Source organism: Pseudomonas sp. HN8-3 (genome assembly GCF_020790195.1).
Taxonomy (GTDB): Bacteria; Pseudomonadota; Gammaproteobacteria; order Pseudomonadales; family Pseudomonadaceae; genus Aquipseudomonas; species Aquipseudomonas synxantha_A.
In genome coordinates, this window is sequence record NZ_CP086206.1 from 4,623,666 (window position 1) to 4,681,336 (window position 57,671).

Annotated in this window: 54 protein-coding genes (1 of these 54 only partly in view); 30 read left to right on the forward strand and 24 right to left on the reverse strand. The window is 60.6% G+C overall.

What is annotated here, in order from left to right; genetic code table 11:
• Window positions 1-45 precede the first annotated feature (45 nt).
• Window positions 46-282, forward strand: a complete 237-nt coding sequence (locus tag LJX92_RS20560) for a DUF3820 family protein (protein WP_005790761.1) — start codon at window positions 46-48, stop codon at window positions 280-282.
• A 10-nt stretch (window positions 283-292) separates the two neighbouring features.
• Entirely contained in the window at window positions 293-1,468 is a 1,176-nt protein-coding gene (locus tag LJX92_RS20565; RefSeq protein WP_032879761.1) for an aminotransferase class V-fold PLP-dependent enzyme, read from the forward strand.
• 202 nt (window positions 1,469-1,670) lie between these two features.
• Here the strand turns inward: LJX92_RS20565 and LJX92_RS20570 are convergent, their stop codons facing one another.
• From LJX92_RS20570 to zwf, 3 genes are read right to left on the reverse strand one after another with little or no spacing between them, the layout of a single operon-like run.
• Window positions 1,671-2,336, reverse strand: a complete 666-nt coding sequence (locus tag LJX92_RS20570) for a bifunctional 4-hydroxy-2-oxoglutarate aldolase/2-dehydro-3-deoxy-phosphogluconate aldolase (protein ID WP_032803689.1) — start codon at window positions 2,334-2,336, stop codon at window positions 1,671-1,673.
• Between the two features lie 17 nt (window positions 2,337-2,353).
• Window positions 2,354-3,067 (reverse strand): 6-phosphogluconolactonase, encoded by a 714-nt coding sequence (gene pgl / locus LJX92_RS20575; RefSeq protein ID WP_216092013.1) that lies wholly within the window; start codon window positions 3,065-3,067, stop codon window positions 2,354-2,356.
• Window positions 3,054-4,520: a glucose-6-phosphate dehydrogenase gene (gene zwf, locus LJX92_RS20580; RefSeq protein WP_032879759.1), complete on the reverse strand. Its 1,467-nt coding sequence runs from the start codon at window positions 4,518-4,520 to the stop codon at window positions 3,054-3,056. Before zwf ends, pgl begins: the two co-directional genes overlap by 14 nt.
• 219 nt (window positions 4,521-4,739) lie before the next feature.
• Here zwf and LJX92_RS20585 point away from each other — a divergent pair, with 219 nt between their 5' ends.
• Window positions 4,740-5,600, forward strand: coding sequence for a MurR/RpiR family transcriptional regulator (locus LJX92_RS20585; RefSeq protein WP_169856377.1), 861 nt, complete (start codon window positions 4,740-4,742; stop codon window positions 5,598-5,600).
• Between the two features lie 121 nt (window positions 5,601-5,721).
• On the opposite strand, the gene LJX92_RS20590 is transcribed toward LJX92_RS20585, so the two are convergent.
• The 10 genes from LJX92_RS20590 to LJX92_RS20635 form a co-directional block, all read right to left on the reverse strand.
• The gene (locus LJX92_RS20590) at window positions 5,722-6,567 is read right to left on the reverse strand and encodes a D-hexose-6-phosphate mutarotase (protein ID WP_005790774.1); all 846 of its coding nucleotides are present in this window, start codon (window positions 6,565-6,567) and stop codon (window positions 5,722-5,724) included.
• Between the two features lie 98 nt (window positions 6,568-6,665).
• Complete coding sequence (locus LJX92_RS20595) at window positions 6,666-8,015, reverse strand: carbohydrate porin (RefSeq protein WP_228308890.1); 1,350 nt, start codon at window positions 8,013-8,015, stop codon at window positions 6,666-6,668.
• A gap of 137 nt (window positions 8,016-8,152) precedes the next feature.
• Entirely contained in the window at window positions 8,153-9,316 is a 1,164-nt protein-coding gene (locus LJX92_RS20600) for an ABC transporter ATP-binding protein (RefSeq protein WP_103734747.1), read from the reverse strand.
• 2 nt (window positions 9,317-9,318) lie between these two features.
• A complete protein-coding gene (locus tag LJX92_RS20605; RefSeq protein ID WP_005790778.1) occupies window positions 9,319-10,164 on the reverse strand; it encodes a carbohydrate ABC transporter permease in 846 nt (281 codons plus the stop codon).
• On the reverse strand, window positions 10,157-11,065 hold the full coding sequence (locus LJX92_RS20610; RefSeq protein WP_003193765.1) for a carbohydrate ABC transporter permease: 909 nt from the start codon (window positions 11,063-11,065) through the stop codon (window positions 10,157-10,159). Before LJX92_RS20610 ends, LJX92_RS20605 begins: the two co-directional genes overlap by 8 nt.
• Window positions 11,066-11,231: 166 nt before the next feature.
• Window positions 11,232-12,518, reverse strand: coding sequence for an ABC transporter substrate-binding protein (locus LJX92_RS20615; protein ID WP_032879756.1), 1,287 nt, complete (start codon window positions 12,516-12,518; stop codon window positions 11,232-11,234).
• Between the two features lie 104 nt (window positions 12,519-12,622).
• Window positions 12,623-13,882 (reverse strand): AGE family epimerase/isomerase, encoded by a 1,260-nt coding sequence (locus LJX92_RS20620; RefSeq protein ID WP_032879755.1) that lies wholly within the window; start codon window positions 13,880-13,882, stop codon window positions 12,623-12,625.
• A 185-nt stretch (window positions 13,883-14,067) separates the two neighbouring features.
• Window positions 14,068-14,892 carry an ATPase gene (locus tag LJX92_RS20625; RefSeq protein ID WP_032879754.1) on the reverse strand — a complete coding sequence of 275 codons (825 nt, stop codon included), beginning with the start codon at window positions 14,890-14,892 and terminating at the stop codon, window positions 14,068-14,070.
• Window positions 14,893-15,018: 126 nt separating this feature from the next.
• Window positions 15,019-16,017 carry an NAD-dependent epimerase/dehydratase family protein gene (locus tag LJX92_RS20630; RefSeq protein WP_032879753.1) on the reverse strand — a complete coding sequence of 333 codons (999 nt, stop codon included), beginning with the start codon at window positions 16,015-16,017 and terminating at the stop codon, window positions 15,019-15,021.
• A gap of 52 nt (window positions 16,018-16,069) precedes the next feature.
• Entirely contained in the window at window positions 16,070-16,963 is an 894-nt protein-coding gene (locus LJX92_RS20635; RefSeq protein ID WP_032879751.1) for a LysR family transcriptional regulator ArgP, read from the reverse strand.
• 100 nt (window positions 16,964-17,063) lie between these two features.
• Between LJX92_RS20635 and LJX92_RS20640 the strand changes: the two genes are divergently transcribed.
• The 6 genes from LJX92_RS20640 (at window position 17,064) to LJX92_RS20665 (ending at window position 24,209) form a co-directional block, all read left to right on the forward strand.
• On the forward strand, window positions 17,064-17,663 hold the full coding sequence (locus LJX92_RS20640) for a LysE/ArgO family amino acid transporter (RefSeq protein WP_103734744.1): 600 nt from the start codon (window positions 17,064-17,066) through the stop codon (window positions 17,661-17,663).
• Window positions 17,664-17,841: 178 nt separating this feature from the next.
• Window positions 17,842-18,438 (forward strand): superoxide dismutase, encoded by a 597-nt coding sequence (locus tag LJX92_RS20645; protein ID WP_003212997.1) that lies wholly within the window; start codon window positions 17,842-17,844, stop codon window positions 18,436-18,438.
• A gap of 150 nt (window positions 18,439-18,588) precedes the next feature.
• Window positions 18,589-18,798 carry a hypothetical protein gene (locus LJX92_RS20650; protein WP_146097885.1) on the forward strand — a complete coding sequence of 70 codons (210 nt, stop codon included), beginning with the start codon at window positions 18,589-18,591 and terminating at the stop codon, window positions 18,796-18,798.
• A 229-nt stretch (window positions 18,799-19,027) separates the two neighbouring features.
• Complete coding sequence (locus LJX92_RS20655) at window positions 19,028-21,079, forward strand: putative bifunctional diguanylate cyclase/phosphodiesterase (protein WP_032879745.1); 2,052 nt, start codon at window positions 19,028-19,030, stop codon at window positions 21,077-21,079.
• Window positions 21,080-21,205: 126 nt separating this feature from the next.
• Window positions 21,206-22,534, forward strand: coding sequence for an imelysin family protein (locus LJX92_RS20660; RefSeq protein ID WP_032879743.1), 1,329 nt, complete (start codon window positions 21,206-21,208; stop codon window positions 22,532-22,534).
• Between the two features lie 220 nt (window positions 22,535-22,754).
• Complete coding sequence (locus LJX92_RS20665) at window positions 22,755-24,209, forward strand: TrkH family potassium uptake protein (RefSeq protein WP_032879741.1); 1,455 nt, start codon at window positions 22,755-22,757, stop codon at window positions 24,207-24,209.
• Here the strand turns inward: LJX92_RS20665 and LJX92_RS20670 are convergent.
• Entirely contained in the window at window positions 24,166-25,224 is a 1,059-nt protein-coding gene (locus tag LJX92_RS20670; protein WP_032879739.1) for an AraC family transcriptional regulator, read from the reverse strand. The two genes, LJX92_RS20665 and LJX92_RS20670, sit on opposite strands and share 44 nt — an antisense overlap.
• 161 nt (window positions 25,225-25,385) lie before the next feature.
• Between LJX92_RS20670 and LJX92_RS20675 the strand changes: the two genes are divergently transcribed.
• The 3 genes from LJX92_RS20675 to LJX92_RS20685 all read left to right on the forward strand — a co-directional run bounded on the left by LJX92_RS20675 (window position 25,386) and on the right by LJX92_RS20685 (window position 27,613).
• Window positions 25,386-25,697, forward strand: a complete 312-nt coding sequence (locus LJX92_RS20675) for a DUF962 domain-containing protein (protein ID WP_005790802.1) — start codon at window positions 25,386-25,388, stop codon at window positions 25,695-25,697.
• Window positions 25,698-26,130: 433 nt separating this feature from the next.
• Window positions 26,131-26,313, forward strand: coding sequence for a hypothetical protein (locus tag LJX92_RS20680; protein WP_032879737.1), 183 nt, complete (start codon window positions 26,131-26,133; stop codon window positions 26,311-26,313).
• 103 nt (window positions 26,314-26,416) lie between these two features.
• Entirely contained in the window at window positions 26,417-27,613 is a 1,197-nt protein-coding gene (locus tag LJX92_RS20685; RefSeq protein ID WP_005790807.1) for an MFS transporter, read from the forward strand.
• Here the strand turns inward: LJX92_RS20685 and arfB are convergent.
• Together arfB and LJX92_RS20695 are read right to left on the reverse strand one after the other, a co-directional pair.
• The gene (arfB, locus tag LJX92_RS20690; RefSeq protein WP_003193787.1) at window positions 27,610-28,023 is read right to left on the reverse strand and encodes an alternative ribosome rescue aminoacyl-tRNA hydrolase ArfB; all 414 of its coding nucleotides are present in this window, start codon (window positions 28,021-28,023) and stop codon (window positions 27,610-27,612) included. The two genes, LJX92_RS20685 and arfB, sit on opposite strands and share 4 nt — an antisense overlap.
• 109 nt (window positions 28,024-28,132) lie before the next feature.
• Window positions 28,133-29,551, reverse strand: a complete 1,419-nt coding sequence (locus LJX92_RS20695) for an amino acid permease (protein ID WP_122733632.1) — start codon at window positions 29,549-29,551, stop codon at window positions 28,133-28,135.
• Window positions 29,552-30,198: 647 nt separating this feature from the next.
• Between LJX92_RS20695 and LJX92_RS20700 the strand changes: the two genes are divergently transcribed.
• Window positions 30,199-30,336: a hypothetical protein gene (locus LJX92_RS20700; protein WP_003237751.1), complete on the forward strand. Its 138-nt coding sequence runs from the start codon at window positions 30,199-30,201 to the stop codon at window positions 30,334-30,336.
• Window positions 30,337-30,409: 73 nt separating this feature from the next.
• Window positions 30,410-31,369 carry a hypothetical protein gene (locus LJX92_RS20705; protein ID WP_032879733.1) on the forward strand — a complete coding sequence of 320 codons (960 nt, stop codon included), beginning with the start codon at window positions 30,410-30,412 and terminating at the stop codon, window positions 31,367-31,369.
• 191 nt (window positions 31,370-31,560) lie between these two features.
• Here LJX92_RS20705 and rluB read toward each other — a convergent pair whose 3' ends face one another.
• The 6 genes from rluB to LJX92_RS20735 all read right to left on the reverse strand — a co-directional run bounded on the left by rluB (window position 31,561) and on the right by LJX92_RS20735 (window position 36,518).
• Window positions 31,561-32,781, reverse strand: coding sequence for a 23S rRNA pseudouridine(2605) synthase RluB (gene rluB, locus LJX92_RS20710; RefSeq protein WP_005790814.1), 1,221 nt, complete (start codon window positions 32,779-32,781; stop codon window positions 31,561-31,563).
• A 144-nt stretch (window positions 32,782-32,925) separates the two neighbouring features.
• The gene (locus LJX92_RS20715) at window positions 32,926-33,117 is read right to left on the reverse strand and encodes a DUF1289 domain-containing protein (protein WP_148852605.1); all 192 of its coding nucleotides are present in this window, start codon (window positions 33,115-33,117) and stop codon (window positions 32,926-32,928) included.
• 148 nt (window positions 33,118-33,265) lie between these two features.
• Window positions 33,266-34,180, reverse strand: coding sequence for an SMC-Scp complex subunit ScpB (gene scpB, locus LJX92_RS20720; RefSeq protein WP_032879731.1), 915 nt, complete (start codon window positions 34,178-34,180; stop codon window positions 33,266-33,268).
• Between the two features lie 12 nt (window positions 34,181-34,192).
• A complete protein-coding gene (locus LJX92_RS20725; RefSeq protein ID WP_164365898.1) occupies window positions 34,193-34,891 on the reverse strand; it encodes a segregation and condensation protein A in 699 nt (232 codons plus the stop codon).
• A gap of 120 nt (window positions 34,892-35,011) precedes the next feature.
• Window positions 35,012-35,641 (reverse strand): L-threonylcarbamoyladenylate synthase, encoded by a 630-nt coding sequence (locus LJX92_RS20730; protein ID WP_003193796.1) that lies wholly within the window; start codon window positions 35,639-35,641, stop codon window positions 35,012-35,014.
• Between the two features lie 13 nt (window positions 35,642-35,654).
• Entirely contained in the window at window positions 35,655-36,518 is an 864-nt protein-coding gene (locus tag LJX92_RS20735; RefSeq protein ID WP_078822167.1) for a PHP domain-containing protein, read from the reverse strand.
• Between the two features lie 87 nt (window positions 36,519-36,605).
• On the opposite strand from LJX92_RS20735, the gene LJX92_RS20740 reads away from it, so the two are divergent.
• The 6 genes from LJX92_RS20740 to LJX92_RS20765 all read left to right on the forward strand — a co-directional run bounded on the left by LJX92_RS20740 (window position 36,606) and on the right by LJX92_RS20765 (window position 41,642).
• Window positions 36,606-37,202, forward strand: a complete 597-nt coding sequence (locus LJX92_RS20740; RefSeq protein ID WP_005790819.1) for a septation protein A — start codon at window positions 36,606-36,608, stop codon at window positions 37,200-37,202.
• A 1-nt stretch (window position 37,203) separates the two neighbouring features.
• Window positions 37,204-37,503, forward strand: coding sequence for a YciI family protein (locus LJX92_RS20745; RefSeq protein WP_005790820.1), 300 nt, complete (start codon window positions 37,204-37,206; stop codon window positions 37,501-37,503).
• 100 nt (window positions 37,504-37,603) lie between these two features.
• Complete coding sequence (locus tag LJX92_RS20750) at window positions 37,604-38,281, forward strand: response regulator transcription factor (RefSeq protein ID WP_078822169.1); 678 nt, start codon at window positions 37,604-37,606, stop codon at window positions 38,279-38,281.
• 103 nt (window positions 38,282-38,384) lie between these two features.
• The gene (locus LJX92_RS20755; protein ID WP_005790823.1) at window positions 38,385-38,843 is read left to right on the forward strand and encodes a hypothetical protein; all 459 of its coding nucleotides are present in this window, start codon (window positions 38,385-38,387) and stop codon (window positions 38,841-38,843) included.
• A gap of 65 nt (window positions 38,844-38,908) precedes the next feature.
• A complete protein-coding gene (locus tag LJX92_RS20760; RefSeq protein ID WP_032879728.1) occupies window positions 38,909-40,252 on the forward strand; it encodes a sensor histidine kinase in 1,344 nt (447 codons plus the stop codon).
• A 40-nt stretch (window positions 40,253-40,292) separates the two neighbouring features.
• Window positions 40,293-41,642, forward strand: a complete 1,350-nt coding sequence (locus LJX92_RS20765) for a CoA transferase (protein ID WP_228308891.1) — start codon at window positions 40,293-40,295, stop codon at window positions 41,640-41,642.
• Between the two features lie 572 nt (window positions 41,643-42,214).
• Here LJX92_RS20765 and LJX92_RS20770 read toward each other — a convergent pair.
• Together LJX92_RS20770 and arcD (LJX92_RS20775) are read right to left on the reverse strand one after the other, a co-directional pair.
• Window positions 42,215-43,078, reverse strand: a complete 864-nt coding sequence (locus tag LJX92_RS20770; RefSeq protein ID WP_223017850.1) for a DNA-3-methyladenine glycosylase family protein — start codon at window positions 43,076-43,078, stop codon at window positions 42,215-42,217.
• Entirely contained in the window at window positions 43,075-44,502 is a 1,428-nt protein-coding gene (arcD, locus tag LJX92_RS20775; protein WP_228308892.1) for an arginine-ornithine antiporter, read from the reverse strand. The genes LJX92_RS20770 and arcD (LJX92_RS20775) overlap by 4 nt, the downstream gene beginning before the upstream one ends.
• A 404-nt stretch (window positions 44,503-44,906) precedes the next feature.
• Between arcD (LJX92_RS20775) and arcD (LJX92_RS20780) the strand changes: the two genes are divergently transcribed.
• The 10 genes from arcD (LJX92_RS20780) to gcvT all read left to right on the forward strand — a co-directional run.
• Window positions 44,907-46,334 (forward strand): arginine-ornithine antiporter, encoded by a 1,428-nt coding sequence (gene arcD / locus LJX92_RS20780; protein ID WP_032879725.1) that lies wholly within the window; start codon window positions 44,907-44,909, stop codon window positions 46,332-46,334.
• A gap of 25 nt (window positions 46,335-46,359) precedes the next feature.
• Window positions 46,360-47,616, forward strand: a complete 1,257-nt coding sequence (arcA, locus tag LJX92_RS20785; RefSeq protein WP_216092020.1) for an arginine deiminase — start codon at window positions 46,360-46,362, stop codon at window positions 47,614-47,616.
• Between the two features lie 12 nt (window positions 47,617-47,628).
• Complete coding sequence (locus tag LJX92_RS20790; RefSeq protein WP_005790837.1) at window positions 47,629-48,639, forward strand: ornithine carbamoyltransferase; 1,011 nt, start codon at window positions 47,629-47,631, stop codon at window positions 48,637-48,639.
• A 151-nt stretch (window positions 48,640-48,790) separates the two neighbouring features.
• Window positions 48,791-49,720: a carbamate kinase gene (arcC, locus tag LJX92_RS20795; protein ID WP_005790840.1), complete on the forward strand. Its 930-nt coding sequence runs from the start codon at window positions 48,791-48,793 to the stop codon at window positions 49,718-49,720.
• 18 nt (window positions 49,721-49,738) lie between these two features.
• Window positions 49,739-50,101: a DUF5064 family protein gene (locus LJX92_RS20800; protein ID WP_005790842.1), complete on the forward strand. Its 363-nt coding sequence runs from the start codon at window positions 49,739-49,741 to the stop codon at window positions 50,099-50,101.
• 185 nt (window positions 50,102-50,286) lie between these two features.
• Entirely contained in the window at window positions 50,287-51,795 is a 1,509-nt protein-coding gene (locus LJX92_RS20805; protein WP_005790844.1) for a sigma-54-dependent transcriptional regulator, read from the forward strand.
• Window positions 51,796-52,206: 411 nt separating this feature from the next.
• Window positions 52,207-52,590, forward strand: coding sequence for a glycine cleavage system protein GcvH (gene gcvH, locus LJX92_RS20810; protein ID WP_032879722.1), 384 nt, complete (start codon window positions 52,207-52,209; stop codon window positions 52,588-52,590).
• Between the two features lie 10 nt (window positions 52,591-52,600).
• A complete protein-coding gene (gcvP, locus tag LJX92_RS20815; protein WP_032879721.1) occupies window positions 52,601-55,438 on the forward strand; it encodes an aminomethyl-transferring glycine dehydrogenase in 2,838 nt (945 codons plus the stop codon).
• Between the two features lie 159 nt (window positions 55,439-55,597).
• A complete protein-coding gene (locus tag LJX92_RS20820) occupies window positions 55,598-56,974 on the forward strand; it encodes an L-serine ammonia-lyase (RefSeq protein ID WP_005790847.1) in 1,377 nt (458 codons plus the stop codon).
• Between the two features lie 39 nt (window positions 56,975-57,013).
• A protein-coding gene (gcvT, locus tag LJX92_RS20825; RefSeq protein ID WP_005790848.1) for a glycine cleavage system aminomethyltransferase GcvT crosses the window boundary here: on the forward strand, window positions 57,014-57,671 show its 5' portion. The gene runs 467 nt beyond the window's last position; the window shows 658 of its 1,125 coding nt (coding positions 1-658); the start codon lies at window positions 57,014-57,016; its stop codon lies off the right edge, out of view.

Genomic DNA, 57,671 nt, shown 5'->3' on the forward strand with positions numbered 1-57,671 from the left:
GAATGCCTGTATTTTCGAAGACCTCGCCTCAATCCCGCGAAGCTTATGAATCCTGAAAAACTCGAACTGCTGATCACCCGCGAAATGCCCTTCGGCAAATACAAGGGCCGGATCATCGCCGACCTGCCTGGCCCCTACCTGAACTGGTTTGCCCGTGAAGGTTTCCCCCACGGCGAATTGGGCGGTCTGCTGGCCTTGATGCAGGAAATCGACCACAACGGCCTGGCCGAACTGCTCGAACCACTGCGTGCCAAACACGGCAAACCCGCCCCCCGCCATTAAGAGACTCGCCATGCCAAGGAATGCCGACAACGAACGCCACTGGCACACCATCGCCCAGTGCTATGACCTGCAACCCGGGCCGATCAACCTGGAAAACGGCTACTTCGGGCGTATGAGCCGTGCAGTGCAGGCGCAATACCTTGAGCACATCAGCTTTATCAACCGCAGCAACTCGGTGCATGTGCGCCAACGTTTCGAGCAAGGTGAAAACGTCGAGATTCGCCGCACGCTGGCGGCATTGATTGACGTCGACCCCGAGTCGATCGCCTTCACGCGCAACGCTACCGAAGCCTTACAGTCGCTGATCCGCAACTACAACCGCCTGCAACCCGGCGACCAGGTGCTGATCAGCGATTTGGAGTACGACACGGTCAAGGGCGCCATGCGCTGGCTTGCCGATGTTCGCGGCGTGGAGGTGATCGAGGTGTCACACACCCACCCGGCCAGTTTCGACAGCCTGGTGCAGACGTATAACAAGGCGTTCGCGCAGTATCCGCGTCTTAAACTGATGGCCCTGACGCATGTCACTCACCGCACCGGCCTGGTGATGCCCGTTGCGGCCATTGCCAAGGCCGCACGCGAACAGCATATCGACGTGATCCTCGACGGCGCCCACGCCCTGGGCCAGTTCGAGTTCAACCTGGCTGAACTAGGCATCCAATTCGCGGGGTTCAACCTGCACAAATGGATGGGTGCACCGCTGACCCTGGGCTTTTTATATATCGCCCCCGAGCGCCTAGCCGATATCGACCCGGACATGGGCGAGTTTCACTACCCGGCCACGGATGTGCGCGCTCGTACGTCCTACAGCACACCGAACTTTCCCGCGCTGATGACCTTGCCGTTGGTGTTTGAAGAACATCGGCAATTGGGTGGCGCCGCGGCCAAGGGTGCGCGGGTCAATTACCTGCGGGATCTGTGGGTAAACCAGGTGCGCCCCTTGCCGGGTATTGAAGTGCTGACCTCGGATGATCCGCGGCTGTATTGCGGGATCACCGCGTTCAAGTTCCTCGGGCGGGATCAGCAGGTGATGGTGGATCGTATGCTCAGGGACTACGACTTGTTTACCACCACGCGTGTGGGTGCGTCGTTTGGCACCTGTATTCGGGTGACACCAGGGTTGGTGACATCGGCAGCGGACATCGACGTGCTAGTCAACGCCATTAACCAGTTGAGCACAGATTAAACATGTGGGAGCTGGCTTGCCTGCGATGGCGGTGTATCAGCGCAAGAGATGTCAGCTGACCCACCGCTATCGCAGGCAAGCCAGCTCCCACAGTTGAACATCGGTGTTCTTGAGGTTTCTGCAGACAAAAAAAAGCGGCACACCGACCAAGTGCACCGCAAAAATGCCGTTAAGCACAGCAACAACGATTCTGTAAATCCGCTCAGTCCAGCAGCGCCAGCGCCTGTGCGGTAACTTCCTGAATGCGTGCCCAGTCGCCGTTCCTGACCCACTCAGGATCAAGCATCCAGCTACCGCCCACGCACATCACGTTTTTCAACGCCATGTAGCTTTTGATATTGGCCGGGCCAACGCCGCCGGTCGGGCAGAATTTCACTTCGCCAAACGGGCCGCCCAGGGCCTTGATGGCCGCGACGCCGCCGCTGACTTCGGCCGGGAACAACTTGAAGCGGCGGTAACCCAGGCCGTAGCCTTCCATGATACCGGAGGCATTGCTGATGCCCGGCAGCAGCGGGATCGGGCTGTGTACCGAGGCTTCCAGCAGGTCGCGGGTAATGCCAGGGGTAACGATAAATTGCGAACCTGCCACTTCGGCCGCTTCGAGCATGTGACGATCAAGCACGGTACCGGCACCGGTGCACAGTTCAGGACGTTGCTCGCGCAAGACCTGAATGGCCTTGAGGCCGAACTCGGAACGCAGGGTCACCTCCAACGCGGTCAAACCGCCGGCTGCCAGGGCGTCGGCCAACGGCAGGATGTCCTGCTCGCGGGCGATGGTGATCACCGGCAGGATCCGCGCCTTGGCGCAGAGGCTGTCGATCAAGGCAACTTTATCCGCCATGGACACGGTCGGTTGAGGGCTTTTCATAGCGGCTGATCCTTGGCTCATGGGCACCAGTAAATCTCTAGAGTAGGTTGCAAAAACGCGCGAATCGGCATGGCAGCAACATCGTCGCTGGCCAGCGCGGCGCTCAAGGTGGTCAATTTCGAACTGCCGGAAATCGACAGCACGGTGTAGTTGGCCGTCGCCAGCAGCGCACGACTCATGGTCAGGCGCTGGTGCGGCACGGTTGGCGCCAGCATCGGCCAGCAACGGCGAGTACCGTCGGCCTTCAGTGCGTCAGACAGGTTGGGGCTGTTGGGGAACAGCGAGGCGGTGTGGCCGTCATCGCCCATGCCCAGCACCAGCACATCAATGCCGGGCAGTTCGGCCAGCAGGCGATCGGCCTGCTCGGCAGCGTCTTCAAGGTTGGCGGCGGCACTGTACAGACTGAGGAACCTGGCCGCGGCTGCCGGGCCTTGCAGCAGGTGCTGCTTCAACAGGCCGGCATTGCTGTCGGCGTGTTCGACCGGTACCCAGCGTTCATCGGCCAGGGTGACAGTGACCCTGGACCAGTCCAGCCCCTGCTTGGCCAGGTTCTGGAAAAACGCCACGGGGCTGCGTCCACCGGACACCACCAGCGTCGCCTCGCCACGGGCGCTGATGGCAGCGCGCAGTTGTTCGGCCACGTCATGGGCCAGGCCATCGGCCAGCAGCGTGGGCGTACGGTACTCATGGGCAGTAACGCCCTGAGGCAGTTTCAATTCAGATATCGCCATACCACGACCTCCCATCCCGCGTAATCAGTGCAATCGAGCTCATCGGCCCCCAGGACCCCGCCGCATACGGCTTGGGTGCATCACCGGACTTTTTCCAGCCGGCGATCAACTGGTCACACCACTTCCACGCAGCTTCGATTTCATCTTTGCGAACAAACAGGTTCTGATTGCCGCGCATCACTTCCAGCAACAACCGCTCGTAGGCATCCGGGATGCGTGCGCTGCGATAGGTGTCGGAAAAATTCAGTTGCAGTGGCCCGCTGCGCAGTTGCATGCCCTTGTCCAGGCCCTGCTCTTTGGTCATCACGCGCAAGGAAATACCTTCGTCCGGTTGCAGGCGAATGATCAGCTTGTTGCTGATCTGCAGGCGCTGCTCGGGGGCGAAGATGTAGTGGGACGGTTCCTTGAAATGGATGACAATCTGCGACAGCTTTTGCGGCATACGTTTGCCAGTACGCAGGTAGAACGGCACCCCGGCCCAACGCCAGTTGCGAATATCGGCACGCAGGGCGACGAAGGTTTCGGTGTCGCTCTGGGTGTTGGAATTGTCTTCTTCCAGATAACCCGGCACGGCTTTGCCCGCACTGTAGCCGGCAATGTATTGGCCGCGTACCACCTGGGTGGTCAGGCCCTCGGGGCTGATCGGCGCCAGGGCCTTGAGCACCTTGACCTTCTCGTCGCGGATACTGTCGGCGGACAGGTCGGCCGGCGGGTCCATGGCGATCAGGCACAGCAACTGCAGCAGGTGGTTCTGGATCATGTCACGCAGCTGGCCGGCCTTGTCGAAGTAGCCCCAACGGCCTTCGATGCCGACCTGCTCGGCCACGGTGATTTCCACGTGGGAAATGTAGTTCTGGTTCCACTGGGTTTCGAACAAACTGTTGGCGAAACGCAGGGCGATCAGGTTCTGGACGGTTTCTTTGCCCAGATAGTGGTCGATACGGTAGGTGCGGTTTTCCGGGAAAAACTGCGCCACCGCATCGTTGACCTTGCGCGAGGATTCCAGGTCAGAACCGATGGGCTTTTCCAGGACCACGCGGGTGTTTTCCGCCAGGCCCACCTTGGACAGGTTCTCGCAGATAGCCCCGTACACCGCCGCGGGGGTAGCGAAGTAGGCGATCAGGCGTTGTTCGCCGCCGACCTTCTCGGCAAGGGCGACGTAGTCGTCAGCCTTCATGAAGTCGACATGCACGTAGGCCAGGCGCGCAAGGAAGCGCGCGGCCACGGCCTCGTCGAGTTCCTTGCCGACGTATTTACGCAATTCTTTTTCGATATGGGCCAGGTGTTGCTGCTCGCTGCCGGCTTCACGGGCCAGGGCCAGGATGCGTGTATCGTCGTGCAGCAGCCCGGCGCCATCGAGTTGATAGAGGGCAGGAAATAACTTGCGCAGCGCCAGATCACCCAAGGCGCCAAACAGGGCAAAGGTGCAGGGTTCTACGGTTATCGAAGGCATGATGTTTGTTCTTTTATCAAGTTAAGCTACAAATACCTTTTTTCAAGGCATCACTCAAGGAAAAATGTAGTAATAACCACAACATTTTCCGGAAATACGCATTGCGAGTGGTGGTGTTCAGCTACCCTCAGTAGGATAGGCCACCGCGAAAAGCCAGTCGTCGATTGGTTGCCGCCCTTTATTTGCATCGTCGCCCGAAGGAAAGACTGAATGGACCGCGTGCGAAATCTTCTGGAACAGATCCGGAACCGCCTCGAAGAATTAAACAAGGCCGAGCGCAAAGTCGCTGAAGTCATCCTGCTCAACCCGCAGCAGGCTACACGCTTCTCGATCGCCGCCCTCGCCCAGGCCGCCTCGGTCAGCGAACCGACGGTCAACCGCTTCTGCCGTTCGTTCGGCGTCAGCGGTTACCCTGAACTTAAATTGCAGCTGGCGCAAAGCCTGGCCAGTGGCGCCGCGTATGTCAGCCGTGCCGTGGAGGCCGATGATAACCCCGAGGCCTACACCCAGAAGATCTTTGGCAGCGCCATTGCGTCCCTGGACAGCGCTTGCCAGGCCCTGGACCCGGCGCTGATCAGCAAGGCGGTGGACTTGTTGATCCAGGCGCGCCAGATCCACTTCTTCGGCCTGGGCGCCTCGGCGCCGGTGGCCATGGATGCGCTGCACAAATTTTTCCGCTTCAACCTGGCAGTGACCGCTCATGCGGACGTGCTGATGCAGCGCATGATCGCTTCGGTAGCGCATACCGGCGAGCTGTTCGTGATCATTTCCTACACCGGACGCACACGCGAACTGGTGGAAGTGGCGCGTATCGCCAGGGAAAACGGTGCGTCAGTGTTGGGCGTGACCGCCGAAAACTCGCCGCTTGCCAAGGCCAGTACAGTAAGCCTGAACATCCCGTTGCCGGAAGACACCGATATCTACATGCCGATGACTTCTCGGATCATCCAATTGACCGTGCTGGATGTGCTGGCGACCGGCATGACCCTGCGTCGCGGGGTGGATTTCCAGCCGCATTTGCGCAAGATCAAAGAGAGTTTGAATGACAGCCGGTATCCGGTGGGGGATGAGTTCAACTAAGCCTGGACCTGTGTTGGCTGCACTGGCCTCATCGGGAGCAAGCCCCCTCCCACAGTTTGATGTGTGAATACCTTCAAATGTGGGAGCTGGCTTGCCTGCGATAGCGCCATCAGCCACACCGCTAAGCTCCAGCCCGAGCCTGCAGACTCAAATGCGCCCTCTCCCCCGGCGCCAGGCTCGCACCGGCCATCGCCGACTCCACGCACACAAACCCCGACGCCTCGTTAAAGCTCACGCCCAACAGCGGTCGGCTACCTGGATGCCACACCACCGTGTCGGCGCTGTCGCCGGTGTCGATGCACAATTCACGCTGCCAGGCGTGGTCCTTGAGCTGTAGTTCGCCCTCATGCTGGAACACCCGCTGGCAACCGCCATCGACCCGCAGTTCACCTTCCTGCTGGCAGACCTGACGGTTGAGCTGATCATAACCTTGCGCGCCGTCGAGCCCAGACAGCGCTACCTCGTCAACGTGACCAATACGCCAGTAAGCGTGCAAAGCATGGCTCAACTGGCACGGCAACTCGTCCTGGTGCTCGGTGCTCAGGCGCAGTTCCAGGGTTTCGCCCAAGTGCGCGTGCAAGTCCACCTGCCAGTCGCACAATTGCAATTGCCAGTGCAGGCGCACGCCATCGTCATCGGTGCTGCTGTCGAGCAGCTTCCAGTCAATCAGGCGCGCCCAGCCATGGGACGGCCACGCGTTTTCGCTGGGGTGACGGCCATACCACGGCCAGCACACCGGTACGCCACCACGGATAGCCCCGACTTGCGGCCATTTGGCGGCACACCACAGCCACGGCTTCTGGCCCGTCGGTTGAAAGTGCAGCAATTGCGCACCCTGGCGACTGAACACCGCCTGGCACAGGGGGTGGTCGATCACCAACACATCGCGCATCTGAAAGCGCTCCCAGGCGAACACCGGTCGCTCGCGCAGGGATTTGAAAAAGCGTTGCAGCGGTTGCTCATGCATGTGCACAGGTTCCGAATATCACAGTGCAAGCCAAAAAAAAGCGGATAGCCATGGCTACCCGCAAATGCGCACAGAGAGAGGAGCTTATCGCAACAGCGTTAGAAGGTAGACTGAATTTTCAGGCCGGCGACCAAGGCGTTGTCGACTTGATCCACACCACCTGGGTGGGTGATGTATTGCAGGTTAGGGCGTACGGTCAGCCAATTGGTGACATGGAAGCCGTAGTTGATTTCGTAGTTGTATTCGGTACCTTGCAGCGGCATGTAACCGGCCTGGCTGTAGTCAGTAAAACCACCTGCCGCGTTACGCAGCTCTGCGGTTTTCTTCACGTCATCGTTGACATGGATACGGGCAAAACCGATGCCGATGTCATCCTTTGGACGCGCATCGAACGGGCCCTTGTACACAAACATCAGCGACTGATAGTTGTCGATGAAGTTGGTGTCCTTGTCGTGGAAGGTGACGTTAGCCGCAACGTTCAGACCACGGGAGGCATCACCATTGTGAGTGGTGAGTTGCTGTTGCACCACGCCCCAGTAGCCGCTTTTGCTGTTGCGAACGCGCAGGGCATCGCCAGTGGCGCCAGCGTCGCCGCCATTGACGTCTTCGCGCACATCATCAGCGTCAGCCGTGCTCTTGTAGTAACCCACGCGGTACTCGCCCGGCAGGCCATTGACCTTCGGCGACCACACCAATTCAACTGGCAACACGGTGCCCTTGGTACCGCTGCCGCTGAGCTTGAAGCCGTTGCCCATTTCGGTTTGCGATGGGTTCTGGTTGTACGCGCCAATTTGCGCATACAGTTCAGGCGTGATGTGGTATTTCACACGCAGAGCGGCCTGGCTGACGGGCCAGTTGTACCAGATGTTGGTGGCCCAGTTACCCACTTGGGAACCGCAGAACGCCAGGTTCTGGAACTCGCAGGGGAAGGTGTTGAAGTCTTCGCCTTCACCGAAGTAACCGGCTTTGACGTCCAGCTTGCCGTCGAGGAACTGATGCTGGATCCACAGTTGGGTCAGACGCACCATGTGGCCACGGCCATACACTTCCTGCGATGAACTCAAGGTGCCAGCACGCGGGTCACCAACACGGTCGTTGGAGATGTTCTCGCCATTACGATTGGTCAACTGGATCTTGGCCTGGGTGTTATCCCAGCCCCACAGTTTTTGCAGGTCCAGTGCCACGCCAAGACCAAACTGGTCAGAGTAGCGACCGGTCTTGTCGTCGTTATAACCGCCGTGGGCGTTGTAGCCCATCTCCCCAACGTAGTCGGCCTTGATGTCGATACCTTGCTCGATCAGCTTGGTACGCTCACCGCCCCAATCGCCGGTCATCCATTTGGAATCGGCACTGAAGGCTTCATCCGCCATCGCATTGGCGGACAAAACCAGGACTGCTACCGCTGACAGCTGGCAGATCAGCCGGGTGTTGTTGTGTTGCTTTTTCATCCCTACATCCTCGTCTTTATTGTTATTAAACTGTTTTTATCTAACGCGGGTTACATTTTTTAACTAAAACAACTGGTTATCTTCTTTTTCCTGTGGGAACCGGGCTTGCCCGCGATGCAGGCGCCTCGGTCCTGCAGTTACAACGCGGTGACGCCATCGCGGGCAAGCCCGGCTCCCACAGATGCCCCCAGTGAGCCAGCAGTCCCCAATCGCTCACCGGTCTTGGCGTCAAACAGCAACACCTTGGCCGGGTCGAATTGCAGCGTCAGTGTCTCACCCACCTGCGGCGCGACGTCCGGCGCCAAACGGCAGCAGACCTTGGTGTCGTTGAGCTGCACAAACACCAGCGTGTCCGGGCCGGTCGGCTCGGTCACCTGCACTTCGGCACGAATACTCGACGAGCCATTGCCCTCGCCCGCCGCCAACACGATCTGCTCCGGGCGCAGGCCGAGGATCACATCGCGGTCTTCAAGCCCGGCGTCATTCATGCTCAGCGGCAACTCGCAACGGGCCTGGCCGCTGTCCAGCAGCGCGACCAGGCGACCGTCCTTGCGTTGCAGGCGCAAAGGCACGAAGTTCATCGGTGGTGAACCGATAAAGCTTGCCACAAACAGGTTGGCCGGGTCGTTATAGATTTCTTTCGGCGTGCCGAATTGTTGGATGATGCCGTCCTTCATCACCGCCACTTTGTCGCCCAGGGTCATTGCTTCGATCTGGTCGTGGGTGACGTAGACGGTGGTGGTTTTCAGACGCTGGTGCATCAGCTTCATTTCGGTGCGCATCTCGACGCGCAATTTGGCGTCGAGGTTGGACAGCGGTTCGTCGAACAGGTAGATCTTCGGCCGGCGCGCCAGCGCTCGGCCCATGGCCACACGCTGCTGCTGGCCACCGGACAGTTGGCCCGGCTTGCGGTTGAGCAGGTGTTCGATCTGCAGCAGCTTGGCCACGCGTGCGACTTCGGCGTCGATGTCGGCTTGCGGCATCTTGCGAATCTTCAGGCCGAACTCGATGTTCTCGCGCACGCTCATGGTCGGGTACAGCGCATAGGACTGGAACACCATGGCGATGTCGCGATCCTTGGGGCTCATGCCGCTGACATCCTGGTCGCCGATCATGATCGCGCCGCCGGTGATGGTCTCAAGGCCGGCGATGCAGTTCATCAGCGTGGACTTGCCGCACCCCGAAGGGCCGACCAGGATCAGGAATTCGCCTTCCTTGATCGACAGTTCGATGTTCTTCAAGGTGTCGGGCAGGCCGGCGCCGTAGGTTTTGTTTACATTGCGAAGTTCAAGCGTAGCCATGATTACCCCTTGACCGCGCCGGCCGTGAGGCCGCGCACGAAATACTTGCCTGCGATCACATAGACCAGCAGGGTCGGCAGCCCGGCGATCATCGCCGCCGCCATATCCACGTTATATTCCTTGGCCCCGGTGCTGGTGTTGACCAGGTTGTTCAGCGCCACCGTGATGGGCTGCGAGTCGCCACTGGAGAACACCACGCCGAACAGGAAGTCGTTCCAGATCTGTGTGAACTGCCAGATCAGGCAGACCATGATGATCGGCGTCGACATCGGCAGAATGATCTGCCGGAAGATGGTGAAGAAACCCGCACCGTCCAGGCGTGCCGCCTTGATCAGCGCATCCGGGATGCTGACGTAGTAGTTACGGAAAAACAGCGTGGTGAACGCCAGGCCGTAGACCACGTGGATAAACACCAGGCCGGTGGTGGTGCTGGCCAGGCCCATCTTGCCGAGGGTGAACGACGCGGGCAGCAGCACGGTCTGGAACGGCAGGAAGCAGCCGAACAGCAACAATCCAAAGAACAGTTGCGAGCCTCGGAAGCGCCAGAACGACAACACATAGCCATTCAAGGCCCCGATGGCGGTGGAAATCAGCACGGCTGGAACGGTGATCTTGATCGAGTTCCAGAAGTAACCATCCACAGTGGCCCAGGCCTTGACCCAGCCGATGCCACTGACCACGGTCGGCCAGCTCAGCAGGTTGCCGCTGCTGATGTCTTCGGGAGTCTTGAAGCTGGTGAGCAGCATCACCACCAGCGGCACCAGGTACAGCAGCACGGCGAGGATCAGCACCGCATAGATCGCGATACGACTCAGGCTGATGGCGGGTTTGGAGGCGAGACTAGTCATTACGTTTGGTCCTCAGCTCGGAGTAGAGGTACGGCACGATGATCGCGAGGATCGCACCGAGCATCAGGATTGCACTGGCCGAGCCCATGCCCATCTGGCCACGGCTGAAGGTGAACGAGTACATGAACATCGCCGGCAGATCGGACGAATAGCCCGGGCCACCCGCGGTCATCGCCGCCACCAGGTCGAAGCTCTTGATCGCAATGTGCGCCAGGATCATCACTGCACTGAAGAACACCGGACGCAGGCTTGGCAGCACCACGCTCCAATAGATGCGCGGCAGGCTGGCACCGTCGATCTGGGCGGCGCGGATGATCGATTGATCAACCCCACGCAGGCCAGCCAGGAACATCGCCATGATAAAGCCCGAGGCTTGCCACACAGCGGCGATCACCAAGCAGTAGACCACGCGGTCGGGGTCGATCAGCCAGTCGAGACGGAAGCCTTCCCAGCCCCAATCCCGCAGAAGTTTGTCCAGGCCCATGCCCGGGTTGAGCAGCCATTTCCAGGCGGTACCGGTGACGATCATCGAAAGCGCCATCGGGTACAGGTAAATGGTGCGGATAAAGCCTTCGCGGCGGATTTTCTGGTCGAGGAAAATCGCCAGCAGCACACCGATCACCAGGGTGATGCCGATGAACATGCCGCCGAATACGGCCAGGTTCTTGCTCGCCACCCACCAGCGGTCGTTGTCGAACAGCCGCTGATACTGCGCCAGGCCCGCCCATTTGTAGCTGGGCAGGAACGTGGAAGTGGTGAACGACAGCACGAACGTCCACAGGATGTAGCCGTAAAAGCCTACCAGCACGATGAACATGCTCGGCGCCAGCACCAGTTTGGGTAGCCAGCGTTGCAGCACATCGAACGGCGAGGCCTTGCTGAACACAGCAACAGAACTCATGGGAAAATCCACTACAGGGAAAAAGGACTACAAGGTGAGTCTCTTGTCGAACGCGGTTTGTGTGGGAGCTGGCTCGCCTGCGATGGCATCACCTCGGTGTCACCGGTACACCGAGTTGTCTGCATCGCGGGCAAGCCCGGCTCCCACAAAAATCCGCTACCAAGTGTTACTTGGCCGACTTGATCGCAGCACCCAGCTTCTTGGCGGTGTCGGCCGGGTCGGCTTTCGGGTCGTTGATGTAGTTGGTCACTACGTCAAAGAACGCACCTTGCACCGCCAGGGTAGTGGCCATGTTGTGCGCCATGCTTGGCTGCAAGCCGCCCGTCTTGGCGTCGGTCAGGAAGTCCTTGGCGGCGGTCTGGGCGCAGGAGTCGAAGCCGTAGGAATCCATCTTGGTCAGCATGTCGTTACGCACAGGGATCGAGCCCTTGTTGATGCTGAACACTTTCTGGAAGTTTTCACCCAGCACGACTTTGGCGATGTCCTGCTGGCCAGCAGCAGTGCCTTTGTCTTTCTGCTTGAACACCGCCAGGGAGTCGATGTTGTAGGTGAAAGCTTTGTCGGTGCCCGGGAACGCTACGCACTCGTAGTCCTTGCCGGCGACTTTCTTGGCCGCGGTCCACTCGGACTTGGCCCAGTCACCCATGATCTGCATGCCGGCCTTGCCGTTGATGACCTTGCCTGCTTCGAGGTTCCAGTCCTGGCCTTTGCCGTCGACATCCATGTAGGTCGCGACTTTCTTCAGCTCGGTGAGTGCCTTGACCATTTCCGGGCCGGTCAGCGCGCCGTTATCCAGGTCGACCAGGGCTTTCTTGTAGCCATCAGCCCCCATGACCGAGAGCACTACCGCTTCGAAAACGGTGCTGTCCTGCCAAGGCTGGCCGCCGTGGGCAAGCGCAATGAAACCTGCAGCTTTGAGCTTGTCGCCGGCTGCGTAGAATTCTTCGAGGGTGGTTGGGTTCTTGGTGATACCGGCTTTCTTGAAGACTTCCGGGTTGATCCACAGCCAGTTCACGCGGTGAATATTCACCGGTACGGCTACGTAGTCACCGTCGTACTTCACGGTATCGGAGACTTTCTTGTCGAGCAGGGAATCCCACTTTTCTTCTTTGGCGACGTCTTTGAGCACGTCGGTGTCGAGCAGGCCAGTGGACGCCCATTCCTGGATGTCGGGGCCTTTGATCTGGGCTACGCCCGGTGGGTTGCCGGCAACTGCACGGCTTTTCAGCACGGTCATGGCCGTGGCGCCACCGCCACCTGCAACGGCACCGTCTTTCCAGGTGAAGCCATCTTTCTCAACTTGGGCCTTCAGGACATCCACAGCCGCTTTTTCACCACCGGAAGTCCACCAATGCACCACTTCCACCGTACCTTTGGAGTCGGCGGCAAATGCACTGAGGGGAAACAACGAGGCAATGGAAATAGCAACGGCGAGGCGATTAATCGCGTTCATCTGAGTACCTTTTCTTGTTGTTATGCATGCAAGTCTAGAGCTTGCGCTGCACGGAGTTTAAACAGGGATTTTCCAGGCGCAGGTAACAAAGGGACGCACAAATGTCACCACTTGGTGACATAACGCCCGTTGCCCAATGCACTGGCCAGGCTGGGTGCCAAGGGTAACGCCGGCAGCACGACCGCTTGCCAGGCATGGTACAGATCAGGTTTGCCGCCCCATATTTTGCTGCTGGGTTGGTTGTGCGGGCTGAGTTCGTGGTGCCAACTGCCATGGAGCCGATCGATGAAGTGGGTTTCACAAAACTCCCAGATGCGTCGATACCAGATCTCGTAATGCAGTTCACCGGTACGTTTGAGCAGTGCCTGAGCAGCGGCGCTGGCTTCTGCGTGGGTCCAGTGCAAGCGCTCGCGTACAACCGGGCGCCGACTCCAATCCAAAGTGTAGACAATGCCCGGTGCACCATCCACGGCCCAGGCATATTCACAGGCGCTGGCAAACAGCCCTTTGGCGTCGTCAACCAACCAAGCCGGCGTATCCAGCCCGGCCTGCAGGCGCGCAGCTTCCAGGTGCAGTAGCAGCCGCGCCCATTCGAAACCGTGCCCAGGGGTGATGCCGTAGGGGCGAAACCCATCAGCGGGGTTATCTTCGTTGTAGCCCAGTAGAGGTTTCCACTGCGCGTCAAAGTGCTCGATCACCATGAACTGGTTGCTGGCGGCGTGGGTGTGGATCACCCGCTCGACGATGCGCAGCGCACGGTCCAGCCAACGGCTGTCAGCAGTGACATCGGCCAGGGCCAGGAAGGCTTCGGTGGCGTGCATGTTGCTGTTGGCGCCGCGATAGCCTTCGACACCACTCCAGTCTTGGGCGAAAGATTCAAGCATGACGCCCTCCTCCTCGCTCCAGAAGAACTGGTCGATGATATGAATGGCGTCGTTCAACAAGGTTTGCGCACCCGGCGCGCCAGCCACCACCGCAGAGCTGGCGGCCAGGGCCACGAATGCATGCAGGTACGCTGCTTTGCCGGTGTTGCCATCCAGGGCTTGGGGCGCGGCGAACCAGCCACCGTGCTCACTGTCGCGCAGCGGGCCGCTGAGAGCCGTCACGCCATGCGCCACCAGCTCGGCATAACCGGGCAGCCCCATCGCATGGGCCATGGCGAAGCTGTGGGTCATACGGGCGGTGTTCATGGTTTCGGCGCGGGCATCGGCGGGCAACTGGCCTTTATCGTCGAGGTTGCCGAACCCGTCCGGCAGGCGCGATGCCTTGGCGAACGCCAACAGGCGCTGGCCTTCAGCGGCGAGCCAGGCGTGGTGGGCAGGTGCGTTCAGCCAACTGCTGGCAGGCAGTGGATGGGTGGTCATGGGTGGCCCTTATTGTTTTTTGTGGGATGACCGGAGTCTAAACAAGGGCGCGGTAGGGGCAAGTAACGAAGGGGAGAAGAAATGTCACTATCTGGTGACAATCAATCTCCAAGTGAAAATCCAAAATGTGGGAGGGGGCTTGCTCCCTCCTACATTTAGATCTCATTCAAAGGCCATAACTTCGTTCATTGACCCAGCGGTGTGGCCGCAGCAGGCGCATTGAGGCGCTGGTTCAGATTCTGCACCTGGCTCTGCAAGGTGGTGATATTGCGCGTGGTCTGGATGCGGAACACATCAAACTCCTTGTTGGTCGGCGCATCGACGTTGGCAGGCTGGTTTTCCTGGGCACTCTTGAGTACCAGCAAATCCTGCTCAAGACGGGCGATGGCGGCGCCTGGATTGCCCTGCTTCTTCAAGGCTGCCACATCAGTGGACAAGTCCTTGATCTCACCTTGGGCCGCCTTGAGGCTGGCGACAGCGTCGGTCAGGGCCTGCACCTGGCCTTGCAGCTTGGCATTGGCAGCCGTCAGTTCGGTGGTACTGGCGCTCATCTGGGCCAGGCGACTATCCAGCTCGGTGGCTTGGCCGGCGACGCCCAACTGTTGCTTGCCCTGCTCCTGCAACTGGGCTTGCAACTGCTTGATCTGCAATTTCAGCGCCTCGCTGCCGTTGTTCACGCTGGCTTCGCTGGCCACGACCTTGCCGGAAATATCCTGCAGGCGCCCCGCCGCTTCCTCGCTGATGCGGGCGAAGCTTTCCTGGGTGGCGACCAGTTGCTGGCCCATCAGGGAAATCTGCTGGAAGCTCCACCAGGCCAGGCCGGCGAAAGCAATCAGCAATGCGCCTACCAACGCCCACAACGGGCCGGTGCTGGCACTTTTAACTTTGACCACTGGTGTGGTTCGCGAGCGCACCGAAGTGGCGGCAGTCGGCACGAAATCATCGTCGTCCCCGAGGTCTGCCCGCAGGCTGGGCACGTTGTCGAAGTCGTCTTTTGCATCGTTACGCATGAATCTACCTTGAATCAATGAGGTGGCTGCTCAGAGGCCGAGCGGCGCAAGTATAAACCGTGCCCCAGACGCATAGGTCGACACGGTCCGGCGAATTCGGTTCCCGATGTGTTGCTGGTTATGAACTTACTTGAGGCCCGGATCCTGGGCTTTCCACCAACTGCAGAACTCATCGAGCGCGGCCCACAGGGTGACCTTGGGGTCGTAGTCCAGATAATGCCTGGCACGGCTGATGTCGAGGGTGAAATCTTTGTTCATCACCTGCATGCCCAAACGCGATAACGAAGGCTCCGGCCGCCCCGGCCACATCGCACAGAACGCCTCATTCAAGGCCGCCACGCTGTAGGACAAACCGTAAGACCGATAACGGGTCACTTGGGGCAGCTCCATTTGCCGCATCACATAATTGACCACATCCCATATAGGCACCGGTGCGCCGTTGCTGATGTTGTACGCCTTGCCCAGCGCCGAGCCGGGTGCGAGCAGGCTGCTGAGCAGCGCTTCATTGAGGTTGTGCACGCTGGTGAAGTCGACCTTGTTCAGGCCGTCGCCGACAATGGCCAGGCGGTTCTTGCGCTGCATCTTCAACAGCCGCGGGAAGATGCTCATGTCGCCGGCACCGGTGACAAAACGCGGGCGCAACGCCAACACCTCAAGACCGAACTCCTGGGCACCGAAGACCTTCTGCTCGGCCAGGTATTTGGTGGCGGCATAAGGATGCTTGAAACGTTTGGGCACCTGCTCTTCGGTGATGCCTGAATGGTCGCGGCCGTCGAAGTAGATCGACGGCGACGACAGGTGCACCAGGCGCCCCACGCGCTGCTTGAGGCAGGCTTCAACCACATTTTCAGTCACCAGCACATTGCCTTGGTGAAAGTCCTGATACTTGCCCCACAACCCGACGGCGCCGGCGCAATGCACCACGGCTTCAACGTCGCGGCACAGGTCACGCACCAGGTCGGCATCATTCAAGTCACCCTGGATAAACTCGGCACCGCGCCGAACCAGGTGTTCGACACCCTCGGCGCGTCGCCCGTTGACCCGCACATCCAGGCCCTGTTCAAGGGCAAAACGCGCAAAGCGCCCGCCGATGAAGCCGCTTGCGCCGGTGACCAGAATTTTCATGTAGTACTCCGTGTTCTTTCGTTTTTCATCGCTGTGGCCTTGACGCCCGCCATCACTTCAACGGCACCAACCAGTGGCCACAAACCTGGGCCAGATGGTCGGTCAACAAGCCCAACAGTTGCCCGCCACTGCGCCAATGATGCCAGTACAGCGGCACATCGATGGGCTTATCTGGCAATAACTCCACCAATACGCCGGTTTCCATCTGGTCGCGCACCTGTAACTCGGGCACCAGGCCCCACCCAAGACCGGCTTCCGTCAGGCGAATAAAACCTTCGGACGACGGGCATAGATGGTGCTCAAAACCTCCGTTCACCCCGAGGGAAGCCAGGTAACGGTGTTGCAGGAAATCATCCGGGCCGAACACCAGCGCCGGCGTGCGCGCCAATTGATCGGCGCGCACGCCCGCCGGGAAATGCCGGGCAATAAACGCCGGGCTGGCCAGCGCCCGATAACGCATGGCGCCCAGTAACAGGCTGCGAGCACCGGCCACCGGGCGCTCGCTGGCACAGATACAGGCCGCAACCTCACCGGCACGCATACGCTTGAGGCCCACGGTCTGGTCTTCGACCACCAGGTCCAGCAGCAAGTGCTGTTCGGCGCAGAAGTCGCTGATGGCCTCGGCCCACCATGTGGCCAGGCTGTCGGCATTCAGGGCGATGCGCAAGCGCTCGGGCATACCCTCCTCGTCCAGCGCCGGCACCTGGCTTTGCAGGTCACGCTCCAGCAAACGCACCTGTTGCACATGGTTGAGCAGGCGTCGGCCGATGTCGGTCGGGGTTGGGGGCGAGGCCCGTACCAGCACCGGCTGCCCGATACGCGCCTCCAGCAGCTTGATGCGCTGGGAGATCGCCGACTGCGACAGCCCCAGCACCTGGGCACCGCGCTCGAAGCCGGCTTGTTCCACCACCGCCGCCAGGGCGGAAAGCAACTTATAGTCGAACATCAGTTTTCCTAATGAGCGATCAGCAATATTGGTTTTTCTTATACAGGTCCGACCCGCACCATAGCCAGCATCGTTTAAGCATCAACAAGGATCCTTCAGTATGTGGCAGAGCTATATGAACGGCTTGCTGGTGGCCCTCGGGCTGATCATGGCAATCGGCACCCAGAACGCGTTCGTCCTCGCGCAAAGCCTGCGCCGCGAGCATCACTTGCCCGTCGCGGCCTTGTGCGTGATCTGCGATGCGCTGCTGGTGGCCGCCGGGGTGTTCGGCCTGGCCACCGTGCTGGCCCAGAGCCCGATACTGCTTGCGGTGGCACGCTGGGGCGGCGCGGCGTTCCTGCTGTGGTATGGCGCATGTGCGCTGCGCCGGGCCTGTTCGAAACAGAGCCTGGATCAGGATGCCAGTCTCAAGACCCGCTCATTGCGCGCGGTCCTGTTGAGCGCGCTGGCGGTGACCCTGCTAAATCCCCATGTGTACCTGGACACCGTGCTGCTGATCGGTTCCCTGGGCGCGCAACAAACGCAGCCGGGGGCTTACGTGGCCGGTGCCGCCAGCGCTTCGTTCCTGTGGTTCACCACCCTGGCACTCGGCGCGGCGTGGCTGGCACCCTGGCTCGCACGCCCGGCCACCTGGCGCCTGCTGGACTTGCTGGTGGCGGTGATGATGTTCTCGGTGGCCTACCAATTGATCAGCGCCTGACCAATAGTTGAAAACGCGCTGGAACCTCTATCCCACACAGTTGTTGCGTGGTTATGCCGCACCCCCGGTGCTATGATCGGACCCCTGCGCCGCAAAGAGTACAAACTCCCCGGCGCATGTTTGGCCGCCCGTGATCGGCCTTGCGCTCACCGCAACTGACCTGATTAGGAGAATCATCATGGCTTTCGAATTGCCGCCGCTGCCCTACGCACACGATGCCCTGCAGCCGCACATCTCCAAGGAAACCTTGGAATACCACCACGACAAGCACCACAACACCTATGTCGTGAACCTGAACAACCTGGTGCCTGGCACCGAGTTCGAAGGCAAGACCCTGGAAGAAATCGTCAAGTCTTCCTCGGGCGGCATCTTCAACAACGCCGCTCAGGTCTGGAACCACACCTTCTACTGGAACTGCCTGGCGCCAAACGCCGGCGGCCAACCAACCGGCGCACTGGCTGAGGCCATCAACGCCGCGTTCGGTTCGTTCGACAAGTTCAAGGAAGAGTTCACCAAGACGTCCGTCGGCACCTTCGGTTCCGGTTGGGGCTGGCTGGTGAAAAAGGCTGACGGTTCCCTGGCCCTGGCCAGCACCATCGGCGCCGGCAACCCGCTGACCAGCGGCGACACCCCGCTGCTGACCTGCGACGTATGGGAACACGCCTACTACATCGACTACCGCAACGTGCGTCCAAAGTATGTGGAAGCGTTCTGGAACCTGGTCAACTGGAAGTTCGTGGCTGAGCAGTTCGAAGGCAAGACCTTCACTGCCTAAGCAGCGCGTTCAGTAAAAAGAGCCCGGCGATTGCCGGGCTTTTTTGTGCTCGCCAGGCAGACCGCCCAGAAATAGCGGAACTCAACAGTAACAATTCACCACACAAACGCCAGGAGGAATAAACCTCCTAAACCAATGTGGAGAATGACGATGGATCCTATTTCGATGGCAGCAGGGGTTATGGGTGCAATCCCAATGGTGGCGGGTATTGCTGATAAAGGGATGGATCTGGCAAACGGCGCAATGGGCGCGGGACACAAAGTCCTGGACATGGCAAACAAAGTCCTGGACATGGTCGGTGAAGGCGCCAGGATCGGTGGGGAACAGCCAAAGCCCCAGGGTCAGATCAATTTTTCTTAAATCGTCACCCACTCGAAGGCGGATCTCCTCCGCCTTCTCTCCTGCCGAGCGTGCAGCCCCTAGCCTTTCCTGTTTACGACAAGCCCGAATATCCGCGGGCGCCCACCTGCGTTTATCCAGCTCAAACCTCAATTGAGCTCAGCCCCCAATGTCCCTTTGACTGCCATCCTCAGATTGCCAATACTCATGGCATATTGACGGCCACCCGCATGAGACAAGGAATGCCCCTTTGAAGCTGGAACTCAAAAACAGCTTGTCGGTGAAGTTGCTACGGGTTGTGCTGCTGTCGGCCTTGATCGTCGGCGTGGCGTTGAGCGTGGCGCAGATTGTTTTTGATGCCTACAAGACGCGCCAGGCTGTGGCTGGCGATGCGCAACGTATCCTCGACATGTTTCGCGACCCCTCGACCCAGGCCGTCTACAGCCTGGACCGCGAGATGGGTATGCAAGTGATCGAAGGGTTGTTCCAGGACGACGCCGTGCGCATGGCCTCCATCGGTCATCCCAACGAGACCATGCTGGCGGAAAAAAGCCGCGCGTTACAGCAATCCCCCAGCCGCTGGTTGACCGACCTGATTCTTGGCCAGGAACGCTCCTTTACCACCGCATTGGTCGGCAAAGGCCCCTACAGCGAATATTACGGCGACCTCAGTATCACCCTGGATACCGCCACCTATGGCAGAGGTTTTCTGGTCAGCTCGGTCATCATCTTTATCTCGGGCGTATTGCGCGCCCTGGCCATGGGGCTGGTGCTGTACCTGGTGTATCACTGGATGCTGACCAAACCGCTTTCACGGATTATCCAGCACCTGACATCGATCAACCCGGACCGCCCCAGCGCACACAAGATCCCTCAGCTCAAGGGCCACGAACGCAACGAACTGGGGCAGTGGATAAACACCGCCAACCAGTTGCTCGAGTCCATCGAGCGCAATACCCACCTGCGCCACGAGGCCGAATCCAGCCTGTTGCGCATGGCCCAATATGACTTCCTGACCGGCCTGCCCAACCGCCAGAAGCTGCAGGAACAGCTGGACAAGATCCTCACTGACGCCGGCCGCAGGCAGCGCCGGGTGGCGGTCTTGTGCGTTGGGCTGGATGATTTCAAGAGCGTCAACGAACAATTCACCTACCAGGCCGGCGACAAACTGCTACTGGCCCTGGCCGATCGCCTGCGCGCCCACAGCGGACGCCTCGGCACGCTTGCCCGCTTGGGAGGCGACCAGTTCGCCCTGGTGCAGGCCGATATCGACCAGCCTTACGAAGCCGCCGAACTGGCGCAAAGCATTTTGGATGACCTGGAGGCGGAGTTCGCACTTGAGCATGACCTGATCAGGCTGCGTGCCACCATCGGCATCACGCTGTTCCCTGAAGATGGCGACAGCACCGAGAAGTTGCTGCAAAAAGCCGAGCAGACCATGACCCTGGCCAAGAGCCGCTCGCGCAACCGCTATCAGTTCTACATCGCCAGCGTCGACAGCGAAATGCGCCGGCGCCGCGAATTGGAAAAGGACCTGCGCGATGCGCTGAGCCGCGACCAGTTCCACCTGGTGTACCAGCCGCAAATCAGCTACCGCGACCATCGCGTAGTCGGCGTAGAGGCCCTGTTGCGCTGGCAACACCCGGAACACGGCCTGGTACCGCCGGATCTGTTTATTCCGCTGGCGGAACAGAACGGCACCATCATCCCGATCGGCGAATGGGTGCTGGACCAGGCGTGCCGGCAACTGCGCGAATGGCACGATCAGGGCTTCACCACGCTGCGCATCGCCGTCAACCTGTCCACCGTGCAACTGCATCACACCGAGTTGCCGCGGGTGGTCAACAACCTGATGCAGATCTATCGCTTGCCGCCCCGCAGCCTGGAACTGGAAGTGACCGAGACCGGCCTGATGGAAGACATCAGCACCGCCGCCCAGCACCTGCTGAGCCTGCGTCGCTCCGGGGCGCTGATCGCCATTGATGACTTCGGCACCGGTTATTCATCCCTGAGCTACCTGAAAAGCTTGCCGCTGGACAAGATCAAGATCGACAAAAGCTTCGTCCAGGACCTGCAGGATGATGACGATGACGCAACGATCGTGCGCGCCATTATCCAACTGGGCAAAAGCCTGGGTATGCAAGTAATTGCCGAAGGCGTGGAGACCGCCGAACAAGAGGCGTACATCATCTCCGAAGGCTGCCATGAGGGTCAGGGTTATCACTACAGCAAACCGCTGCAGGCGCGGGAGTTGGCGGCTTATTTGAAGCAGTCCGAGCGCAATAGCGCGGTGAGTCTGTGAATTAACCAACCAATACCAAATATTTCCCGCGTATAAGCCTTTACACAAAATGCAAATCTTTCGCATTATGTCGCAGCTTTTGCGCTCCCCGCGCGCCCTATTCACACTCGAAGCAGGATGTTCGCCATGATTCGTATGCCCCTGGCCACCGCCAGTCTGCTGGCCATTGCCATTTCTCTCGCCGGTTGTGGCGAAGGTAAAGACAAGGCCGCCGCGCCTCAAGCACCCGCCGCAGCCAGCACAACCGCACCGGCTGCCGGCCAGGTCGACGAAGCAGCCGCCAAGGCGGTTGTCGCGCACTACGCAGACATGGTGTTTGCGGTATACAGCGATGCCGAATCCACCGCGAAAACCCTGCAGACAGCGGTCGACACCTTCCTCGCCAACCCGAACGACGAAACCCTGAAAGCGGCCCGTACCGCCTGGATCGCCGCGCGCGTCCCGTACCTGCAAAGTGAAGTGTTCCGCTTCGGCAACACCATCATCGACGACTGGGAAGGTCAAGTGAACGCCTGGCCCCTGGACGAAGGCTTGATCGACTACGTCGACAAGTCCTACGAGCACGCCCTGGGTAACCCGGGCGCCAACGCCAACATCATTGCCAACAGCGAGATCCAGGTCGGCGAAGACAAGATCGACGTCAAGGAAATCACCCCGGAAAAACTCGCCAGCCTCAATGAGCTGGGCGGTTCCGAGGCGAACGTTGCCACCGGCTACCACGCCATCGAATTCCTGCTCTGGGGCCAGGACCTCAACGGCACCGGCCCAGGCGCGGGCAACCGTCCGGCCTCGGACTACCTGACGGGTGACGGTGCCACCGGCGGTCACAATGAGCGCCGCCGCACTTACCTGCGCGCAGTGACTCAACTGCTGGTCAGCGACCTGGAAGAAATGGTCGGCAACTGGAAACCCAACGTCGAAGACAACTACCGCGCCACCCTGGAGTCGGATCCGGCTACCGACGGCCTGCGTAAAATGCTGTTCGGCATGGGCAGCCTGTCTTTGGGCGAGCTGGCCGGCGAGCGCATGAAGGTGTCCCTGGAAGCCAATTCGCCGGAAGACGAACATGATTGCTTCAGCGACAACACCCACAACTCGCAGTTCTACGACGCCAAGGGCATCCGCAACGTTTATCTGGGTGAATACACCCGCGTTGACGGCACCAAGCTGACCGGCGCCAGCCTGTCGTCCCTGGTAGCCAAGGCCGATCCGGCTGCCGATGCCGCCCTCAAGGCGGACCTGGCGGCAACCGAAGCGAAGATCCAGGTCATGGTCGACCGCGCCAACGCCGGCGAGCACTACGACCAGTTGATCGCCGCAGGCAACGACAAGGGCAACCAGATCGTACGCGACGCGATTGCCGCCCTGGTCAAGCAGACCGGTTCGATCGAGGCCGCTGCCGGCAAGCTGGGCATCGGTGACCTGAACCCGGACAGCGCTGATCACGAGTTCTGATCCCTGCGGTACTGAAAAAGGCGACCTTGTGGGAGGGGCGGTGCGACGGTTCGACTTGCTCCCGATAGCGGTGGATCAGCAGATACATTCTGCGCTGATCAGCTGCTATCGGGAGCAAGTCCCTCCCACATTTTGCTCCGGGTAACCTCAAGCACTCTGGTTTACATGCCCAGCACCGTCGGTAGAATGGCGCCTCTGCCCAATCACCCGAGCGAACTTCATGGCGTTGCCGACCCTACGTATCATCGGTTTCATCATCGGCATCTTCCTGATCACCCTTGCCGTCGCCATGGTCATCCCGATGGCCACCCTGGTGATCTTCGAACGCACCAGCGACCTGCCCTCATTCCTGTGGGCCAGCCTGATCACCTTTATCGCCGGGTTGGCCCTGGTCATCCCCGGTCGCCCGGAGCATGTGCACTTGCGCCCCCGGGACATGTACCTGCTGACCGTCAGCAGTTGGGTGGTGGTGTGCATCTTCGCCGCCCTGCCCTTTTTGCTGACCCAGCACATCAGCTACACCGACTCGTTCTTTGAAAGCATGTCCGGCATCACCGCCACCGGCTCCACCGTGCTGAGCGGCCTGGACAGCATGTCGCCGGGCATCCTGATGTGGCGTTCGCTGCTGCACTGGCTCGGCGGTATCGGCTTTATCGGCATGGCGGTGGCGATCCTGCCGCTGCTGCGTATTGGTGGTATGCGCCTGTTCCAGACCGAATCCTCGGACCGCTCGGAAAAGGTCATGCCCCGCTCGCACATGGTGGCGCGGCTGATCGTGGCGGCGTATGTGGGCATCACCATCCTCGGCAGCCTGGCATTCTGGTGGGCCGGAATGGGTTTGTTCGATGCGATCAACCACGCAATGTCGGCGATTTCCACCGGCGGGTTCTCCACCTCGGATGAGTCCCTCGCGCACTGGAAACAACCGGCCGTGCACTGGGTCGCGGTGGTGGTGATGATCCTCGGCAGCTTGCCGTTCGCCCTGTATGTGGCCACGTTGCGCGGCAACCGTCGAGCGCTGATCAAGGACCAGCAGGTGCAAGGCTTGCTCGGCCTATTGCTCGTGACCTGGCTGGTGCTCGGCACCTGGTACTGGTGGACCACCGACCTGCATTGGCTCGATGCCTTGCGCCATGTGGCGCTGAATGTGACTTCGGTAATGACGACCACCGGATTTGCACTGGGGGACTACAGCCTGTGGGGCAACTTCTCACTGATGCTGTTCTTTTACCTGGGCTTTATCGGCGGCTGCTCGGGCTCCACGGCCGGCGGCATCAAGATCTTCCGTTTCCAGGTCGCCTATATCCTGCTCAAGGCCAACTTGAACCAGTTGATCCACCCACGTGCGGTGATCAAGCAAAAGTACAACGGTCATCGCCTCGACGAAGAAATTGTGCGGTCGATCCTGACCTTTTCATTTTTCTTTGCCATTACCATCTGCACCATCGCCCTGGCCTTGTCACTGCTGGGCGTGGACTGGATGACCGCGCTGACCGGTGCCGCCAGCACCGTGTCCGGCGTCGGCCCGGGCCTGGGTGAAACCATCGGCCCGGCCGGCAACTTCGCCACCCTGCCGGATGCAGCCAAGTGGATTCTGTCGCTGGGCATGCTGCTGGGTCGACTGGAGATCATTACCGTGTTTGTGCTGTGTATTCCGGCATTTTGGCGCCACTGACCGACGACATTTCCTGCAGCCGTGCCCGGTACTCGCCGGGCGTGGCATTGAACCAGCGGCGAAACGCGCGGAAGAAGTTGCTCGGGTCGGCGAACCCCAGCAGGTAGGCAATTTCCAGCAAGGTCATGTTTGGCTGCGCCAGGTATTGCTCGGCCAGCTCGCGGCGGGTGTCATCGAGCAAGGCCTGGAAACTGGTGCCCTCCTCCTGCAAACGTCTTTGCAAGGTACGTTGGGACAGATGCAGTGTCTGGGCCACCGCTTCGCGCTTGGGCTCCCCCTGGGGCAGCAGGCGGCACAACACCTGTCGCGCGTTGTGGGTGACGCGACTTTCAGAAAAACGCGCCAGGTATTCACCGGCAAAACGATCATGCAATAGCGCCATGGCCTCGTTGGCCGTGGGCAGCGGTGCATCCATGTCGGCTTGCTCGAAGATCAGCGCGTCATAGGGCGCATTGAATTGCAGCGGCGCATGGAAGGCCTGTTTGTACGGCGCCAGGTCCGCTGGTTGATCGCCCTGCAGCAGCACTTTGCGCGGTTGCAGGGTGCGCCCGGTAAGCCAGCCGCACAGCGCCAGCGCACTGGCCAGCGAGGCTTCGGCGCTTTGCCGGGTCGGCGGCAGATGATCGCCATGCACTGTCAGAATCAACGCATAGCCTTCGGGTAAGAGTCGGAAGCTCAAGTCGGCGCTTTCGGCGATGATGCGCTGGTAGCGCACCAATCGCATAAAGCCTTCAGCCAGAGTGTTGCTGGACATCAGTGCATAACCGGCAACATGGAACGAGGCCGGCCGCACCACCTTGCCCATGTTCAAGCCAATCGCCGGGTTGCCTGACACCTCCACCGCCCGCTGCCACAGGCGGGTCATGGAATCCTGGGGAAAACGCGCGTCCGGGTCACTGAGGGCGGCATAGTCCAGGCCCAGTTGCTTGAACAACGCACGGCAATCCAGGCCGTCCATTTCCAACGCCTTGACTATCCCCATCGCCCAGCTTGCAGAAGTTGTTCGTTCGCTCATGGCGTCTTCTTATTGAAAGCAGGCTCAAACGGCAGCCAGGAAGCCAAGGATACTAAAGTGGCATCTATTGTCACTGGCTGATACCACTGATCACTCTAGACTCAAATAAGCTCCCCGCCGAACACCTGTTGGGCGGCACAACAACCAGAGGGCCGGCCACCGTGGAAAACACCAGGAAATTCAACAGCTTTGCCGAGTTTTACCCGTACTACCTGAGCGAACATGGCAACAGCACCTGCCGGCGCTTGCATTTCATCGGCACCACCCTGGTGATCGGTATCCTCGCGTACGCCATAGGCCGGGGGTCACTGCTCCTGTTGCTGGCCTTGCCAATCGCTGGCTACACCTTTGCCTGGATTGGCCACTTCTTTTTCGAAAAGAACCGTCCGGCGACCTTTCAGCACCCGTTCTATAGCTTGCTGGGGGATTTCGTGATGTACCGCGACATGATCCTGGGCAAGGTACCGTTCTAGGGGGCGTTCTCAATTAGTTTCCCCGTCGCGCCGGGCGACAACGCGGCGGGGAAACTAATTGAGAACGCCCCTAGGTGTGACCTCATGTCACTTGCGTCGCAAGTATGAAAAATTGTGCATCCGCCGAGATAAAAGTCTTTTTGTCATTTACGGTGCTGTATCCTGCCAAGGCTTTTTGAGAGCGCGCAATCACCTGCGATTGAAAACAGACCTTGCGAGGAGCGACGACGATGCACGAGATACCTAATCTCCCCTTCCCAAGCCTGCACCCAACCGAGCAGCCAACACCGCAGCAGGCCAGCAACAAGCAGCCTGCGACCAAAGAAGCAAAACCAGTCGACAGCAAACGCCAAGACTGACGCCGTACCAGACCGTGTGGAAAGCGCACCTTTGAGCGCTTTCCACACTGCCTGAATCATTCGAGACGCTCATCATGACCACAACCCTTCCCGATACGCCGGATGCCGCCGTGCTCGACGCTGCCTTGCAGATGGTCGAAGTCTGGAACCGCCTCAGTGCAGACAAGCAAGCCGCACTGCTCAAGCGCTTCGGCACCCAGGAAAATGCCCTGGCAGCCCTGGTGACGACTCAATTGCTGGCTCCCGCCCAAGCCTGATGCATCTTTGATCCGAGGTTTTACATTTTTGCCGCCCTGCCCGGCCTGCGCGCCGGTATCATTAGCAGCCTATCTTTACCTGCTGCGACAGTGGACCTCTCCCATGCCAGATACCCAGCGACCCATGGCCGTCACGCTGCAAGTCGTTTCCATCGTGCTGTTTACCTTTATCGGCTACCTGAATATCGGCATCCCCCTGGCTGTACTGCCGGGCTATGTGCATAGCCAATTGGGCTATGGCGCCGTGATCGCCGGGCTGGTCATCAGCGTGCAATACCTGGCGACCCTGTTGAGCCGCCCCTATGCCGGCAAGATTATCGACAACCTGGGCAGCAAGCGCGCCGTGCTGATTGGCCTGGTGGGCTGCGGTTCAAGTGGCGTGTTCATGTTGCTGGCGGCGTGGTTTTCCAGCCTGCCGGCAGTGAGCCTGGGCAGCCTGTTGATCGGTCGACTGGTGCTGGGCAGCGCCGAAAGCCTGGTGGGTTCAGGCGCGATCGGCTGGGGCATCGGCCGCGTTGGCGCGGCGAACACCGCCAAAGTCATCTCCTGGAACGGTATCGCCAGCTACGGCGCGCTGGCGGTCGGCGCACCATTGGGGGTGCTGTTGGTCAGCCGGTTCGGGCTGTGGAGCATGGGCGTGAGCATCATTCTGCTCGCCGTGCTGGGCGTGTTGTTGGCCTGGAAAAAACAAGCCGCGCCGATTGTACCCGGCGTACGTCTGCCGTTCATGAATGTGCTGGGCCGCGTGTTGCCACACGGTTGCGCGCTGGCGCTGGGCTCCATCGGCTTTGGGACCATCGCCACCTTTATCACCCTGTATTACACCACCCAGCACTGGGATAACGCGGTGTGGGCCTTGAGCCTGTTCGGCGCCAGTTTTATCGGCGCACGCTTGCTGTTTGGCAATTTGATCAACCGCATTGGCGGCTTTCGCGTCGCGATTGCCTGCCTGTCGGTGGAAGTCCTCGGCCTGCTGTTGCTGTGGCTGGCGCCGGATGCCCAACTGGCGCTGGCTGGCGCGGCGTTGAGCGGCTTCGGCTTTTCCCTGGTATTTCCGGCGCTGGGCGTGGAGGCGGTCAACCTGGTGCCCGCCTCCAGCCGTGGCTCGGCGGTAGGCGCCTATTCGCTGTTTATCGACTTGTCCCTGGGCATCACCGGGCCACTGGCGGGCGCCGTGGCAGCAGGTTTCGGCTTTGCATCGATCTTCCTGTTCGCCGCCCTCGCCGCCGCCGCCGGTTTGCTGCTGAGTCTGTACCTGTACCGCCAGGCACCCAAGGCCCGGGAAACGCGCGACGCCTAGAAGTCGACCTTGCCTCGCCCGGCCTTGATGCTGCCGCGCTTGGTCTTGGACTCCAGGCGGCGCTTCTTGGACCCCAGGGTGGGCTTGGTCGGACGGCGCTTTTTCTCGACCTTGGTGGCGCTCTGGATCAACTCCACCAGGCGCTCCAACGCATCGGCACGATTCTGCTCCTGGGTACGGTATTGCTGGGCCTTGAGCACCAGCACACCTTCGCTGGTAATACGGCTGTCGCGCAGCGCCAGTAGGCGCTCCTTGTAGAACTCCGGCAAGGACGAGGCAGGAATGTCAAAACGCAGGTGCACTGCGCTCGACACCTTGTTGACGTTCTGACCACCGGCACCCTGGGCGCGAATGGCGGTCAGCTCGATCTCGGCATCGGGCAGCTGTACGTTATTGGAAATCACCAGCATGAGTAACACGGTCCTCCGGAAGAAGCCCTAGGATACGCGAATGCACCTTGGCCATCCCCTCAAACAACAAACCCGGCACAAGGCCGGGTCTGCTTAACAACATTGACGCTTACTTCACCGCGGGGACCGCCATATCCATGGACTGCTGCGCCCGCTTGTTCTTGATCCAGTAACACACCCCCATGAACGCCACCCACACCGGGATCGCGTACACCGAGCGGTCAATGCCCGGAATCATCAACATGGTGCCCAGGATAAACACCACGAACGCCACGCAGATAATGTTGCCATACGGATACCACAGCGCCTTGAACAGCGGCACCTGGCCGGTGCGGTTCATGTGCTGGCGGAACTTGAAGTGCGAGAAGCTGATCATCGCCCAGTTGATCACCAGCGTGGCCACCACCAGCGACATCAGCAGTTCCAGCGCGTTATGGGGCATCAGGTAGTTCATCAGCACCGCCACCAGGGTTATCGCCGCCGAGGCCAGGATCGACCGCACCGGCACGCCACGCTTGTCGATCTTCGCCAGGGCCTTGGGCGCGTCGCCCTGCTCGGCCATGCCCAGCAACATACGGCTATTGCAGTAGGTGCCGCTGTTGTACACCGACAGCGCTGCCGTCAGCACCACGAAGTTGAGAATATGCGCGGCGGTATTACTTCCCAGCATCGAGAACACCTGCACGAACGGGCTGCCACTGTAGGCATCGCCGGAGGCGTTGAGGGTCGCCAGCAGGCTGTCCCACGGCGTCAGCGACAACAGCACCACCAGGGCGCCGATGTAGAAAATCAGGATACGGTAGATCACCTGATTGATCGCCTTGGGGATCACGGTGCGTGGTTGATCGGCTTCGGCGGCGGTAAAACCGAGCATTTCCAGGCCGCCGAACGAGAACATGATGATCGCCATGGCCATCACCAACCCGCCAACACCATGGGGGAAAAACCCGCCGTGGTCCCACAGGTTGCTCACCGAGGCTTGCGGGCCGCCGCTGCCACTGACCAGCAGGTAGCTGCCCAAGGCAATCATGCCGACAATTGCCACCACCTTGATGATGGCAAACCAGAACTCGGCTTCACCGAAGACCTTGACGTTGGCCAGGTTGATCACGTTGATCAGTACGAAGAAGGCCGCCGCAGACACCCAGGTCGGGATCTCCGGCCACCAGTAGTGCACGTATTTGCCGACAGCGGTCAGCTCCGACATGCCCACCAGAATGTAAAGAATCCAGCAGTTCCAGCCCGACAGAAAGCCGGCGAAACCGCCCCAGTATTTGTGGGCAAAATGGCTGAACGAACCGGCTACCGGCTCCTCGACGATCATTTCGCCAAGCTGGCGCATGATCATGAAGGCGATAAAGCCGCAGATGGCATAGCCTAGGATCATCGACGGGCCGGCGGATTTGAGCACCCCGGCCGAGCCCAGGAACAGACCGGTGCCGATGGCGCCACCGAGGGCGATCAACTGGATATGCCGATTTTTCAGGCCGCGTTTCAGCTCGCCTGAAGAGGAATGGGTTCCACTCATGAAAGGGTCTCACGCAAGGTTTGAGGATATGAATGCAGGTTGCTGCCTTGAATTACCAACTCAAGCAGCGCCGTTCAAACCCCAGCGCAGGCACCAGGAGTACAGCGTCTTTCTAATGGTCATACGTCACCTGCTTGTTTTTATCTGTGACGAAATCGAACCCGTCCGGCTCGTGGCCAGGCGGAATGATCAGGGGGATCGAACCCTGAGGTCTTGGCCTTTTGCGTGGGTACGCAAGGGGGGTCACAGTAAAACGCGGCGCATTGTACACCGCTCGACAGCTTCGGCACGCCCCAACAGAGTGCACGCGACAAACTGTCAGCCAATCCTTACAGCTACAGGTCACCCAAGACTTTCGGGGCAAATTCGTAAACTTATCGTTACGATACGGAAATACTGCGTTACAGCCAGGTTTTACGGCCAGCCAACGGAAAATTGTCAGTGGGGATTTTCTGAATAAACGGTTCAGCCAATACGCTGTTTTTTCTGAATAAAAAATAGCTCGCCAAAAACAGAAGAAAAGATCCAAATGAAACCGTGTCAATAAATTTTTTGCATTTTGAAACACTCTCTTCTAGGTTCTTTCCACTTGCCCACGAAGCCCGCGGGCAAGCCGTTCTCAATCAACGTCCTCTAGGAGATACACCATGCAAGCACTGGAAAAAGACCTGGAAACCGAACTGCAACTCGACGATTGGTTTGAAGCGCCGACCCATGAGGCCGCCGTTGAAATGATGCAAGCCGATGCCGTTGTGCCTTTCGGCACCGCGATGTGGCCTTTCTAATACCCGGCAGGCATCCGGCAGGTGCTGTGCACGGCACCTGCCCCCTTACCCAAGGCACAGAAGGACACCCGTCATGGACAAGGCCCGCGCCGTCGAACACTTTCTCTACTACCTCGCACACCACCCAGCCCTCAGCGGCCTGAGTCGCCCCACCGTGCTGCTGGGCCATACCGAACGCTACGACGCCATCGCCCAGGCAATCACCCACGGCAGCGCCGCCCGCTTCAACTTCCAGTTGCAACGCCTGGACCTGGCTCCCAGCGAAGCCCTGGTGCAAGCCATCGAAGACTGTGACCTGTACCTGTTTCTCTACGACTCCTCCACCCTGCCCAACCCACGCGCCGAAGGCCCGGACTTTATCCGCGCCCTGCACGGCGTGATGGCCGAGCACTGGAAGAAATCCCTGCTATTCAAGGATTATGGTGATTACTTCTACGACACCTTCAGCGTCGAGCCACAGCGTATTGCCGACCTTAACGCCACGCTGATCCGACGCATGTCCCAGGCCAATGTACTGAGCTTTACCGACAAGCACGGTTCACGTCTTGAAGCGCCGATGAGCAGCATCAAGAAGTGGACCAATATCAACGGCGTCGGCAACCACGACCTGGCCCCCGGCGAAATCGCCACCCACAGTGAAGCCATCAACGGCCAGGTGCGGTTTGTCGGTACCTTCCTCAGCACTATTCCGTTTGCGCGCAAATACGGCGTGCTGCAATCACCGCTGGAATTGTGGATCGAGAACTCGACCATTTGCAGCGTGGCCAGCGACGTGCCGGGGCTGGCGGATGATTTCAACAAGTACCTGAATGCCAACCCGTCCAACCGTCGGGTGGAGGAGCTAGGGATTGGCACCAACGAAGGGGTCAAGGATCTGTATGCGCGCAATGCCGGGTTCGAGGAGCGCCATTGCGGGCTGCACCTGGGCCTGGGCGGCGGGCAGAAAGGCAGTCATCACTTGGATTTGATCTTTGCCAGTGGGGTGTTGGCGCTGGATGACAAGCCGGTGTTTGATGGCTCCTTTGCCTTTTAAAAGATCATCAGACGTGTAGATATCCCTGTGGGAGCCGGGCTTGCCCGCGATAGCGGTGGGTCAGTTAGCACAAAGGTGACTGGCACACCGCTATCGCAGGCAAGCCAGCTCCCACAGTTGATTGCATTTCAAATTCAGATCAAAAAAAACGCCAACCCTAGGGTTGGCGTTTTTATGCAGCGCTTAACGCATCACTGCGGCTTCTTGCGACCAAAACCAGGACGCTGACCCGAACCTGCCGGGGCGCCACGGCGCTTGCCCGACGGCTCATCAGCTACCAGTTTCGGGCCAGGGCGCTTGTTCGCCGCTGGCTTGGCTGGACGCTTGGTACTGGCATTGTCGGCCGGGCGATCGGCTTCACCACGGTTGCTGCGACCGCCGCTTGGCGCTTCGCCACGGGCCGGGCGCGGTGTGCGTGGTGCACGATCACCTTCCTGGCGGGACGGTGCGGTTGGGCGACGCTCACCTTCGATCTGCGGCTCGCGAGAAATACGACCGCCGGTTGCCGGTGCATTCAGCGCCGGGCGCAGGGTGCGAGCCACGCGCTCGGTACGCGCAACAGGGCGCGACGATTTACGCTGCATACGCTCAAGCTTGTCTTTGCTCTTGGCGTTCATCTGCGGCATGGCGACCGGCGTCAGGCCAACTTCGGCGCTGAGGATGTCGACTTCGTACTGGCTCATTTCGCGCCAGCGGCCCATCGGCAGGTCGGAGTTCAGGAACACCGGGCCAAAACGCACGCGTTTCAAGCGGCTGACCACCAGCCCTTGGGACTCCCACAGGCGACGCACTTCACGGTTACGCCCTTCCATCACCACGCAGTGGTACCAGTGGTTGAAACCTTCGCCGCCTGGCGCCTGCTTGATGTCGGTGAACTTGGCCGGGCCGTCTTCCAGCACCACGCCGGCCTTGAGGCGTTCGATCATCTCGTCATCGACTTCACCGCGTACACGCACGGCGTATTCACGATCCATCTCGTAGGACGGGTGCATCAGGCGGTTGGCCAGTTCGCCGTCAGTGGTGAACATCAGCAAGCCGGTGGTGTTGATGTCCAGACGACCGATGTTGATCCAGCGGCCTTCCTTGGGCTTGGGCATCTTGTCGAACACGGTCGGACGGCCTTCCGGGTCGTCACGGGTGCAGATTTCGCCATCGGGCTTGTTGTACATGATCACGCGGCGCACCGATTCGGCGGCCTCTTCACGCTTGATGACCTTGCCATCAATGGTGATTGCATCGTGCAGGTCGACGCGCTGGCCGAGGGTAGCCTCGACGCCGTTGACCTTGATGCGCTTCTGGGTAATCCAGGCTTCGACGTCGCGGCGCGAGCCCACGCCGATACGCGCCAGCACTTTTTGCAGCTTTTCGCCTGCTGGGCCGATTTCCTGGTCTTTCTGGTCTTGGTCATTCATCGTAAGCACCTCCCGGTGGGTCGATTCAGGCGTGGCCTGAGGGGTCTTGAAAGCGGGGCCTTGGCCGAATAGGTCGGCAAGGGGTCGCGAATCATACGCGCATGGCGCGTGTTGCGCATCACAGACTAGTCGATAACGTCCAAGTCATTTGCTTTTCCGCCGACCGGTGGCACCCAGCGCCAGCAATCGCAGCTCGGCTTCAGCCAGCACCGTGCGCTTGTCGACTTTGTCGAGCTTCTTCCAGGCACGGATTTCGCGCTTGCTGCGGCCACAGCCGATGCAGATGTCGTCGGCGAACTTGCAGATGCTGATGCACGGGTCTTTGGTGGAACTCATGTTTTCTCCCAGACAATCCAGACCAATGGAGACAATGGAGATCCAATGTGGGAGGGGGCTTGCTCCCGATAGCAGTGGATCAGTTGATGCATCTGCTGCCTGACACTCCGCTATCGGGAGCAAGCCCCCTCCCACAGTTTTTATTGCGTCAGTCTTCGAGTTGGCGGCGTTCGTTTTCGATGGCTTCGGCCAGCGCCCGGGCTTCGTCTTCTTCGTCGCTCAGCGGCGGCTGTTCCAGGGCGGCGACGGCGGCCAGCAGTTTTTCCCGGGCATCGGCGACGCCGAGGATGTCTTCTTCGACTTCGGGCTCGGGTTCAACGTTCACCTCGGTCTGCGGCTCGTCGGCAGCATCACGCAACAGGTCGTCAAAATCAGTCTTGATCCCTTGCTCCATATCATCGAGCTCCAACAACAGCGTATGGAAGCTGGTTTCGTCCTTGGGCTCCTCCGGCTCGGCGCTGGCATCGGCCAGTTCCTGCAGGCTTTGCGGCACCGGCGCATCGTCGAAGTCGAGCACCGGCTCGGCCTCCATTTCGCGCAGTTCAGCCAGGGGCGGCAGGTCGTCGAGGTTCTTCAGGTTGAAATGATCGAGGAACACCTTGGTGGTGGCGAACATCGCCGGTTTGCCGGGCACGTCGCGGTAACCCACGATGCGGATCCACTCGCGCTCCAGCAGGGTCTTGACGATATGGCTGTTGACCGCCACACCACGCACGTCCTCGATTTCGCCACGGGTAATCGGCTGGCGATAGGCGATCAGCGCCATGGTCTCCAGCATTGCCCGCGAATAACGCTGCGGCCGCTCTTCCCACAAGCGCCCCACCCACGGCGAAAACTTCTCACGGATCTGCAGGCGATAACCCGACGCCACTTCGCGCAACTCAAAGGCACGGCCGTCGCAGGACTTGCGCAGGATCTCCAGCGCCTTCTTGAATACCGGCGGCTCCGGGCGTTCAGCTTCTTCAAAGAGTTCGAACAGGCGCTCCAGGGATTGCGGTTTGCCCGAGGCCAGGAGAAAGGCCTCCAGCAAGGGTGCCAGTTCGCGGGGTTCAGTCAGATTCATCGATTCAGCTCGTTATTCGGCTCGCGCCCGCACGTGGATAGCCGCAAAAGGCTCATTCTGCACCAGCTCGACCAAGGATTCCTTGACCAGTTCGAGGATCGCCATAAAGGTCACCACCACACCTAGTCGGCCTTCTTCGGCGGTGAACAGCTCGACAAACGGCACAAACCCACCACCCTTGAGGCGCTCCAGCACATCACTCATGCGCTCGCGGGTAGACAGCGCTTCGCGGCTGACCTGGTGGCTTTCAAACATATCGCCACGGCGCAGCACCTCGGCCATGGACATCAGCAATTCTTCCAGGCTCACGTCCGGCAGCAATTTGCGCGCACGGGCCTCGGGTGCGTCGAGCTTGGGCACCACCACATCACGGCCCACGCGGCTCAGGCCGTCAATGCCTTCGGCGGCGGCCTTGAAGCGTTCGTACTCCTGCAAGCGGCGGATCAGTTCGGCGCGCGGGTCATCCTCTTCGGCTTCGACGGTCTCCGAACGCGGCAACAACATGCGCGACTTGATCTCGGCGAGCATGGCGGCCATCACCAGGTACTCGGCGGCCAGCTCCAGGCGCACCGACTGCATCAGCTCGACGTAGCCCATGTACTGACGGGTGATTTCTGCCACCGGGATGTCGAGGATATTGATGTTCTGCTTGCGAATCAGGTACAGCAGCAAGTCCAGCGGGCCTTCGAAGGCTTCCAGGAAGACCTCCAGGGCATCCGGTGGAATGTACAGGTCCAGGGGCATTTCCATGACCGCCTGGCCATAGACCATGGCGAACGGCAGTTCCTGCTGGGCGCCGGCCTGGGGATCAGCGGTTTCCACGGCCGCCATTCAGGCCTCGACCATAAATGGCGCCGGATCGCCACAGCCCACACGCACCACTTCAGGCTCGCCGTCAGCCAGGTTGATCACCGTCGAGGCTTTGTTGCCGCCGTAGCCGCCATCGATGATCAGGTCGACATGCTTTTCCAGCAGGCGCCGCATTTCGTAAGGGTCGTACAACGGTTCGGTTTCACCGGGCAGGATCAACGACACGCTCATCAGCGGCTCACCCAGCTCGGCCAACAGCGCCAGGGCTATCGGGTGTTCCGGCACGCGCAGGCCGATGGTGCGCTTCTTGGGGTGCAATAACAGGCGCGGCACTTCGCGGGTGGCATTGAGAATGAAGGTATAAGGCCCCGGCGTATGGGCCTTGAGCAGGCGGAACGTACCGGTGTCGACCTTGGCGAACAGGCCCAGTTGAGACAAGTCGCTGCAAATCAGTGCGAAGTTGTGCTTGTCGTCCAGCTGGCGCAGGCGCCTTACACGCTCGACCGCGCCTTTGTCGCCGATCTGGCAACCGATGGCGTAGGACGAATCAGTTGGATAGATCACCACGCCGCCGGCTCGGATGATCTCCACGGCCTGTTTAATCAGGCGCGCCTGAGGGTTTTCCGGATGAATCTGGAAGAATTGACTCACGTGCTCTACCTGTTCAGACGGTGGCAATAATGGGGTCATGCTTGAATCGCCCCCACAACAGCGGCAGATCTTCCGGGACCTGGCGATACTCGCCAATCTCGGACCAGCCGCCTGGGCCATGAAAATCACTGCCGGCACTGACCAGCAGACCAAATTCGCGAGCAAGGATCGCCAGGCTGCCGACCTGTTCCGCCGGTTGATGCCCGTTGACCACCTCGATCGCGTGGCCACCCGCACCAATATAGTCGCTGATCAGCTTGCGGCGCTTGCTGCGGGTGAAATCGTAATGCCAGGGATGCGCCAGGCTGACCCAGGCCCCGGAAGCCCGCAAGGTCTGGACGGTGTCTTCCAGGGTCGGCCAATGCAGCTTCACATCGCCCAACTTGCCGGCCCCCAGCCATTTGCGAAAGGCTTCGGCGCGATCCTTGACATAGCCTTCGCGCACCATCCAGTCGGCAAAGTGCGGACGGGCCGGTGCGTTGCCGCTGTCACCCAGTTCCTGCTGGATGGCACGGGCGCCGTCGAGGGCGCCGGGCATACCTTTAAGGCTGAGCTTGCGGCTTATTTCTTCGGACCGCAGCCAGCGGCCATCGTGCAATTGGGCAATGGCCGCCACCAACGGCGGGGCATTCTGATCGAAACCGTAGCCAAGTACATGAATGGTGGCGCCGCCCCAGGTGCAGGACAATTCCACCCCGTTGACCAGTTGCATGCCCAAAGAACGCGCGGCTTCGCGGGCTTCATCGAGACCCTCGAGGGTGTCGTGGTCGGTCAACGCCAGCACTTGCACGCCTTTTTCAAACGCACGCGCAACCAGTACCGCGGGCGCCAGGGCGCCGTCGGAGGCCGTGCTGTGGCAGTGCAAATCAACATTCACGTGGGTATGTAACCTCAAGTCAGCTGGCGCTATCGCAACCAAGGATGTTTGTTATTATGCCGCCACATCCAGCTTCTGGCTCTTACTGTGAAACAATTCATCGACTTCATCCCGCTGTTGCTGTTTTTCATCGTTACCAAACTCGACCCCAGGGTCATCGAAATCGCCGGTCACGAGCTGTCGTTCGGGGGTATCTACAGTGCCACTGCCGTACTGATCATCAGCTCCATCGTGGTCTACGGCGCCATCTTCATCTCCCAGCGCAAGCTGGAAAAAAGCCAATGGCTGACCCTTATCGCCTGCCTGGTCTTTGGCGGACTGACCCTGGCCTTCCACAGCGAAACCTTCCTTAAATGGAAAGCCCCGGTGGTCAACTGGCTGTTTGCCCTGGTCTTTATCGGCAGCCACTTCATCGGTGACCGCCTGCTGATCAAGCGGATCATGGGCCACGCGCTGACCTTGCCGGAACCGGTGTGGGTGCGCCTGAACGTGGCCTGGATCGTGTTTTTCCTGTTCTGCGGTGCCGCCAACCTGTTCGTGGCCTTTACCTTCCAGGACTACTGGGTCGACTTCAAGGTGTTCGGCAGCCTGGGCATGACCGTATTGTTCCTGATCGGCCAGGGGATCTACCTGTCGCGTCACCTGCATGACACCGCGCCTACCACGCCGAAAACCGAGGACTGACATGCTCTACGCCATCATTGCCACCGATATTGCCAACTCGCTGGAAAAACGCCTGAGCGTACGTCCTGCCCACGTCGAGCGCCTTAAACAGCTGCAAGCCGAAGGCCGTATCGTACTGGCCGGCCCGCACCCGGCGGTCGACAGCAATGACCCGGGCGACGCCGGTTTCACCGGCAGCCTGATTGTCGCCGAGTTCGCCTCCCTGGCCGACGCCCAGGCCTGGGCCAAGGCCGACCCCTATGTCGCAGCAGGCGTCTACGCTGATGTGGTGATCAAGCCGTTCAAGCAAGTCCTGCCTTGAACCCGGCTGCGTCGAACCTAATCGTTTCGGCGCACTCCTAATGGCTCACGGCGGCACCGGTGGGGTCGTCGCCGTCGACAATGGCTAAATCGAGTGAGTCATGAGCGAGCTGTTACTGATAGATGATGACCAGGAGCTCTGTGAGCTGCTGAACAGTTGGTTGAGCCAGGAAGGCTTCCAGGTGCGCGCCTGCCACGATGGCCTGAGCGCCCGCAAAGCCTTGGCCGAAGCCGCCCCGGCGGCGGTGGTGCTCGACGTGATGCTGCCCGACGGCAGCGGCCTGGAGCTGCTCAAGCAACTGCGCAACGACCACCCGGAACTGCCGGTGCTGATGCTCTCGGCGCGGGGCGAACCCCTGGACCGCATCCTCGGCCTGGAGCTGGGCGCCGACGACTACCTGGCCAAGCCTTGCGATCCGCGCGAACTGACCGCCCGCCTGCGTGCCGTATTGCGCCGCAGCCACCCGACCGCGGTCTCGACCCAGCTTGAGCTGGGCGACCTGTGCTTCAGCCCGGTGCGCGGCGTGGTGAGCATCGATGACCAGGAGTTCACCCTGACCGTCTCCGAAAGCCGCCTGCTCGAAGCCTTGCTGCGCCAGCCCGGCGAGCCCCTCGATAAACAGGAACTGGCGCAGATCGCCCTGGGCCGCAAGTTGACCCTTTACGATCGCAGCCTGGACATGCACGTCAGCAACCTGCGCAAAAAGATCGGCCCGCACCCGGATGGCCGGCCGCGGATCGTGGCGCTGCGCAGTCGCGGCTACTACTACAGCCTCTAGAGGCAGCCTTACCAAATCTTTACCCTCCGCTGACGGCGGCTGACCTTGCGCTGCGTAACCTACTCACATCCGGACTCACCGGAATAGAGACAGGAGAATCACCATGCGCAAGACCCTTATCGCTTTGATGCTCGCCGCTGCACTGCCTACCGTTGCCATGGCCATGCCTGAAGGCCCAGGCCCGATGGGCGGCCACGAAGGCCACATGATGGGCGGCCCGGGCCACGGTGAACACGGCCCGCGTGGTAAAGGCGGCCCGTTCAGCCAGCTGGACTTGAGCAAGGAACAGCGTGAGCAGATCCGCAAGCTGATGGGTGACCAATGGCACGCTCGCAAAGACCTGACCCAAAAGTACCTGGACAAACTCCCGGCCGCTGACCAGAAAGCCATGCAGGACGAGATCGCCGCCGGCAAGCAGAAAACCCAGGCCAATATCCGCGCCGTGCTCAAGCCTGACCAGCAGAAGCAATACGACGAGATCGTCAAAAAGCAAGCCGAGCGCCGCGCCGAGTGGAAGCAATTCCAGGAATGGAAAGCCCAGCAAGCGCAAAAAGCGCAATAATGCAAACGTAATGCCTACGGCCCAGTGGTTCACACCACTGGGCTTTTCCTGTTTGAGGGTTTCCTGTGCGTTCATTGTTCTGGCGTATCCTGGCGAGTTTCTGGCTGGCCATCGCCCTGGTTGGCGGGTTGTCGATTCTGCTTGGGCATATGCTCAACCAGGACGCCTGGATTCTCAGCCGCCACCCAGGCCTGAACAACCTGGCGCAAGAGTGGACGCAACTCTACGAAGCCCAGGGTGAGGACGCCGCCCAGGACTTGCTGCAACAGCGCAAACGCCAGTACCACATCGATGTGCAAGTGCTTAACGAGAGCGGTGAGCCGGTGGTGCGCGGTACCTTCCCGCGTCGCGCCGCCGCCTTTGAAGCCCGGCAGAATGACAGCCAGGACGGCCACCTGCCCTGGCGGCGCCTGACCGCCGAGTACACCAGCGACAAAACCGGCGACACCTACCTGCTGATCTACCGCATTCCCCACCCGGAGTTGGAAGCCTGGCACCGCAGTAGCCTGCTGTGGCCGCTCAGTGCCCTGGCAATCACCCTGGTGGTGTTGACCCTGTTCAGCCTGCTGGTGACCTTGTCCATCACCCGCCCACTCAGCCGCCTGCGCGGCGCGGTGCATGACCTGGGGCAAACCACCTATCAACAAAACAGCTTGGCGCAACTGGCCAACAGGCGCGACGAATTCGGTGTGTTGGCCAATGACTTCAACCGCATGGGCGCGCGCCTGCAAAGCCTGATCGGTAGCCAGCGCCAGTTGCTGCGCGACGTGTCCCACGAACTGCGCTCGCCCCTGGCACGCTTGCGTATCGCCCTGGCCCTGGCCGAGCGCGCCAGCCCCGAAGAGCGGGAAAAACTCTGGCCGCGCCTGACCCGCGAATGCGACCGCCTGGAAGCCTTGATCAGCGAAATCCTGGTCCTGGCGCGGGTCGACGCCGACAACGCCAGCGCCGAAGACATTGACCTCAACCCATTGCTCAAGACCCTGCAAAAGGACGCCCAGCTCGGCGCGCCCGAGCAAGTGGTGCACCTCAGCACCGACGTCGACCTGCGGCTCAAGGGCTGGCCGACCATGATCGAGCGCGCCGTGGATAACCTTCTGCGCAATGCCCAACGCTTCAACCCGGCCGGCCAACCGATTCAATTGCAGGCCCAGCATCAAAACGGGCGCATTCTGATCAGCGTACGCGACCACGGCCCCGGCGTTGAAACCGAACACCTGGGCCAACTGGGCGAGCCGTTTTACCGTGCGCCGGGCCAGACTGCGCAAGGTCATGGCCTGGGCCTGGCCATCGCCCGCCGTGCTGCCGAGCGCCATGGCGGCACCCTGATCCTGGCCAATCATCCCGACGGCGGTTTTGTCGCCAGCATCGAACTGCCCTTGGTCCCAGGGGCTGCCACACCGGTGTGATGTTCTTCTATAGTGGCCCTTCTCTTACGGAGGGCCTTAGATGACTGACCTGCTGACTCCCATCCAAGCTGCACTCGATTTACCGCACATTGCGCTGCCCGAGACCTCGGCAGGCGCGCTGCCCTCGTCCTTCGCCGTGACCGACCTGGCCGTCGCCAGCATCGGCGCCGCTGGCCAGGCTGTTGCCCAGTTGATCCAGCAACAGACCGGGCGGCTGCCCAGCGTCAGCGTGGATCGGCGTCTCGCCTCGCTGTGGTTTTCTTCGTCGATTCGCCCAGTGGGTTGGCAAGTACCGCCGCTGTGGGACCCAGTGGCCGGTGACTACGCCAGCGCCGAGGGCTGGATTCGTCTGCACACCAACGCACCCCATCACCGTGCAGCGGCCGAACGGGTGCTTGGGCCTGTGGCCGACCGCGCCGAGATGGCGACCAAAGTCGCTACATGGAACGCTGCAGAACTGGAACAGGCCATTGTCGACGCCGGCGGTTGTGCGGCGCAGATGCGTACGTGGCAAGCCTGGCAGCAGCATCCGCAAGGCTTGGCGGTGAATGCCGAAGAGTTGATACAGCGTCAGGTCTTCGACACTGGTATCGACAAACCCTGGCTTGGCTCACCTGCGCGCCCGCTGGCCGGTATCAAGGTGCTGGACTTGACCCGCGTATTGGCCGGCCCCGTGGCCAGTCGTTTCCTCGCCGGATTGGGTGCAGATGTACTGCGCATTGATTCGCCAACCTGGAACGAACCGGGCGTGGTACCGGAGATGACCCTGGGCAAGCGCTGTGCCCGCCTCGACCTGAAAAGCCCTGAAGGCCGGCAGGTATTCGAAGCCTTGCTCAAGCACGCTGACGTACTGTTCCATGGTTACCGCGCCGATGCACTGGAACAGCTGGGTTACACCCTCGGCGAGCGCCAACATATCGCCCCCGGCCTGATTGACGTCAGCCTCAATGCCTATGGCTGGAGTGGCCCGTGGCGTAACCGTCGCGGTTTTGACAGCCTGGTGCAGATGAGCAGCGGGATCGCCGAGGCGGGCATGGCCTGGAAGCAGGCGGATAAGCCCGTGCCGCTGCCGGTGCAGGCGCTGGATCACGCTACCGGTTACCTGATGGCCGCCAGTGCGATCCAGACCTTGAGCGAGCGGTTTGTGTCAGGTCGGGGCGGTTCGGCGCGGTTGTCACTGGCGCGCACGGCCAAGTTGCTGGTGGACGCAGGACAGGTGCCGCAGCAGGCAGCGTTGCGCGGCGAAGACATCAATGATCAAGGCTTGGTGGTAGAGCAGACCACCTGGGGCCAGGCCCATCGGTTACTGGCGCCGCTGAGCATCAGTGGCACGCCGTTGCAGTGGGATTTGCCGGCAGGGGAATTGGGCGCGCACCGGCCTCAGTGGTGAACTGAAGACCGCCATCGGGGGCAAGCCCCCTCCCACTTTTGAATGTATTCACACATCAAATGTGGGAGGGGCTTGCCCCCGATGAGCATGGGTATCTACACAACTTCGTAGCAGTCACCAGTAACCACGATGCGAAGCGAGCCGCTCTTGATCTGTTTTTGATCTTGGGCGCCCCGTTAAACCACGCTGGCCGGAATTCGACAGGGATTTGGGGGGTAAACCGGCGGGGATGCCGGTTTAGCCGCCCCGCGCCATGGATGGCGCGTGGCGGCGGCCCCCCAAATCCCTGTCGGATTACGGGCACACCGAGCCTGAGCGAGGTGCCGAGTGGTGGGGCGAGGACCTTTTGCTTACTTTTGGGTCCTTCCAAAAGTGAGCCGCTGTAAGAGCGGAACCCTAAGTGGCCGTTACCTAAATAACGGATATGTACTCGGTTTGATCCGGCATCCTGGTCGGCCCTAAGGCCGCCATCGGGAGCAAGTCGAATCGTCGCACCGCCCCTCCCACAGCTACAGCGCCATACCAGAAGTTGTGTAGATACCCATGTCCCGATGAGGCCAGTACAGCCCCCATCAATCCCCGCGATTCAACGACGTCCACAAATGCTGCGCCGCATACGCCCTCAACGGCCGCCACGCCTCTGCCCGCGCCAGCAACTGCCGTGCCGACACCGGCCCGCCTTCCAGCGCCGCCAGCGCATTGATCAAGCCGATGTCCCCCGATGCAAAGGCATCCGCCTCGCGCAACTGGCGCATGGCGATGTACTGCGCGGTCCAATCGCCAATCCCCGGCAATGCCACCAAGCGTGCAACACCGTCCTTGAGACTGGCCTTGGGCTCGAAAATCCGAGGGTCATCCAACAACGCCTGGGCCACACCGGACAAGGTGCGGCCTCGCGCCTTGGGCATGCCCAGGGCCGCCAGGTCCGCCGCCGCCAGCACCTCGGGTGCCGGGAACAGGTGAGTGATACCGGCGTGGGGGGTTTGCAGCGGCTGGCCATACTGAGCCACCAGCTTGCCCGCCAACCGGATCGCCGCCACCACCGTGATCTGCTGGCCCAGCACCGCGCGAATGGCCAACTCCAGGCCGTCCCAGGTACCCGGCAACCGCAGCCCTGGTCGAGCCGCAACCAGTTGCGCCATCAACGGGTCCCTGGCTAATTGCAGATTGATCACGGCGGGCACGGCGTCCAGATCAAACATCCTGCGCAGGCGCCGCTCGATCTCCGGCAGCGCGACCGGCTCGGGAAAGTCGACCGTCACCTCCAGCCAATCCCCCGCCCCCGGCGCGACGCTGATCCAGCCATGTCGCCCGCCCACACTGATGCTGCGTCGATACACTCCGGCCACCACGGTTTCCAACCCGGTGATTGCCCGGGCCGATAAGAACTCCACCATCGCCGCCCAGTCGTAAGGCGGTTGATAGGCCAACCTCACAGCGACAATACCCCGCTATACAGCCCGTACGCAGCCAACCCGGCGCCCGCGATCACACAACCGAAAATGCCTTTTTCAAGCGAGGTAAACAACGGGCGGCCCTGCTCCCGCTTGGCCAGGGCAAACAGGATCACACCCGGTGCATACAGCAGCGCCGACAGCAGCAAATATTTCAAACCGCCCGCATACAACAGCCACACCGCATAACCGAGGGCAATCAAGCCTACCAGCAGATCTTTCATGCGTCGGCGCTGAGCGCCTTGATAGGTTTCGCCGCGCGCGCTCAACAGCACCGCATAGGCCGCCGACCACAGGTACGGCACCAGAATCATCGAAGACGCCAGGTAGATCAGGGTGGTATAGGTACTGGCCGAAAACAGCGTGATCACCAGAAATGCCTGGATCATCACATTGGTCAGCCACAACGCGTTAACCGGCACCTGATTGGCATTTTCCTTTTTCAGGAACGCCGGCATGGTCTTGTCATGGGCAGTGGCATAGAGGATTTCCGCGCAGAGCAACGCCCACGAAAGCAATGCCCCGAGCAGCGAAACGGCCAGGCCGATGCTGATCAATACTGCGCCCCAGGGCCCGACAATGTGTTCCAGCACGCCCGCCAGGGACGGGTTCTGCAACTGCGCCAGTTCCGGCTGGCCCATGATGCCCAACGACAGCACATTCACCAGCACCAGAAGCGCCAGCACGCCCAGGAAACCAATCACCGTCGCGCGCCCCACATCCGAGCGTTTCTCGGCCCGCGCCGAGTACACACTGGCGCCTTCGATACCGATAAACACAAACACCGTGACCAGCATCATGTGGCGCACCTGCTCGACCACGCTGCCCATCTGCGGATTGCCCAGGCCCCAGATATCACGGGTGAAGATGTCGGCCTTGAACGCCACGGCGGCAATCACGATAAACATCAGCAGCGGCACGATCTTCGCCACGGTGGTGATCTGGTTGATGAACGCCGCTTCCTTGATCCCGCGCATCACCAGAAAATGCACCGCCCACAGCAACAGCGATGCACAACCGATGGCCAGTGGTGTATTGCCCTGACCGAACGCCGGGAAAAAGTAACCCAGGGTGCTGAACAGCAACACGAAATAGCCGACGTTGCCCATCCACGCACTGATCCAGTAGCCCCAGGCCGAGGAGAACCCCATGTAATCGCCGAAGCCGGCCTTGGCGTAGGCGTACACCCCGGAATCCAGTTCCGGTTTGCGGTTGGCCAGGGTCTGGAACACAAACGCCAGGGTCAACATGCCAACCGCGGTAATGGCCCAACCGATCAGCACTGCGCCCACTTCGGCGCGGGCTGCCATGTTTTGCGGGAGCGAGAAGATCCCGCCGCCGATCATCGAACCTACTACCAGGGCGATCAGGGCACTGAGCCGAAGTTTCTGGGCTGGTTGGGACATGCAGGTTCCTCGCAATAAATGTTTGAGCCGACCACCGCGCACTCAACTAATTCAATTTAATGACGCTAGCGTTTCATAACATAAGGGTATGTAAACGCCGGAAGTTTAGGCTTATTTAGAATTTAAATACGGCAATTATGAAGCGCTCGTCAGGCAACATACAAAAAGTTTGCACATTCGCAAATACGAACTAGCGTCAACACCCATGCCCCGGACCAAATGATTAACCACATTGTAGGAGACCGCTCTAGCGAGCGCCTTTGCACAGGCCGTGTCGCCCCGCAACTGCCACCCTAAGTCGTTAATTCACAATGGAATGTGCCAATGAACTGATCTGAGTCAGCTGTTTTATTAGCGCACGGAATTATTCTGTGATCTCTCTTCTCCTGCATTGGAGTCACGCAATGTCTGATTCTCCCGGAAAACTTAGGCTTGGTGCGCTGGTTGCACTTGTCGTGGGCTCAATGATTGGCGGCGGGATCTTTTCACTCCCGCAAAACATGGCCGCCAGTGCCGACGTAGGCGCCGTGTTGATTGGTTGGGTGATCACCGCCATCGGCATGTTGACCCTCGCATTCGTGTTCCAGACCCTTGCCAACCGCAAGCCCGATCTCGACGGCGGGGTGTACGCCTACGCCAAGGCCGGTTTTGGCGATTACATGGGGTTCTCATCGGCCTGGGGTTACTGGATCAGTGCCTGGCTGGGCAACGTCGGGTACTTCGTACTCTTGTTCAGCACCCTGGGTTACTTCTTCCCGATCTTTGGCGAAGGCAACACGCCAGCGGCGGTGATAGGTGCCTCGGTACTGCTGTGGGCGGTGCACTTTCTGGTGCTGCGCGGCATCAAGGAAGCAGCGTTCATCAACCTGGTGACCACCGTTGCCAAGGTGGTGCCGCTGCTGCTGTTCGTGCTCATCGCCCTATTCGCGTTCAAGCTGGACATCTTCACCGCAGACATCTGGGGGGTAAAAAACCCTGACCTGGGCAGCGTGATGAACCAGGTGCGCAACATGATGCTGGTCACTGTGTGGGTGTTCATCGGCATCGAAGGCGCGAGCATCTTTTCCTCGCGTGCCGAGAAACGCAGCGACGTGGGCAAGGCCACCGTGATCGGTTTTATCACCGTGCTGCTGTTCCTGATGCTGGTGAACGTGCTGTCTTTGGGGATCATGACCCAACCGGAACTGGCCAAGTTGCAGAACCCGTCGATGGCTGCCGTGCTTGAGCATGTGGTGGGCCACTGGGGTGCGGTGCTGATCAGCGTCGGCTTGATCATCTCGCTGCTGGGCGCGTTGCTGTCGTGGGTGCTGCTGTGTGCGGAGATCATGTTTGCCGCCGCCAAGGACCACACCATGCCGGAGTTCTTGCGCAAGGAAAACGCCAACCATGTGCCGGTCAATGCCCTGTGGCTGACCAACGCGATGGTTCAGATATTCCTGGTGATCACCCTGTTTTCCGCGAGCACCTACCTGTCGCTGATCTACCTCGCCACCTCGATGATCCTGGTGCCTTACCTGTGGTCAGCGGCCTACGCCCTGCTGCTGGCGGTGCGCGGCGAGACCTACGAAAACGCGCTCAAGGAGCGCAAGAAAGACCTGTTCATCGGCGCCGTCGCCCTGATCTACGCGATCTGGCTGCTCTATGCCGGCGGCACCAAGTACCTGCTGCTCTCCGCCCTGCTCTACGCCCCCGGCGCGATCCTGTTCGCCAAGGCCAAGCGTGAACTGGGCAAACCGATTTTCACCAACGTCGAGAAGCTGATTTTCGCCGCAGTGGTCATTGGCGCCCTGGTGGCGGCCTATGGGCTCTACGACGGCTTCCTGACTCTGTAATTGTATGTTCACTGGAGGATCTGTAATGACCACGGAAAAAGTTAAGTACGGCGTACATTCCGAAGCCGGCAAACTGCGCAAAGTCATGGTGTGCTCCCCAGGTTTGGCCCACCAGCGGCTGACCCCCAACAACTGCGACGAGCTGCTGTTCGATGACGTGCTGTGGGTGGCCCAGGCCAAACGCGACCACTTCGACTTCGTGACCAAGATGCGCGAGCGGGATATTGATGTGCTGGAAATGCACAACCTGCTCACCGATATCGTCGCCATCCCCGAAGCGCTGGACTGGATCCTGCAACGCAAGATCACCGCCAACACCGTGGGCCTGGGCCTGGTCGACGAAGTCGGCTCGTGGCTGCGTAGCCTGGAGCCGCGCAAGATCAGCGAGTATTTGATCGGTGGCGTATCGGCCGATGACCTGCCGAGCAGCTTTGGTGGCAAGACCATCGAGATGTTCCGCGACTTCCTCGGCCACGCCAGCTTCATCCTGCCGCCGCTGCCCAACACCCAGTTCACCCGCGACACCACCTGCTGGATCTACGGCGGTGTAACGCTCAACCCGATGTACTGGCCGGCGCGACGCCAGGAAACCCTGCTGGCCTCCGCCATCTACAAGTTCCACCCGGAATTCACCAACGCGGACTTCCAGATCTGGTACGGCGACCCCGACCAGGAGCACGGCGCTGCCACACTGGAAGGCGGCGACGTGATGCCGATTGGCAATGGCGTGGTGTTAATCGGCATGGGCGAGCGCTCGTCCCACCAAGCCATCGGCCAACTGGCGCGCAACCTGTTCAAGAACAAAGCGGTGGAGCGCGTCATCGTGGCCGGCCTGCCCAAATCCCGCGCAGCGATGCACCTGGACACCGTGTTCAGCTTCTGCGACCGCGACCTGGTCACCGTCTTCCCGGAAGTGGTCAACCAGATCGTGCCGTTCACCCTGCGCCCTGACGAAAGCAAGCCTCACGGTATCGACATTCAACGGGAGAAAACCAACTTCCTCGAAACCGTCGCCGCAGCGCTCAACCTCAAGGCCCTGCGCGTGGTCGAGACCGGCGGCAACAGCTTCGCCGCCGAACGCGAGCAGTGGGATGACGGCAACAACGTAGTGGCCGTGGAACCCGGCGTGGTGATCGGTTACGACCGCAACACCTACACCAACACCTTGCTGCGCAAGGCCGGTGTGGAAGTCATCACCATCAGCGCCGGTGAGCTCGGCCGTGGCCGTGGCGGCGGCCACTGCATGACCTGCCCGATCATCCGCGACCCTATCGACTATTAAGGAGATTCCATCATGGCTTTCAATATGCGCAACCGCAGCCTGCTGTCGCTGATGCACCACACTACTCGCGAACTGAACTACCTGCTGGACCTGTCCCGCGACCTCAAACGCGCCAAATACACCGGCACCGAGCGTCCGCACCTGCAAGGCAAGAACATCGCGTTGATCTTCGAAAAAACCTCGACCCGCACCCGCTGCGCCTTCGAAGTCGCGGCCCATGACCAGGGCGCCCACGTCACCTATATCGACCCGGTGTCGTCGCAGATCGGCCACAAAGAAAGCATGAAAGACACCGCCCGCGTCCTGGGCCGGATGTTCGATGCCATCGAGTACCGTGGCTTTGAACAGGAAATCGTCGAAGAGCTGGCCAAGTTCGCCGGTGTGCCGGTGTTCAACGGCCTCACCGCCGAATTCCACCCGACCCAAATGATCGCCGACACCCTGACCATGCGCGAACACAGCGACAAGCCGCTGCATGACATCAGCTACGCCTACCTGGGGGACGCCCGCTACAACATGGGCAACTCGCTGCTGATGATCGGCGCCAAGCTCGGCATGGACGTGCGCATCGGCGCGCCGAAAGCGCTGTGGCCCCATGAAGATTTCATCAAACAGTGCCAGGCCTTTGCCGAGGAAAGCGGCGCGCGCATCACCATCACCGAAGACCCGAAAGAAGCAGTGAAGGGCGTGGACTTCATCCACACCGATATCTGGGTGTCCATGGGCGAGCCGGTGGAAGCGTGGGACGAGCGTATCGAGCAACTGCTGCCGTACCAGGTCAACGCGAAGATGATGAAAGCCTCGGGCAACCCCCGGGTGAAATTCATGCACTGCTTGCCGGCGTTCCATAACAGCGAAACCAAGGTCGGCAAGGACATCGCTGCGCGCTATCCGCATCTGGCCAATGGTGTGGAAGTGACCGAGGAAGTCTTCGAGTCGCCGGCCAATATCGCGTTTGAGCAGGCGGAAAACCGCATGCATACCATCAAGGCGATCCTGGTGTCGGCGTTGGCGGATATCTAACTCTCACTGTCGGAACAGGGTTCAAAAATGTGGGAGGGGGCTTGCTCCCGATAGCGGTGGCTCAGCTATAGATAGATTGACTGTCCTGCCGCCATCGGGAGCAAGCCCCCTCCCACATTGGGCTCTGCTCACACCCTAAAAGGATTGCATTATGCGCATCGTCGTAGCCCTGGGCGGCAACGCCCTCCTGCGCCGTGGTGAACCCATGACCGCGGACAACCAACGCGCCAATATCCGCATCGCTACCGAACAGATCGCCAAGATCCACGCCGGCAACGAACTGGTGATCGCCCACGGCAATGGCCCGCAAGTCGGCCTGCTGTCGTTGCAGGCGGCGGCCTACACCAGCGTCTCACCCTACCCGCTGGACGTACTGGGCGCTGAAACCGAAGGCATGATCGGCTACATCATCGAACAGGAACTGGGCAACCTGCTGGACTTTGAAGTGCCGTTCGCCACCCTGCTCACCCAGGTGGAAGTGGACGCCAAGGACCCGGCCTTCCAGAACCCCACCAAGCCTATCGGCCCGGTGTATGCCAAAGCCGAGGCGGAACAACTCGCCGCCGAAAAAGGCTGGGCCATCGCACCCGATGGCGACAAATACCGCCGTGTGGTTGCCAGCCCGCGCCCTAAACGCATCTTTGAAATCCGCCCGATCAAGTGGCTGCTGGAGAAAAAAGCCATCGTGATCTGCGCCGGCGGCGGCGGCATCCCGACGATGTATGGCGAAGACGGCAAGCTGCGCGGCATTGAAGCGGTGATCGACAAAGACCTGTGCTCCTCCTTGCTGGCCGCGCAACTGGACGCCGACCTGCTGGTAATCGCCACCGACGTCAATGCCGCTTTTATCGACTTCGGCAAGCCAACCCAGAAGGCCATCGGCCAGGCCCACCCGGACGACATGGAAAAACTCGGCTTCGCCGCGGGCTCCATGGGCCCCAAGGTACAGGCAGCCTGCGAGTTCGCCCGCCAGACTGGCAAAACCGCGGTGATCGGTTCACTCTCGGACATCGAAGCCATCGTCCAGGGCAGCGCCGGCACCCGCATCAGCACGGCCACACCTGGCATCACCTATCTGTGAAGTAGAGGAGAAACGCCTATGGCTATCTTTGAACCCGGTCACTTGCACGTCGAACGTCACGCGCTCAACAAGGACGACTACAGCTACAACCTGTGCATCGACTATGAAGTCAGCCAGGACCCCAAGGAAGGCAAAGGCATGTTATTCAAACTGCACGGTTCGGTGCAGGGCAAGGACCTCAAGGAGGAGTTCTTCCTGCCCAAGGACCAGGCATTCGACTTTGCGCGGCATGCGATGAACATTGCGCAGAAATACGGCATGCCGAAAGTCGCGGTGTTGAACGGCTCGATGCACAAGCAGTACGACTTGATGTTTGAGGACGTGCGGCATCAGTTGGATGTGAAGCCAGGCGACCCGGTCAAACCCGAACACCTGGAGTAAGTTCAAAATGTGGGAGGGGGCTTGCTCCCGATAGCAGTGTGTCAGCCACAGGTTGATTGGCTGATCCAACTATATCGGGAGCAAGCCCCCTCCCACATTTTGATCTCCATCATTTGTCAGATTTCACCTGCGCCCCGCGCCAAGGCATACTTGCCGCCTCTGCTCTCCAGAATTGCTAGCACCCCATGCGTATCCACGTCAGCTTCATCGACCGCGTCGGCATCACCCAGGAAGTCCTGGCCTTGCTCGGTGGGCGCAATCTCAACCTGGATGCGGTGGAGATGGTGCCGCCCAACGTCTATATCGACGCACCCACCCTCAGCGCCGAGGTGCTTGAAGAACTGCGCGATGCGTTGTTCAGCGTGCACGGCGTGCAAGCGGTGAAGGTGGTCGACATCCTTCCGGGCCAACGCCGCCACCTGCAACTGGACGCCCTGCTGGCAGCCATGACCGACCCGGTGCTGGCCCTGGACAGCGCGGGCAAGATTTTGCTGGCCAACCCGGCATTAATCGCGCTGTACGGGCGCGAACCGGCCGGCGAAAGCATCGCCGAGCTGTTCAACGACCCTGCGCTGCTGGAGACCTTGCTGGAGCATGGCTTTCGCTTGCCGTTGCGCGAGATCAGCGTCAATGGCCAGACCCTGCTGCTGGACGCCACGCCGATCACCGACGCCGGAGCCCTGCTCACCCTCTACCAGCCCAACCGCATCGGCGAACAGCTATCGGCGCTGCACCACGACCATGCCGAAGGTTTTGATGCGCTGCTGGGCGAATCCCCGGCGATCCGCACCCTCAAGGCACGGGCACAACGGGTGGCGGCGCTGGATGCACCACTGCTGATCCAGGGCGAAACCGGCACCGGCAAGGAGCTGGTGGCCCGAGCCTGCCACGCGATCAGCACGCGCCACAGTGCACCATTTTTGGCGTTGAACTGCGCGGCGCTGCCGGAAAACCTCGCCGAAAGCGAGTTGTTCGGTTACGCCCCGGGCGCCTTTACCGGCGCCCAGCGCGGTGGCAAGCCAGGGCTGATGGAACTGGCGAACCAGGGCACGGTGTTTCTCGATGAGATCGGCGAGATGTCGCCGTACCTGCAAGCCAAGTTGCTGCGTTTTCTCAACGACGGCAGCTTTCGCCGGGTGGGCGGTGACCGTGAGGTGAAGGTCAATGTGCGCATCCTCAGCGCTACCCACCGCGATCTGGAAAAAATGGTCAGCGAAGGCACCTTCCGCGAAGACCTGTTCTACCGCCTCAACGTGCTTAACGTTGAAGTGCCGCCGCTGCGCGAACGCGGCCAGGACATCCTGCTGCTGGCCCGCTATTTCATGCAGCAAGCCTGCGCGCAGATCCAGCGCCCGGTCTGCCGCCTGGCCCCCGGCACTTACCCGGCGCTGCTGGGCAACCGCTGGCCGGGGAATGTGCGCCAGCTGCAAAACGTGATCTTCCGCGCCGCCGCCATCTGCGAGGGCAGCCTGGTAGACATCGGCGACCTGGACATCGCCGGTACGTCGGTGGCGCGCCAGAGCGATGGCGAAGTCGACAGCCTGGAACAGGCGGTGGAAGACTTCGAGCGCGATCTGCTGGAAAAGCTCTACGCCAGCTACCCCTCGACGCGCCAACTGGCCAGCCGGTTGCAGACTTCCCACACGGCGATTGCCCATCGCTTGCGCAAATACGGCATCCCCAACAAACCCTGACTCAAGTTGGAATACAAACAAATGTGGGAGGGGGCTTGCTCCCGATAGCGGTGTGTCAGCAATAAATCTTTGACTGATACACCGCTATCGGGAGCAAGCCCCCTCCCAGATTTTGAAATGTATTCCGAGTTTTGGTCTGAGAACGACATTCCGTGTACTGAAAGCGCTACAGCGTAACGATATCGCTACAACCCTGTTTTTTACGCGCCATGCAAGGCTTTGATCCACATAGGCTTTTTTTCAAGCACTCGACTGTAGCGAAATCGCTACAGCCAAATGCACTAACGTCATAACCGATTTTATTAACCTGTTGATTTATAACGAATTAATAACCTTGGCCGCAATATTGCTAAGCAACTCCCCATTATTCCAATCCCGTCCACCAGACGATTCTGGCCCTGAGGAGTTTCCATGAGCGAGTTGCGTTTCACTGAAGATCACGAATGGCTGCGCGCCGAAGCCGATGGCAGCGTCACCGTGGGTATCACCGCTTTTGCGCAGAACGCGCTGGGTGATGTGGTTTTCGTGCAACTGCCGGAGTTGCAGGCTTACGACAAGGGCGCCGAAGCCTCCACCGTGGAATCGGTCAAAGCCGCCAGCGGCGTCTACATGCCGCTGGACGGTGAAGTGCTGGAAGTTAACGACAAACTCGATGGCAGCCCGGAACTGGTCAACGAAGACCCGATGGGCGAAGGCTGGTTCTTCCGCTTTAAACCCGCCGACGCCGAGGCAGTGGCTAAGCTGTTGGATCAGGATGCGTACGACCGCCTGATCAAAGCCAACGCTGAAGCTTGAGGAGCGCGCCATGACCGTTAATCTGACCACCGCCAACGAATTCATCGCCCGCCACATCGGCCCGCGTCAGGAAGATGAGCAGCAAATGCTCGCCAGCCTGGGCTTTGATTCCCTCGAAGCCCTCAGCGCCAGCGTGATCCCGGAAAGCATCAAGGGCACCAGCGTGCTCGGCCTGGAAGACGGCTTGAGCGAAGCCGAGGCCCTGGCGAAGATCAAGGCCATTGCCGGGCAGAACCAACTGTTCAAAACCTACATCGGCCAGGGCTACTACAACTGCCATACACCGTCGCCGATCCTGCGCAACCTGCTGGAAAACCCGGCCTGGTACACCGCTTACACGCCATATCAACCCGAGATATCCCAGGGCCGCCTGGAAGCGCTGCTCAATTTCCAGACCCTGATCAGCGACCTTACCGGCCTGCCGATCGCCAACGCCTCCCTGCTCGACGAAGCCACCGCCGCCGCCGAAGCCATGACCTTCTGCAAGCGCCTGAGCAAGAACAAAGGCAGCAACGCGTTCTTCGCCTCGGTGCACAGCCACCCGCAAACCCTCGACGTATTGCGCACCCGTGCCGAACCCTTGGGCATCGAGGTGGTGGTCGGCGATGAGCGCGAGTTGACCGATGTCAGCGCGTTCTTTGGCGCCCTGCTGCAATACCCGGCCAGCAACGGCGATGTATTCGACTACCGCGAACTGACCGAGCGCTTCCACGCCGCCAACGCACTGGTAGCCGTGGCCGCCGACCTGCTGGCCCTGACCCTGCTGACCCCGCCGGGTGAATTCGGCGCCGACGTCGCCATTGGCAGCGCACAACGCTTCGGCGTGCCGCTGGGCTTCGGTGGCCCGCACGCGGCGTACTTCTCCACCAAGGATGCATTCAAGCGTGATATGCCAGGGCGCCTGGTCGGTGTTTCCGTCGACCGCTTCGGCAAGCCGGCCCTGCGCCTGGCGATGCAGACCCGCGAGCAACATATCCGCCGCGAGAAAGCCACCAGCAACATCTGCACCGCCCAAGTGCTGCTCGCCAACATCGCCAGCATGTACGCCGTGTACCACGGCCCCAAGGGCCTGACCCAGATCGCCCAGCGCATTCACCAACTGACCGCGATCCTGGCCAAGGGCTTGACGGCCCTGGGCTTGAAAGTCGAGCAGCAACACTTCTTCGACACCCTGACAATCAACACCGGCACCCACACCGCCGCCCTGCATGACAAGGCCCGCGCCCAGCGCATCAACCTGCGCGTCGTGGACGCCGAGCGTGTTGGCCTGTCGGTCGACGAAACCACCACCCAGGCTGATATCCAGGCCTTGTGGGCCATCTTCGCCGACGGCAAAACCCTGCCGGCCTTTGCTGCAACCCAAAGCACCCTGCCGAGCGCCCTGCTGCGCCAGTCGCCGATCCTCAGCCACCCGGTGTTCAACCGTTATCACTCGGAAACCGAGCTGATGCGCTACCTGCGCAAGCTGGCCGACAAGGACCTGGCCCTGGACCGCACCATGATCCCGCTGGGCTCGTGCACCATGAAACTCAACGCCGCCAGCGAAATGATCCCGGTGACCTGGGCCGAGTTCGGTGCCCTGCACCCTTTCGCCCCCGCCGCGCAAAGCGCCGGCTACCTGCAACTGACCACCGAACTGGAAGCCATGCTCTGCGCGGCCACCGGCTACGATGCGATCTCCTTGCAGCCCAACGCTGGTTCCCAGGGTGAATACGCAGGCCTCCTGGCCATCCGCGCCTATCACCAGAGCCGTGGCGAAGAACGTCGCGACATCTGCCTGATCCCGTCGTCGGCCCACGGCACCAACCCCGCCACCGCCAACATGGCCGGTATGCGCGTAGTGGTGACCGCTTGCGATGCGCGCGGCAACGTGGACATCGAAGACCTGCGCGCCAAGGCCATCGAACACCGTGAGCACCTCGCCGCGCTGATGATCACCTACCCGTCCACTCACGGTGTGTTCGAGGAAGGCATCCGCGAAATCTGCGGGATCATCCACGACAACGGCGGCCAGGTGTACATCGACGGCGCCAACATGAACGCCATGGTCGGCCTCTGCGCACCGGGCAAGTTCGGCGGCGACGTGTCCCACCTGAACCTGCACAAGACCTTCTGCATCCCCCATGGCGGTGGCGGCCCGGGTGTTGGCCCGATTGGCGTCAAGTCGCACCTCACGCCGTTCCTGCCCGGCCACGCGGCCATGGAACGCAAGGAAGGCGCGGTATGCGCCGCACCGTTCGGCAGCGCGAGCATTTTGCCGATCACCTGGATGTACATCAGCATGATGGGCGGCGCCGGCCTCAAGCGCGCGTCGCAGTTGGCGATCCTGAATGCCAACTACATTTCCCGTCGCCTCGAAGAGCATTACCCCGTGCTCTATACCGGGAGCAACGGCCTGGTGGCCCACGAATGCATCCTCGACCTGCGTCCGTTGAAAGACAGCAGCGGCATCAGTGTGGACGACGTGGCCAAGCGCCTGATCGATTTTGGTTTCCATGCGCCGACCATGTCGTTCCCGGTGGCCGGCACCTTGATGATCGAGCCGACCGAAAGTGAATCCAAGGAAGAACTGGACCGCTTCTGCGATGCCATGATCGCCATCCGCGAAGAGATCCGTGCAGTGGAAAACGGCACGTTGGACAAGGACGACAACCCGCTGAAAAACGCACCACACACCGCGGCTGAATTGGTGAGCGAGTGGACGCATCCATACACCCGCGAACAAGCGGTGTACCCGGTGCCGTCATTGATCGAAGGCAAATACTGGCCACCGGTTGGCCGGGTCGACAACGTGTTTGGCGATCGCAACCTGGTGTGTGCGTGCCCGTCGATCGAGAGCTATGCATAACTGAAGAGGTACTCAGTCTAAATGTGGGAGGGGGCTTGCTCCCGATAGCGGAGGGTCAGTTATTAGATCTGGTGACTGACGCACCGCCATCGGGAGCAAGCCCCCTCCCACACTTGACCGAGTACGGCCTCAAGAATAATAAGAAACCGGAGAACAACCATGTCCCTTAGCGTGTTCGACCTGTTCAAGATTGGCATCGGCCCCTCCAGCTCCCACACCGTCGGCCCGATGCGTGCGGCGGCTCGATTCGTCGAGGGCCTCAAGCGTGACAACCTGCTGAGCGCCACCACCGGCATCAAAGTGGAACTCTATGGCTCGCTCGGCGCCACCGGCAAAGGCCACGGCAGCGACAAGGCCGTACTGCTGGGCCTGGAAGGCGAACACCCGGACACCGTCAATACCGAAACCGTAGCTGCCCGCCTGGCGCAGATGCGCAGTGACGGGCGCCTCAACCTGCTCGGTGAACACAGCATTGCGTTCAACGAGAAAGAACACCTGGCGATGATTCGCAAACCCCTCGCCTATCATCCCAACGGCATGATCTTCCGCGCCTTTGACGCCGCCGGTATCCAGATTCGCAGCCGCGAGTACTACTCGGTCGGTGGTGGGTTTGTGGTGGATGAAGACGCTGCCGGCGCCGACCGGATCGTCGAAGACGCCACGCCCTTGACCTTCCCGTTCAAGCACGCCAAGGACCTGCTCGGCCATTGCACCACCTATGGCCTGTCTATCAGCCAGGTGATGCTGACCAATGAAAGCGCCTGGCGCCCTGAAGCCGAAACCCGCAGCGGCCTGTTGAAAATCTGGCAGGTCATGCAGGACTGCGTCGACGCCGGCTGTCGCAACGAAGGCATCTTGCCCGGAGGCTTGAAGGTCAAGCGCCGGGCGGCGGCGCTGCACAGGCAGTTGTGCAAGAACCCCGAGTCCGCCCTGCGCGACCCGCTGTCGGTGTTGGACTGGGTCAACCTCTACGCCCTGGCGGTCAACGAAGAAAATGCCAATGGCGGGCGCGTGGTCACCGCGCCCACCAACGGTGCAGCGGGGATCGTGCCGGCGGTGCTGCATTACTACATGCGCTTTATCCCGGGCGCTAACGAAGACGGCGTGGTGCGCTTCCTGCTCACCGCCGCCGCCATCGGCATCCTGTACAAGGAAAACGCCTCGATCTCGGGCGCCGAAGTCGGCTGCCAGGGTGAAGTGGGCGTGGCCTGTTCCATGGCCGCGGGCGCCCTGTGCGAAGTGCTGGGCGGCAGCGTGTCCCAAGTGGAAAACGCCGCCGAGATCGGCATGGAACACAACCTCGGCCTGACCTGCGACCCGATTGGCGGGCTGGTGCAGGTGCCGTGCATCGAGCGCAATGCCATGGGCTCGGTGAAGGCGATCAATGCCGTGCGCATGGCCCTGCGCGGCGACGGCCAGCACTTTGTGTCCCTCGACAAGGTCATCCGCACCATGCGCCAGACCGGCGCCGATATGAAAAGCAAATACAAGGAAACCGCCCGTGGCGGTTTGGCGGTCAACATTATCGAGTGCTGACGCCCACAAGCGCGTCGGCACGTTTTTCAGGAGCTGAATATGTCCACCGAAACCCTGTTGAAAACCCCTCTGCACGCCCTGCACCTCGAACTGGGCGCACGCATGGTGCCCTTCGCCGGCTACGACATGCCGGTGCAGTACCCGCTGGGTGTGATGAAGGAACACCAGCACACCCGTGATCAGGCCGGGTTGTTCGACGTGTCGCACATGGGCCAGATCCGCCTGACCGGTGCCAATGCCGCCAAGGCCCTGGAAACCCTGGTGCCGGTCGACATCATCGACCTGCCGGTGGGCATGCAGCGCTACGCCATGTTCACCAACGAGCAAGGCGGCATCCTCGACGACTTGATGGTGGCCAACCTGGGCAACGACGAACTGTTCCTGGTGGTCAATGCCGCCTGCAAGGACCAGGACCTGGCACACCTGCGTCAACACATCGGCGACCAATGCACCATCGAACCGCTGTTCGAAGAACGCGCCCTGCTGGCCCTGCAAGGCCCGGCTGCGGTGAAGGTGCTGGCGCGGTTGGCACCTGAAGTCACCCGGATGACCTTTATGCAATTCGCCACCCTGCGTTTGCTGGGCGTGGACTGCTATGTCAGCCGCTCCGGCTATACCGGTGAAGACGGCTTCGAAATCTCCGTGCCGGCTGAAAATGCCGAAAGCCTCGCACGCAGCCTGCTGGCCGAAGCCGAAG

Bases quoted from the DNA above. Each gene is read 5' to 3' on its own strand.
- LJX92_RS20560 (WP_005790761.1), top strand. From the start codon at position 46: ATGAATCCTGAAAAACTCGAACTGCTGATCACCCGCGAAATGCCCTTC.
- LJX92_RS20565 (WP_032879761.1), top strand. From the start codon at position 293: ATGCCAAGGAATGCCGACAACGAACGCCACTGGCACACCATCGCCCAG.
- LJX92_RS20570 (WP_032803689.1), bottom strand. From the start codon at position 2,336: ATGAAAAGCCCTCAACCGACCGTGTCCATGGCGGATAAAGTTGCCTTG.
- pgl (WP_216092013.1), bottom strand. From the start codon at position 3,067: ATGGCGATATCTGAATTGAAACTGCCTCAGGGCGTTACTGCCCATGAG.
- zwf (WP_032879759.1), bottom strand. From the start codon at position 4,520: ATGCCTTCGATAACCGTAGAACCCTGCACCTTTGCCCTGTTTGGCGCC.
- LJX92_RS20590 (WP_005790774.1), bottom strand. From the start codon at position 6,567: ATGCATGAGCAACCGCTGCAACGCTTTTTCAAATCCCTGCGCGAGCGA.
- LJX92_RS20595 (WP_228308890.1), bottom strand. From the start codon at position 8,015: ATGAAAAAGCAACACAACAACACCCGGCTGATCTGCCAGCTGTCAGCG.
- LJX92_RS20600 (WP_103734747.1), bottom strand. From the start codon at position 9,316: ATGGCTACGCTTGAACTTCGCAATGTAAACAAAACCTACGGCGCCGGC.
- LJX92_RS20605 (WP_005790778.1), bottom strand. From the start codon at position 10,164: ATGACTAGTCTCGCCTCCAAACCCGCCATCAGCCTGAGTCGTATCGCG.
- LJX92_RS20610 (WP_003193765.1), bottom strand. From the start codon at position 11,065: ATGAGTTCTGTTGCTGTGTTCAGCAAGGCCTCGCCGTTCGATGTGCTG.
- LJX92_RS20615 (WP_032879756.1), bottom strand. From the start codon at position 12,518: ATGAACGCGATTAATCGCCTCGCCGTTGCTATTTCCATTGCCTCGTTG.
- LJX92_RS20620 (WP_032879755.1), bottom strand. From the start codon at position 13,882: ATGACCACCCATCCACTGCCTGCCAGCAGTTGGCTGAACGCACCTGCC.
- LJX92_RS20625 (WP_032879754.1), bottom strand. From the start codon at position 14,892: ATGCGTAACGATGCAAAAGACGACTTCGACAACGTGCCCAGCCTGCGG.
- LJX92_RS20630 (WP_032879753.1), bottom strand. From the start codon at position 16,017: ATGAAAATTCTGGTCACCGGCGCAAGCGGCTTCATCGGCGGGCGCTTT.
- LJX92_RS20635 (WP_032879751.1), bottom strand. From the start codon at position 16,963: ATGTTCGACTATAAGTTGCTTTCCGCCCTGGCGGCGGTGGTGGAACAA.
- LJX92_RS20640 (WP_103734744.1), top strand. From the start codon at position 17,064: ATGTGGCAGAGCTATATGAACGGCTTGCTGGTGGCCCTCGGGCTGATC.
- LJX92_RS20645 (WP_003212997.1), top strand. From the start codon at position 17,842: ATGGCTTTCGAATTGCCGCCGCTGCCCTACGCACACGATGCCCTGCAG.
- LJX92_RS20650 (WP_146097885.1), top strand. From the start codon at position 18,589: ATGGATCCTATTTCGATGGCAGCAGGGGTTATGGGTGCAATCCCAATG.
- LJX92_RS20660 (WP_032879743.1), top strand. From the start codon at position 21,206: ATGATTCGTATGCCCCTGGCCACCGCCAGTCTGCTGGCCATTGCCATT.
- LJX92_RS20665 (WP_032879741.1), top strand. From the start codon at position 22,755: ATGGCGTTGCCGACCCTACGTATCATCGGTTTCATCATCGGCATCTTC.
- LJX92_RS20670 (WP_032879739.1), bottom strand. From the start codon at position 25,224: ATGAGCGAACGAACAACTTCTGCAAGCTGGGCGATGGGGATAGTCAAG.
- LJX92_RS20680 (WP_032879737.1), top strand. From the start codon at position 26,131: ATGACCACAACCCTTCCCGATACGCCGGATGCCGCCGTGCTCGACGCT.
- LJX92_RS20685 (WP_005790807.1), top strand. From the start codon at position 26,417: ATGCCAGATACCCAGCGACCCATGGCCGTCACGCTGCAAGTCGTTTCC.
- arfB (WP_003193787.1), bottom strand. From the start codon at position 28,023: ATGCTGGTGATTTCCAATAACGTACAGCTGCCCGATGCCGAGATCGAG.
- LJX92_RS20695 (WP_122733632.1), bottom strand. From the start codon at position 29,551: ATGAGTGGAACCCATTCCTCTTCAGGCGAGCTGAAACGCGGCCTGAAA.
- LJX92_RS20700 (WP_003237751.1), top strand. From the start codon at position 30,199: ATGCAAGCACTGGAAAAAGACCTGGAAACCGAACTGCAACTCGACGAT.
- LJX92_RS20705 (WP_032879733.1), top strand. From the start codon at position 30,410: ATGGACAAGGCCCGCGCCGTCGAACACTTTCTCTACTACCTCGCACAC.
- rluB (WP_005790814.1), bottom strand. From the start codon at position 32,781: ATGAATGACCAAGACCAGAAAGACCAGGAAATCGGCCCAGCAGGCGAA.
- LJX92_RS20715 (WP_148852605.1), bottom strand. From the start codon at position 33,117: ATGAGTTCCACCAAAGACCCGTGCATCAGCATCTGCAAGTTCGCCGAC.
- scpB (WP_032879731.1), bottom strand. From the start codon at position 34,180: ATGAATCTGACTGAACCCCGCGAACTGGCACCCTTGCTGGAGGCCTTT.
- LJX92_RS20745 (WP_005790820.1), top strand. From the start codon at position 37,204: ATGCTCTACGCCATCATTGCCACCGATATTGCCAACTCGCTGGAAAAA.
- LJX92_RS20750 (WP_078822169.1), top strand. From the start codon at position 37,604: ATGAGCGAGCTGTTACTGATAGATGATGACCAGGAGCTCTGTGAGCTG.
- LJX92_RS20755 (WP_005790823.1), top strand. From the start codon at position 38,385: ATGCGCAAGACCCTTATCGCTTTGATGCTCGCCGCTGCACTGCCTACC.
- LJX92_RS20765 (WP_228308891.1), top strand. From the start codon at position 40,293: ATGACTGACCTGCTGACTCCCATCCAAGCTGCACTCGATTTACCGCAC.
- arcD (WP_228308892.1), bottom strand. From the start codon at position 44,502: ATGTCCCAACCAGCCCAGAAACTTCGGCTCAGTGCCCTGATCGCCCTG.
- arcD (WP_032879725.1), top strand. From the start codon at position 44,907: ATGTCTGATTCTCCCGGAAAACTTAGGCTTGGTGCGCTGGTTGCACTT.
- arcA (WP_216092020.1), top strand. From the start codon at position 46,360: ATGACCACGGAAAAAGTTAAGTACGGCGTACATTCCGAAGCCGGCAAA.
- LJX92_RS20790 (WP_005790837.1), top strand. From the start codon at position 47,629: ATGGCTTTCAATATGCGCAACCGCAGCCTGCTGTCGCTGATGCACCAC.
- arcC (WP_005790840.1), top strand. From the start codon at position 48,791: ATGCGCATCGTCGTAGCCCTGGGCGGCAACGCCCTCCTGCGCCGTGGT.
- LJX92_RS20800 (WP_005790842.1), top strand. From the start codon at position 49,739: ATGGCTATCTTTGAACCCGGTCACTTGCACGTCGAACGTCACGCGCTC.
- LJX92_RS20805 (WP_005790844.1), top strand. From the start codon at position 50,287: ATGCGTATCCACGTCAGCTTCATCGACCGCGTCGGCATCACCCAGGAA.
- gcvH (WP_032879722.1), top strand. From the start codon at position 52,207: ATGAGCGAGTTGCGTTTCACTGAAGATCACGAATGGCTGCGCGCCGAA.
- gcvP (WP_032879721.1), top strand. From the start codon at position 52,601: ATGACCGTTAATCTGACCACCGCCAACGAATTCATCGCCCGCCACATC.
- LJX92_RS20820 (WP_005790847.1), top strand. From the start codon at position 55,598: ATGTCCCTTAGCGTGTTCGACCTGTTCAAGATTGGCATCGGCCCCTCC.